Source organism: Gammaproteobacteria bacterium CG11_big_fil_rev_8_21_14_0_20_46_22 (assembly GCA_002796245.1).
Lineage (GTDB): Bacteria > Pseudomonadota > Gammaproteobacteria > UBA12402 > UBA12402 > 1-14-0-20-46-22.
Genome location: PCWT01000049.1, coordinates 1 through 51,911, shown reverse-complemented (window position 1 = coordinate 51,911; position 51,911 = coordinate 1). Strand labels below are relative to the sequence as shown.

Sequence of the window (51,911 nt, the reverse complement as noted above, 5' to 3'; positions counted from 1 at the left end):
GTTTTCTCATCAAATTTCCGCCCAACCTCGCCTCAAAACTGAACGTTTGTGGTTAAGTTGAGCAAAATATTTTTAATGGGACAACCGTGAGACATTGAGCAATATCGTGAAATAAATGGCTTTCAAAACCTCAATGTCTTTTTCGGGAATATGCTCATTAATTTGATGGATCGTTTTATTAACCATGCCAAGCTCTACAAGGTTGCTACATATTGCGCGAATAAATCGTCCGTCAGAGGTGCCGCCGCTGGTGGAAAGCACAGGGTGATAGCCAGTGTGTTGTTCGCAAGCGTTTTGCACTTGCGAAATAAAATCACTTTCCCGCGTTGTCATAAAGGGCTCAGCTGATGTTTTCCATTCGGTTTTGATATATAGATTAAGCGAGTCTGCAATCGCTTCCACACGAGCGGCAATGGCGCCGCTTGAGGTGGCGGGCGAATAGCGCCAATTGATGTGTATGTGTGCTGTTTCGGGTGTGGTATTACCCGCACTACTGTGTGATGCCAGTGAGGTGATTTGTAAACTCGTTGCAGGAAAAGCCTCGAGTGTTTTATTGTCCCAGCGTTCATTGCACAAAGCTTGAATAAAGCCTGCCGCAAGATGAGCCGGGTTATTCACGGTCTCAGGGTAGGCGACGTGCCCACTTTGCCCAATAAGCTGAATGTCAGCATGCAAAGAACCGCGTCGACCGATTTTGATCGTGTCGGCCAGTCGCTCAGATGAGCTGGGTTCACCAATAATGCAGCAATCAAACTGAATGCCACGTGATTGCAATATTTCCACGGCATGGCGCGTGCCGTGCTCGGCAGGGCCTTCTTCGTCACTCGTGATCAGAAGCGCAATCGTGCCAGGATGATTGGGGTTCGCCTTTGCATAATCCCGTGCGGCGCACACCATGGCCGCTAAGGCAGCTTTCATATCGCAGGCACCACGGCCATAAAGCAGGCCATCTTTTTCTGTGGGTTCAAACGGGGGTGTGTGCCACAAGTCTAAATCGCCCGGTGGTACTACGTCGCTATGCCCGGCAAACACAAAATAGGGGGCGCCGTTACCGTGTGTGGCCCAGAGGTTTTTAACGCTAGCGTGATCAAGGTGCTCGCAGCGAAAACCTGCCAGCGCGAGTTCCTTTTCAATCAGGGTATGGCAACCTGCGTCATCGGGTGTCACAGACTCGCAAGCGATCAATGCGTGTGTTAAAGCCTTAACGGTTCTCATCGATAGCCTTAAAATACAATGATGAATCAAATCCCACTAGCACGTTTTTGCCGGTGTTCAACACGGGGCGTTTGAGTAACGTCGGGTGCTGGCAAATTAAATGCACGGCTCTTTGTTCGTTTAAGCCTTGTTTTTCAGAGGTCGACAGTCCTTGCCAGGTTTTTGATTTCGTATTCACTAAAGTTTCCCAGCTCACAAAATGCAACCAGGTGTTGATGAGCGCTTCGTCAATGCCGTCAGCACGCACATCGTGAAAACGACATTCACATTCGTGCTCTTGTAAAAATGCGAGTGCTTTTTTTACTGTGTCGCAATGTTTAATCCCGTACAAAATAAACATTAGTCGCCTCGTAGTAAGTCATTGATGCTGGTTTTTTTTCGTGTTTGTTCATCCACGCGTTTTACAATCACGGCACATTGCAGTTGGTATTTACCATTATGGCCGGGTAGTGTGCCGGGCACGACCACGCTACCTGCAGGCACACGACCGTAGAGCACTGTATCGTTAATGCGATCATAAATTTTAGTGCTTTGACCGATGAAAACCCCCATGCTGATCACTGAGCCTTTTTCGATAATCACGCCTTCAACAATTTCAGAGCGCGCACCGATAAAACAATCGTCTTCAATGATGGTGGGCGTGGCTTGTAAAGGCTCTAATACACCGCCAATACCCACCCCGCCAGACAAATGCACGTTTTTACCGATTTGTGCACAAGAGCCGACGGTGGCCCAGGTGTCAATTAGGCAACCTTCGTCAATGTAGGCGCCAATGTTTACGAATGAAGGCATGATCACGGTGTTTTTACCAATAAAGCTACCGTGTCGAATAGCGGCTGGCGGCACAACACGGGTTTTGTCTTCTTCAAATTGATGAGCCGTGTAGTCACTGTATTTTGACGGCACTTTGTCAAAGGCCTGGCTAAAGCCTTGTTCGATGACGTGGTTGTCAAATAGCCTAAACGATAACAAGACAGCTTTTTTCACCCACTCATGGCAATGCCATTGGCCGTCGATGTTTTCGGCCACGCGCAGCTTGCCGTGATTCAAAAGATCGATGACAGATTTTACGGCTTGTTTGGTTTTGTTGTCTGCAGTGTGCGGCGATATAGCGTGACGGTTTTCAAAGGCTTGCTCGATGGTGGTTTGTAGCGCGCTCATGTTTATCCTTTTACAGGTGTGTGAGTGTGACAGGGTGCTTAATGCCTATCGATTTCAATTGTCGCTCAATGGTAAGCGCTTGCTCAAGCGTGTCAAGTGGACCGAGGTACACGCGGTTGTAGCGTTTTCCATTGAGCGTGATCGGTACAATATCGGTGTGCTGATGCGTCAATTTTTGCAATCTCAGGCTTAAGCGCTTAGCATTTGCGCTGTCGGCAAAAGAGCCCGCCTGCACGTATAAGGTTTTCAAACCTTGATTGGCTACATTCTCGCGCGGGTCAATCGCGCTTACAGAGACCATGGCTGTGCCGTGACCTACAATACCTAGCTTTAAGGCTGCCACGTAGGATAAATCAATGATGCGATCTTCATGAAATGGCCCGCGGTCATTGACTTTAACAATGATGGTTTTATGTGCGGCGATATTGGTAACTTTCACGTAGCATGGTACGGGCAGCACTTTATTCGCAGCCGTCATTTTGTACATATCGTATCGCTCGCCGGATGAGGTGAGTTTGCCATTAAATTTGGTGCCATACCAAGACGCGTAACCCACAGCGTGATAACCATAAGGTGATTTTAAGACGTAGTAGGTTTTGCCGAGCACGGTGTATGACTTAGGGTTGCCATAGCTTGTGCGTTTAAGAATACGAGGTTTGGCGTTATGCACTTGGCTTAGATCCACGGTGCCACTGGGTGCGCCATCTTTCGCTTGGCTGCAGGCACACAGGGTCAATGATAAAAGGAGTAAAACCCATTTCATGTTTTTATGTAGCCTTCTTTTAAGAGTTGATCTTGTATCGCTGTGCCGAGTAATACAACGGCGAGCGCATAATTATTACTAGGATTGTAATGCTTGATAACATCAAAATTGTAAAACGTGAGCCAGTATTCTGTTCCCTTTTTTAAAGGCATAGCCATCAAGCGCGCTTTAATCGCTTTGTCTTTCATGTGTAGCGGCACTTTAGGGTACACCCCCAATTTTTCCCAGGCTAATAAGCTTAGTCGCTTGTGGGCATCGTGTTTTTTGACATACGCGAGTGCTTTGGTATCTTTAAATCTCGCCAATGTGGCGATGGCTTGGTCGGGGCGCCAGCCTTGCTTGGATAAAAAGTTAGACACAGAGGCAATCACATCGCCGACGTTGTGAGATAAATCGATATCGCCTGTTTTTTTCGCGCTAACAGCGTAGGCTGAAATACTCGTTGGCATAAACTGCGCTTGGCCAATCGCACCGGCATAGGAGCCTAAGACCGAGTCTGTTTTGATGTGGTTTTTTTCGCAATACAAAATAAATTCAGCCAGCTGTGTCTGGAAGAACTTCGTGCGGGCAGGGTAGTAAAAGCTTAAAGTGACTAGGGCATTGATGACTTTGTAGCTGCCTTGATTCATGCCATAACGTGTTTCAATGCCTAAAATGCCCACGATAACCTTAGACGGCACATGAAACTGGTTGAACATAAACTGCAGTGTGTCGATGTTTTTCTTCCAGAATGCCACGCCTTGTGTGACGCGTGTTGGCGAGATCAGGGCTTTTTGATATTCGTACCAAGGCTTACTTTCGAAGGGCTGACGCATTTTTTGCAAAACGCTGGCGCGGTATTGAGCTTGCTCAATGGCGCGAGTCACCATGGGGCGTGAAACGTGATAATGCCTGACCATGTAATTAATGAAGTGTTGTTTATCGGTTTCTTGCTGGGTGCTGGCGAATAAAGCGGTTGCCATGCTTAGCCCGATGAAGCAGGTGATGAGCTGTTTAAGTTTCTGGAGCATCACGGCTTACTGCGACAATAATTTACGGTGGCTTTGTATCGACATCAAAATACCGAAGCTTGCCATCAGGGTTAACATCGAGGTGCCGCCGTAACTAATCATGGGTAACGGCAACCCCACCACGGGCAGTATACCACTGACCATGCCGATGTTGATAAACATCGAAAGAAAAAACAACCCGGCTAAGCTGCCGGCTAAAAGCCTGGAAAAGGTGTCTTGAGCATTTAAGGTAATGATTAAACAGCGAGCAATGATAATGCTGTAAAGCAATAGTAAAAATAAGCAGCCAATTAAGCCAAATTCTTCAGCGCACACGGCAAAGATAAAGTCGGTGGCGTGCTCGGGTAAAAAGTGCAGGTGCGATTGCGTGCCATTAAGCCAACCTTTGCCCAAGAAACCACCCGAGCCAATGGCAATTTTCGATTGAATAATGTGATAGCCTGCACCTAATGGGTCGCGCTCAGGGTTTAAAAATGTCAGCACCCGCTCTTTTTGATACACATGCATGCCATGCCACAGCACGGGCGCCGCAATCAGCGCTAAAATCAAAGCGACAAAGACCCAGCGCCAACTTATGCCGGCGAGCAAGAGTAATATGCAGCCCGTGCTTAAAATTAAAATCGCGGAACCCAGGTCAGGCTCTTTGGCCGTCAGCAATACAGGCACCATGATGATGACGAGGCTGACCAAGACTTCTTTTAAATTGGGCGGTAAGGGGCGGTAGGAAAAAAACCAAGCCAGCATCATGGGCAAGGACAATAAAATTAAATCCGACGGTTGGAATCGAAAAAAACCAAAGCCTAGCCAACGTTTGGCACCTAAACTTTCATGGCCGATAAGTAATACCAGTAACAAAGAAAATACGCTAATCCCGTATAAAATCGGCGCTAGGCGTTGATAAAAGTGCGGCGGTACTTGTGCTAAAAGGAATAATAAAACCAAGGCAAACACAATGTGGCCTAATTGCGAAGTTACAATCGAGAAGTCTTGATTGCTCGCACTATAAAGCACAAAAAAGCCAAAAAAAATTAGCGCGAGTAAGCTCAGCAATAAAATAAGATCAATGTGCAGCACTTGTAGCCAGGTGCGATACTGTGTGCCGCTATCTTGTTTTTTACGCTGTAATTGGCTGAAAAGTGACATTAGTGTGACCCTTGTGGCTGCCAATGATGCTGAGTTAACAGATAATAGTCCATAATTTTTCGTGCGATCACTGGTGCGTCGGGGTTGTTTTCCACCGCAACGGCCAGGGCAATTTGCGGGTGGTCAACGGGTGCGAAAGCGATAAAAAAGGAATTATCGCGCTCGCGCTCGGGTAACAGGCGATTATCTTGTTCGTCATTTTTGAGCGTATAGACTTGTGCCGTACCGGTTTTGGCGGCCACCGTATACGGTGTTTTGCCGAAGCGAAAGCCGGTGCCACGAGGCGAGCTAACCACCGATTGCATCGCTTGAATGACAATATCCCAATCTTTAGCGTTATTTAATGTGACAGGCGGCAAAGGTTTAGGTGTCACCACGGTCACAGGATTGCCCGCTATTTGATACTGTTTAAGCAATTGTGGTTGAAAGCGCTTGCCATGCATGGCGAGTGTGGCGGTGGCTTCTGCCAATTGCAGCGGGGTCACTTGCATATACCCTTGGCCGATACCGGTGATTACGGTGTCACCTTCGTACCAGGATTGGCCGGTTAAGCCCATTTTATACTGGGGCGAGGGTATGACACCGTTTGCCTCGTCAGCTAGCTCAATGCCGGTTTTGGTACCAAACCCAAATTGCCTTAGTATGTCTTCCATTTTCTTAATGCCCATGGTGTGAGCAAGCTGGTAGAAATAGATATCATCCGATAAGACAATCGCGTCGTGTAAATTCACCCAGCCAAAGCCGCCACGATCCCAGTTGTGATAAATGTGATGGGTGCCTTTCAGCCGAAACCAACCTCGGTCGTAGACCTTTGTCTCGGGTGTGATTGCGCCGGTGTCTAAACCTTGCAGCGCAAAAAAAGGCTTGATGGTTGAGCCGGGCGCATAAAGACCCGATATGGCGCGGTTATACAAGGGTCTGTCGCTATTATTTTGCAGTTTTGCATAATCGCTAGCGCTGATACCTTTCACAAAGAGGTTAGGGTCGTAGGTTGGATTACTGACTAAAGCCAGCACCTTGCCGTTTTGTGGATTGATGGCGACCGCTGCGCCTCGTAGTGTGCCAAAATCCTTGATCATCGCTTTTTGTAAACTGCTATCGATCGTGAGGGTCAGATTCACACCAGATTGTGCGGGCACTTTACCCATGTCACGCACTGTCGTGCCGTCTGATGTCGTTTCCACTTCCTTATAGCCGACTTTGCCATGCAGTTGTGATTCAAAGTATCGCTCAATGCCTCGCTTGCCAATGTAGTTGGTGGCGGCGTAATTGGAAGGGTCAATTTTTAAAAGGTCATCGGGATTAATTCGCCCGACATAGCCGACGACATTCGCGCAGGTCTCGGCGGTGGGGTACTCGCGCATTAGCCGTGCTTGTATGGAAAAACCGGGCAGGCGATAGCGGTTTACTGAAAATATCGCGACTTGCTGCTCGCTGAGTTTTTCTTTGATGGGCACCCATTCATAGCGGGGGCGTTGCCTGGCTTCTTTTTGGTATTGCTTAAGTTCGGTGTCGGAGATGGGTATCAAGGTTTGTAAGATCGCCAGTTCCGACTTGAACTGGCCGAGCTGATCGCGTTTGACCATGAGGCTGAATACCGGTGTATTTTTAGCGAGTAATACGCCGTTGCTATCATCGATCAGGCCACGGCGTGGTGGGATAGGGCGTAGTGCAATTTGGTTATGGCGCGAGAGTGTGGTGTAGTAACGGTGTTGGTCGATTTGCAAATACACAAGACGCACGATGATAGCTAAAATGAGCAATGCAATAATAATCGCAACCACCCATAAGCGACGCTTAAATAATCTTGCTTCACGCAAGCGATTTTTGATCGCGAACTTTTTTATCATCGTTTAGAGCTTAGTTTTCACTGTCGCGGTTATGATGCAGGCTGAGCTGCAAGACGCGACGTTCATCAGCGTTGATCACTTGAAACTTTAAGCCTTTGAGGGTGCAGTGTTCACCTTTTTGAGGCACATGCCCTAAGCGATGCGTGACCAAGCCGCCGATGGTGTCGAACTCATCTGTTGGAAGTTCGGCATCAAAGTAAGTGTTAAAATCTTCGATTTCTGTCAGTGCATCAACGATATAGTGTGATGTTGACGCTTGTCGAATTTTTTCAGGCTCATCGTCTTCGAGATCATGTTCATCTTCAATATTACCGACAATTTGTTCGAGAATATCTTCAATCGTCAATAAACCAGAAATCACACCATGCTCATCGGCCACTAACGCCATGTGCGTGTGATTCGCGCGAAATTCTTTTAGCGCCATGTCTAAGCGCTTACTCTCTGGCACGGTGACCACGGGGCGGAGCAGGGTGTGTAAATCAAAGCCTTCGTGTTCATGCAGTACGAAATAACGCAAAACATCTTTAGCGAGCAATAGGCCGCGCACATCCTCGATATCTTTGCCTATCACCGGAAAGCGCGAATGACCGCTTTCAATCATTACATTCAAAAGTTCAGGTAAGGGCTTGTCCATTTCGAGCGTGACCATTTGCGAGCGGGTGATCATCACATCTTCCACACGACGATCCGCTACGGTGATTGCACCACGAATCATTTCCATCGCGTCATGCTTGAGCAGTCGATTTTTCTCTGCGTCTTCTAAAATGTCGATCAGCTCTGCGCGGTTTTTCGGTTCGTCACTGCCTGATAGCATGCCCATAAACCGTTCCAGTAAACCTTTGGATGGTGTGTTACTCATTGTGCTCCTCGTAAGGGTTTTTGATGCCTAAATTCCTTAATAAATCCACTTCGCGTGCTTCCATGATACGCGCTTCATCATCTTGAATATGATTATAACCTTGTAAATGCAACATGCCATGAATCACCATGTGCGCATAATGATCGTGTTTGGACTTATGCTGCTTGCAGGCCTCTTGTTTCACGACATCATCACAAATAATAATATCACCCAAATGCGGTGGCTCATCTTCAGGGCTTGGGCTGTCGCCTTCAAGCGTATAAGCGAATGATAAGACATTCGTGGGTTTGTCTTTTTGTCGATACGTTTTGTTAAGTGTTTGAATCTCATTGCTTGAGCAAATACGCAAACACACACTGGCCGGCTGTTTTTGCTCGTTGGCTAAATCGACCCAGGTTTGGAAATCTTGCTTTGAAGGTGTGTCTGCTTCAACTGCGAGTTGTAAATCAAGCTCGGTGTTCATGTTCATCTTTTTCATACGCACGGATAATGCTTTGCACCACAGGATGCCGGACCACATCTTTCGCACTAAACCGGGTAAAGCTCACATTGTTTACACCCGGTAAAATATGCATCACGTGAGTCAGGCCAGACGGCTGGTTTTTGGCCAGATCAATTTGGGTTACGTCGCCGGTGATCACCGCCTTGGATCCAAAGCCAATGCGTGTTAAAAACATTTTCATTTGGTCTTTCGTCGAGTTTTGTGCTTCATCCAAAATAATAAAGGCATCATTCAAGGTGCGACCACGCATGTAGGCGAGCGGGGCGATTTCTATCACATTGTTCGCAATGAGTTTGCCGACATTTTCAAAGCCCAAGAGTTCATAAAGCGCATCGTAAATGGGCCGCAAGTAAGGATCGACCTTCTGGCTTAAGTCACCGGGTAAGAACCCGAGCTTTTCACCGGCCTCAACGGCGGGGCGCACTAAAATCAAGCGCTGAACCAAGTGCTTTTGAAGGGCGTCGACCGCGCAAGCCACGGCCAGAAAGGTTTTACCCGTGCCGGCAGGGCCAATGCCAAAATTAATCGCATGGTCAAAAATACGTTCTAAATAAGCTTTTTGGGTCGGTGTGCGTGCACGAATTAGCCCGCGTTCGGTGCGTAAAGTGATGTCCTTTTCTGCCGGTGTGGCAGGGTCTTCTTTGAGCGCGAGGTGGATGGACTCTTTGACGATATCTTCACCGTTTTCAGTTTCGGCGTAGAGAGCTTCCAGCACGTGAGCGGCTTGCTCGATGGCCTGGCGATCATCACCCTGTATATTAAAGCGGTGGCCTCGGTGGTTTATGGTGACCCCTAGGTGCTTTTCGATGAAGTTGATGTTTTCTTCAGCAGGGCCGCAGAGGGCAGACAGGCGTTGATTATCGTGGGGTTTGAGTTTAAACGCGTGGTCAAGTAGCAGATTGTTCAACGAGGGCCTGGCTCCGTAAGGTTTCTGGCCTGATTGTGGCATTAAACGGTCTAGCTCGCAAGCGATGGCTAGGCGTCATGTTTTTAATTGCCAACTCCAGGCATTCTAAATGATGTGCAAAAATCAATCGAAAAAACGAGGCTTTTGGTTGACTTTTTTTTGACCAATGTTGGAATGTGCAGAAGCAGAAAAAGAGAGGTTAACTCCATGTCTAGAAAAAAAGATCCTATCGCCTTCATCAACACAAGCCTTGAACAGCTAGAGTTATCAGAATTAAAAAATCTCGCTCACGACATCATTAATAGGCGGATTGCTAAACGACACTATGCTGGCTATAGCACTCTCGGTATATTCTTTTTTGTCATTATTATTCCCATGCTCTGCTTAGGCAATGGCGCTGTCCCGCAGGATGCGCCAGAGCCACCAACGCCTGGATCAGATGAAATGAAAGGGGGTCTCGAAACGAGCCGCATGGCGCCTTTTTTGTCAGATTTAAACCGAGGGATTAGTAAAGCACAAAGCCAAAGCGCTGTTATGGATCTTCTTCAGTCTCATCCAAATATCAAGCGCGATATGCTTAAATCGCATCAGCGATCAGGAGAGACTCAGCCTTTATTAAGTAGCGCTGCTTCAGATAGCACATTTTCCTTAAGTAGTAGTAACATAGAAAATCGCCTTCAAGCAGCGAAAGACCGTTTTTTTGCTGCGCACGTTCGATCTCAGTCACGTTTTGAAAAGGCTGGAAAAAGGCATACCTTACATTTTGCCCAGACAAAAGAGCGCATGCTTGGGGATGCCCTTTCTGCGGCAAGCAATCTAGGCCATCAGCAGCCTGATTTTACTGAAGTCAAAACCACGCTAGGAAAGATTCAGCACGAATCCAAGATCAAAGGTTATGCGGTTCTCGTCAAAACGGCGGCAGCATTGTTTGATGCGATTGAAGAGATGCAAGAGGCGCAAAGGCAAGCTGCTCCATCATCATCAGCAGCAGCGGCTTAAAAGCAGGTTGTCTCTATAGTCAGTAACCCTGCGTGATTTCAACTTGATTGAGCAGGGTTTCGCCTCGTTGTACTCTGCGGTAGTTCTCAAGCAAAAACGGGGCGACGTTGGCGGGCAGCGAGACGCCTGCATTATGCGGGGTGATCTCGATCTTGGGGTGTGTCCAAAAGGGGTGGTCCTGCGGGAGTGGCTCAGTGTGAAACACATCGAGTTTGGCACCAGAGAGCTGGTCGTTGTCGCAAGCAGTGATTAAATCGGCTTCCACCAAGTGCTGCCCACGCGCGATGTTGATGATGTAAGCACCTTTGGGCAGTTTTTGCATGAGCTCAAGGTTTAAAATGCCTTCTGTTGCAGGCGTCAGCGGTAAAATACACACTAAAATATGGCTGTTAGCTAAAAATTCATCCAGGCCGGCTTCGTCAAAACAGGGCATACTTTCCAGGGTCTTCAGTCTACGACTCCAGCCAATCACGGGTATATTAATCGACTGCAAGGCGCGAGCAATGTGCTGACCAATTTCGCCCAAGCCCATGATGCCCACAGTGAGCTCATCGTTCAGTGTAAAGGGCGGTGTTTGTCGCCATTCTTTACGCGTTTGGCCTTCACGAAAACGATCCAGCATGCGGCTTTGGTTAAGCACAGCCTGAATCACATAGTGTGTCATATCACGTGAGAGCACCGTGTCTGTAACACGTGCAACGGGTAAATCACGGGGTAGTGACTCATCGGCCAGGATATGGTTCACGCCTGCGCCGAGCGAGGTCACAGCCTTTAAGCGGGGACACTGCTTGAGCATGCCGATAGGGTGATTCCAAAGGATCAAGTATTCAATGGTGGATTGGTCGATGTTGGGCCAGACTTGTAACTCGCCCGGTGCAAGCTGCGCGTTTAAAGCCTCTCGCCACTGATGGATTTGCTTTTCACGCCGCTTCGTTTCTTCTGGTGTGGCGCCGATGATCAGACCGATCGTCATCCTATTCTCCCTGCGTGACAATTTCTCCGCGCAAAGAGTTCGGTTGCGCTTGTGTGATGTGGATATCGACAAAAGTATTCACCAAGCGTGGGTTGCCTTCAAAGTTCACAATGCGGTTATTTTCCGTGCGGCCCGTGAGCTGACCTTCGTGTTTTTTAGCTGCCCCGGTAACCAGCACTTTTTGCACGGTACCGACCATGGCGCGCGAATATTTTTGCGTGTTTTCAGTGAGCAGTGCTTGCAAGCGTGCTAAGCGTTCTTTTTTAACGTCTAAGGGCGTGTTATCCGGCAAGCTGGCCGCGGGTGTGCCGGGGCGTGGTGAATAAATAAAGCTGAATGAAAAATCAAAACCAATCTCGCGCACTAAATCCAGGGTTTTTTCAAAGTCAGCTTCTGTTTCACCGGGAAAACCCACGATAAAATCCGAGCTAATATAAATATCTGGGCGTACTTTACGTAATTTACGCAGCTTAGATTTATACTCCAAAATCGTGTGGTTACGCTTCATGGCAGCCAAGATACGGTCGGAGCCTGATTGCACGGGTAAATGCAGTTGGTTGGCGAGCTGAGGTACTTCAGCATAAGCGTCGATCAAATTTTCAGAAAATGCGTTCGGGTGAGAGGTGGTAAAGCGAATGCGATCGATGCCGTCAATCGCAGCCGCGGTATGAATCAATAAAGCCAGGTCTGCGACTTCACCATCCGCCATTTTGCCTTGGTAATCATTCACGTTTTGGCCTAAAAATGTGATTTCGCGCACACCTTTTTCGGCTAAGCCGATGCACTCGCGAAGCACATCGTTAAACGGGCGGCTAATTTCTTCGCCGCGTGTGTAAGGCACCACACAAAACGTACAGTATTTATTGCAGCCTTCCATGATGGAGACCATGGCGCTTACGCCTTTCACTGAAGGCTCGGGTAATTTATCGAATTTTTCAATTTCCGGAAAAGAAATATCAACCACGACTTTTTTTGAGGTTTCTGCCTGCTTAACAAGCTCAGGTAAGCGGTGAATCGTTTGTGGGCCAAAAACCACATCCACATACGGCGCGCGCCGGGCGATAAGTTTGCCTTCTTGGCTCGCCACGCAACCGCCCACACCAATTTTTAAATCAGGTTTTTTTTCTTTAAGCTTTCGAATACGACCCAGCTCTGAGAACACTTTCTCTTGCGCTTTTTCACGAATCGAGCAGGTGTTTAACAAAATGATATCGGCATCTTCAATGGTTTTGGTTTCCACCGTGTTGGCTTGATCGGCCAACACATCGAGCATGCGGTTGGAGTCGTACTCGTTCATCGCACAACCGTAAGTTTTGATGAAGACTTTTTTGGTGCTCATGCTGCTCGCCTTGTTTTAAATTTGCGCAATTCTAGCGAATTTTAATCGCCAGCACAAGGCAGGCTTGTGCTGGCCAACATGGCTTTCGCCCGCTCCGTCAACAGCCCTTCATGAACTCAGGCTCATTTTGGGTGGGGAGGAGGAGTCTCTGGTGGCACTGCATGTTGATGATTGACACGAAAGAGTGTCCCTGCTATTGGCATCCGTGCTGGCGGCGGCGCGTCGTTGCAAATAGCAGCGGCCGAAGAAGGCGGTTGAGCGGCTGCCGCCGGTGGAGCAGCAGACCTGGCTGCTTCCAGAGCGGCTCTCACTGGGTCTAGCAGAAGTATAAGCGATTGAATGAGCACACTTTCAGGCACCAGGAACGTCTTTATCTCCTCTTGCTTAAACGGTACTTCATTTCTTAACAGCCAGTCTAGGCTTTTGTATAGATTGCTTAGTGAAGACAGTGTGCCTAAGCATTTTCTTAGGTGGGAAGCGAAAAGTGCTCTTGCTTGATCCGTTAGTGATTGAGCGTAATATTGCTCAGAGAGGCTTATCAGGGCTAGCCGCAGGGTCCCTACCCTTGCTTTTTGTCTTCCATAGGCGTCCTGCAGGACGGTTAGCGTTGCTGGTTCTCTTCCATAGGCGTCCTGCATGACGGTTAGCGTACTGTGGGGTGCCTGTTGTGCCTGTTCTCTTCGGTGCTGATTATTACTCAAGAAGATATCGAATGCCAGACAGTCAACAAGCTTAAGCAGGTCGCCTTGGATACCTCGAATCTGCATGCGTGTGCCATCCGTGAGCTGTTTTATCCCCGTTGCCCTCTTGCCTTCTTCCCAGGAGCTTGATTTTTCATGAAGCTCGTTTAGTTGTTCAAGAAGGCGAAATAGTTGCAACAAGGTCTCAGGGTCGGGTTCGGGTGTGGACGATCGCACTAAAGCTTTAAAAGCCCCTAGATGCTCGTTTAACCAAGACAAAAAAACCATCAGGCTAAACCATTCGTCAGTGTTAGTTTTAACTTTAACTTCTTCTCTTGGATCAATAGCTTTTTTTACAAGGTTTGTGAGGGGAACTAGCCCTTGGGCAATTTCTGTCTTAAGCGTTAGTAAACTAGCGTTCCTGGAGAGGTGCGGCAACTCTAATTTCTGTTGGCGACGTAAGATCTGCTCTTTAAAAACGCGACGAAGCTCTGCATCGCGGCGCCCGGCTACGCCGAGGAGGTCGGCTAGGTCGGCGGCGGCTACGTTGACTTTTGGCATGATAATCTCCATCTCATTTAAATAACTATGATGCCTATTTTACGGTGAAAAGCTTAAATAAACCTTAAGAAAATGACAGATGATCAGACGCCTGGTGCCGTTTCTAGGTTAGGTATATTAACCTCAGGTTCAAGATGAAGACCGAAACGCTCATACACCTGAGTTTGAATGAGTTTGGACAGCGCTAAAATATCTTTGGCGCTAGCCTGGCCGTGATTGACAATGACCAGGGCCTGCTCGGTGTGTACGCCAGCGTCGCCCAAGCGATACCCTTTGAAACCACATTGTTCAATGAGCCAAGCAGCCGGGATTTTTACCCGCTGTTGATCAACTGAAAATTGCGGTAAATGTTGGGCATGTTCTTTCAGTGTTTCATACACTTCGCGCGTGACGATGGGGTTTTTAAAAAAACTGCCGGCATTGGCCAGTTTTTTCGGGTCGGGCAGTTTGCTTTGGCGAATGTTCATGACTGCACAAAAGACATCATCGATTGTGGGGTTGATAATATGGTGTGTTTGTAAATACTCATCCAATGTGCGATAGCGTGTTTTTAAGGCGGGTGTTTTAGACAAACACAGTCTGACCGCAGTAATACAGTACAAACCTTTTGCTTCGTGTTTAAACACGCTGTCGCGATAGCCAAAATGACAAGCGTCTCGATTAAATTGCACAAGCTCGCCGGTTTTTATGTCCATTGCGTCGAGTGAGTGAAACACATCGCACAGTTCCACACCATAAGCACCAATATTTTGTATGGGCGCAGCGCCCACGAGGCCTGGAATAAGTGCCAGATTTTCAATGCCGTAAAATTGCTCTTTCACACAGTAGGTCACCGCTTCGTGCCAAGGAACACCGGCGCCAAACTCGACTAACACTTCCTGGGGCGTTTCTTCCAGTACACGCATATCGAAAATTTGTGGATGTATGACTAACGCATCAATATCGTGGGCGAATAAACAATTGCTGCCACCGCCGAGAATAAAAAACGGGCCCGTTTCGTGTTGGATAATTTCTTTAAGTTCATCGAGGTTTCTAGGTGCGACAAAACTTTTGGCTTTGACCGGCATTGCCAAGGTATTGAGTGCTTTTAGGCAGACATTGTGCTGGATATCAACAGGCATTAGGGCGCGGTCTGTTGTGTGGCAAGCAAGGTTTCAGCGCCTTGTCGTAAGCGCTGCATGAAACCACGTTTGCTGTGCAGTTTCACTAGGCGCAGTTGCCAATGTTGTCGTGCTGCGAGTAAAAAATCATCGCTGGTTTTAAGCTCATCGACTAGGCCAAGTTCTAGGGCACGCTTGCCGTACCAGTATTCACCGGTGGCGACTTTGCTAATGTCCAGGTTCGGGCGATGATCAGCGACATGCTGTTTGAATAAATCGTGTGTTGCATCGATATCGTGCTGCATTTTTTCGCGTTTTTCCGTCGTGTTTTCACCCAGCAAGGTGAGGGTGCGTTTGTATTCGCCGGCGGAAAGTTGCTCGAAATCGATATCGTGTTTTTTTAGCCATTTGTTAAAGTTTGGCATTTGTAAAATCACACCAATCGACCCGATGATCGCGAAGGGGGCGGCGATAATGCGGTCGGCCACGCACGCCATCATATACCCGCCGCTAGCAGCCACTTGATCGACGGCGACGGTGAGTTTAAGGCCGGCGTCTTTCACGCGTTGCAATTGTGAGGCGGCAAAACCGTAGGCGTTGACCAAGCCGCCTGGGCTTTCAAGCCGGATAAACACTTCGTCGCCTTTTTTAGCGGCCAGCAATACGGTGGAGATTTCTTGGCGCAGTGCGGTCGATTGGCTGGCACGAATGTCGCCTGAGAAATCAACAACGAACAGTGTGTGTTTAGGCGGGTTTTTCTTGGCTTTTTTGGCCGCTTTTTTGTGTTGTTTTTTCGCGGGCTTGTCTGCTTCGCTCAATACTGTTTGAGCAAGCTCATTAAAGTGTTCATTGAGGTTTTTTACGCTCACTTTGTTTTGTGCTTTGGCTTTGGCACTCAAGCCAATAATCGAGGCCAAGACAAACACGATGGCCAGCGCCAGTACGACGACTTCAACGACGAAAACTAAAATATGTATTAAGGCATCAATCATGTTGGTGTATCCAGGTTTTTAGGCTCAATGATAAGGAGCGAGTTATTAATGATTTTCCAGCGGTAATCGCTTTCCAGAGAGGGCAACAAGCCTTTAAGCATATCTTGCATATCAGCCGCTTTGTTTTTTTGCAGGATATGTTTTGGGCGTTCATTATAGGTTATAGACCCCACCCAAAGCGGTGTGTTGCTCGGGCTTAGCGTGACATCGCTTTTCCAAAGCCGCAAAACGAGCGAGGGTTGCATATGATTGTTAACCAACACTGAGCTCGGTAGTCGCGACTCATACAGATTGGGCATTAGGTCAAATTGCAGTAATTGATGCGGTGTGTTTTGGTTTTCTAAGGTTTTCTTGCGAACAAACACGACCCAGTTGTGAGCATGTAAATCCCTAATAATCGTATCCAGTTTGCCGGCCCACTGAAGGTTTAAAAAATCTTCATTACGATTGAGCGCGGTTTTACTGTATCGACCGATGATAATGGTGCGTGTTTTCCACCACTGTGTTTGAGATAGTTGACTGTCTTGCCAGACAAGCTGAGTGTGGCGATAGAGGCTGTGGAAATTTCGGATCATATTGATCGCAGCAAAAAGTGCGAAGAACAATAGAAACGGCAATAGCAAGGTTTTGGGTGTGAAGTTTCGCCCTTGAAAGCGCTTGTAGGAAATGATACCGCCGAAGACGACCGTTAATCCTAAAAATAAGCTGCCGATCACATCGGTGAACCAATGATCACACAGGTACAATCGCGAAAGAAAGAGGAGTGCGATCATCGCGCTCGCAATCCAGTAACTCACTTTTTTAAAGCTCGGGCGACTATGACCCACGAGCCAGGCAACATAGCCAAAACACAAAACCGCTAAAACGGTGTGTCCGCTAGGGTATGAGCCCGTGGCTTTGATAAAAGCAATGCCAGACGGTCGCGCACTGGGAATGCCTTCTTTCATTAGCCAAGCGATGAGACAGCCGATAAAGGTGACCATGAATAAATGAATAGCTGCGTGGCGATAACGCTTAAACCACAAAACAATACTGGTGAAAAGTATGGCGGGCAGCAGTGTTTGTTCATCGCCTAAAATAGAGATGAAAATCATGAACTTTTGCACGCCCACATCACGCAAACCGCGCATGATATGCAAAATCGGCGCGTTTAGGCTCGTGAGGCCGTGTTGAAAAATGACTTGAACTGAGAGTGTAATAAATAAAGCTGCGGAAACGATAAACATGACGGTCATCACAAATTGACCATGATGACCTGGGTCTTGTGCATTTTGAATGAGGCGCGTGAGCCAATGCCAGCGGCGATTGAAATAGAGCTTATTCCAGCAGCGATCGAGAAATTTATCGATCATACGGCCAAACAGAATACTGAACTCTTTGATCGCCCAATAGATCAACCAGATCAGCACCAAGAAGCCTAAAACGTATAAAATAACGTGTGTGGCAAGCCCTGGCGGTAAGGCTTCTGAGGCAAAACCGATTAAAAAACCTGGGATCAAATACACGATGGCCCACAAAATGGCCGAGCAAAAGCTGATAGGAAAATAATGCCAGGGTTTCATGTGCATCATGCCGGCCACGACGGGCACCATCGCACGAATCGCGCCGACAAAGCGCCCGATAAACACGCTTTTACCGCCGTGCTCAGCGAAGTAGGCTTTACCTTTTTGAATCAGCTTGGGGACTAATCGAAAGGGCCATTTGCTGGGGAGTGTGTCGCGAAAACGATAACCGATAAAATAGCTTAAGCCATCGCCGATAAACGCGCCGGCAATGGCCAAACACAGCGAAAGCGGAATATTGATAACACCTGCACCCATCATGATACCGACAGCGGTCATAGTAATGGAGCCTGGGATGATAGTGCCGATGATGATGAGTGATTCTAAAAACGCAATCAGAAAAGTGAAAAACGCAGCCCAATAAACATGTTGGAACAGCCAGTGTGTAAAGGTTTCGTAAACTGAATGCATCGCTCGTCCTCATGGCGTTGTCACTTGAAAATTGAGTGTTATTATCACCTGATTTTCAAACGTTTGTCGAGGTCTACAAGGTCATGATCACGTGTTCGTGATCGTTGAGGGCTTTGTGCAGTGCATCGAGCTGTTCTTTGGATTCAAAGGTGAGTGGCATGGTGATTGCCCAGTATTTATTGGTTTTACTGGGGCGGATGCTGACTTCCAAGGTTTTCGAGTCAAAGCCCTGTGTGTCTAAAATCTCACGAATAATGGCTTCGATATCATCTTTGCGATGCGCGATGATTTTAAACGGCATGGTGCAAGGGAATTCGTAGATGTCTTCGGGTGTTTTGTTCATCGGGTGCTTAATATTTCGTGTTTAATGCGGTGAGCGTCGGCCTCCTAAAGACAACCCGGACACCGCTAATGTCATTGCGAGCGAACGCCAGTGAGCGCGGCAATCTTGTTAAGTAACGTGGAGATTGCCACGTCGCTCCGCTCCTCGCAAAGACGGTTCCAGCTTGCTACTTTTTACCCGCATTCGCAATGCTAGGTGCAGGTGGGTTGCCGTTTTGCCCCGTTGCTATACTGGCGTCAGCTTGGTTTGTGCTTGCATCGGCTGCGGTTGGCGCAGGTTGTGTTTGAGCAGCAGGCGCTGGCGTGTCTGCCGGTTTGGCCACTTTCACTGTCTCATCTTTAGAGCCAAACCATTGGTGGAATTTATAGCCTACAGCATCGGTTGAGTAGCGCCACCAGCCGCCTTTTGAGTCAGCCTCTAAGGCAACCAAAGGACGTGTTTCAACCACGTTACCGTCGACGCTCACAGTGACCGTACCCAATTGTTGGCCTTTAGCGATTGGAGCATGGATGTTGGTGTCCATTTGCACGTTCACTTTTGCTTTTTGGAATTGGCCGTGCGGCATCGTCACGTAAAAACTATCCAATACGCCGGCTGGGATAGACGACTTATCACCAAACCAAATGCGTGGTGTGGCCACAACGCTGCCGCCTTGGTACAACAAGTGCGTGTTGTAAAAACGAAAGCCGTACTCGAGTAAACGAATGCTGTCTGAAGAGCGATCTTCATCTGTTGGTGCGCCCATGACCACAGAAATTAAACGCATGCCGTTCTTATCCGCTTCAGCAATCAAACAATAACCGGCCTCATCGGTGTGACCTGTTTTCATGCCTTTGGCATACGGGTAGCGCCACAATAAGCGGTTACGGTTCGGTTGGCGAATGTTGTTATACGTGAGCCATTTTTCGCCGTACCAAGCGTGGTATTCTGGAAACTCTAGCCAAATCGCACGCGCTAAAATACCTAAATCGTGCGCGCTGGAATAATGTTTGGGCGCAGGAAGGCCGGTGGGGTCCGTGTAATGCGTGTTTTTCATGCCTAAGGCTTGTGCTTGTTGGTTCATCATCTGCACAAAACTTGGAATCGAGCCACCCACAAACTGCGCCAAGGCCATGGTCGCATCGTTACCTGAATCCACGATGATGCCTTGTGTCAGCATGTCGACGGGTACTTGAGAGTTCACTTTAACAAACATACGTGAGCCACCGGTTTGCCAGGCTTTTTTACTGATCAAGACTTTGTCGCTGGTTTTGATCACGCCGGCATGCAAGGCGCGTGACGTTAAATACAAGGTCATCAATTTGGTTAAGCTTGCGGGTGCGCGGCGCTCATCCATGTTTTTCTCAGCGATAATTTTGCCGCTGTCCACATCCATCAACACATAAGCTTTGGCCGGCACATTCGGTGGTGAAGGCACAAGCATCGGTTGCGCGGCACTTTGTGGCGCTGTGTCAGTGCTGGGTACGGGCCCGTTGTCAGCCAAGGCAAAGCTGGTGGATAAACCGAGTAGTACTGCGGCGATGGTCTTTAAATAACGAGATGACTGCATGTTTTACCCTTTTTGAGTCGTGATAAACTGCGTTGATTCTAACGATAAGCTAGCGTGAGCACAAGGGTGCTGTTATCTTAAAGGTTTGGTTTGACATCTGTCGAGCTCGGGTTAAACTTTGACCGCTTTGTTTTTCGCTCCTGCCGAGACTTTGGGGGGCCTATTATTTTTTACACAAATCAGTCTTTTCTCGTGCTTTTATTTCGTGGTTTGAATCGGTGAGTGTTATTCTCAGTTCGCGGTTTATTGTGATTCCATGCTTTCGGTTTCTTAGGCTTTACTGGCGCCGCTGTTGCTCCTGATTCTGGAACATTTTGGGCTGGTTTAAAATCATCAATCAATTTACGTGTCAAAGGCTGTTTAATCAAGCGTTCGATATCAAACAGTTGTTTGGCTTCATCCGCGCTCACGAGCGAAATAGCTTGCCCGGTTTTTCCGGCTCGGCCAGTGCGGCCAATTCGATGAACGTAATCCTCTGGCACAGTTGGTAAATCAAAATTCACCACGTGAGGCAAATGATTAATATCTAGTCCACGAGCAGCAATGTCTGTTGCAACTAACACTCGAATAGAGCCGCTTTTGAAATGTGCCAACGCTTTGGTTCGCGCTCCTTGGCTTTTATTACCATGAATAGCTAATGCTTGAATACCATGCTCGTCTAAATAACGAGTTAGCCGGTTTGCACCGTGCTTAGTCCGAGTAAAAACTAACACTTGACTCCAATGGTTTTCGCTAATGATTTGCATCAATAGCGCGGGTTTTCGACTTTTATCGACAGGGCAAATCCATTGCTCAACCGTTTCAGCGGTCGTGACTTGTGGGCTTACAGAAATTTCAATGGGATTATTCACAATAGTGCTGGCAAGTGCCCGAATTTTTTTCGAAAAAGTAGCGGAAAACATTAAATTTTGGCGCTGCTTAGGGAGTAGGCTAATTATTTTTCGAATATCATGAATAAACCCCATATCTAACATTCGATCGGCTTCATCTAATACTAAAATTTCAAGCGACGCAAATCTCACTGCGTTTTGATTGTAAAGATCAAGTAAGCGGCCAGGCGTCGCCACTAGAATATCCGCGCCTTTTCGAAGCCGCATCATTTGTGGATTAATTTTGACTCCACCATAAACTACGGTTGAGCGTAAAGGAAGATTTTTTCCGTAGGTTGCCACACTTTCGGCAACTTGCGCGGCTAGCTCACGAGTAGGCGTTAGCACAAGTGCTCGCGCTTGGTTTGGCTTCACAGCAGCCCCTTTGGAAAGATTTTCTAACATGGGAAGAACAAAAGCAGCAGTTTTACCTGTCCCTGTTTGGGCAGCCGCCATGACATCTCGGCCTGCTAATATAGGGGGAATGGCTTGCGATTGAATAGGTGAGGGTGTGTCGTACCCTTTTTCAGCAATAGCCTCAAGGATCAAGGCGGATAAGCCAAGGAAGGGAGCACTCATATCATATCTTTTATCATTATTAATGACGTCGAGTTTACAGGATATTATCTTTTAAGGCTAATTAAATTCAGCCCAGCGCGCCCTCTGCCTAGTGGAGCAGCTTTGGCGTGTCATGAGCAAGCCTTCGCGCTTTATTAAATAGCAAAATATCGGTACCATGTCCGTCATTAATCACGATAGGCGCTGAATGAAAAAACTGCTGGTTTACCAGGCTTGGCTGATTTGGATCGTTTCAGCGAGCTTTTACGCTTACGAATTTTTTATCCGTATTTCACCCTCGGTGATGGTGTCCAACCTCGGGTACGATTTGGGTTTGGATCATCTCATGATCGGCTATTTATCGGGCGTGTATTATTGGGCCTATGCGATTTTGCAAATTCCTGTCGGTATTTTGCTCGATCGTTATGGCACCAAGCGTTTGCTGGTGGTCGCCGCTGTCATGGTGGCGTTGGGGTGTTATCTTTTCTCGATCGCCCAACATGCGGATTTACTGATTATTGGCCGATTGCTCATGGGCGCGGGTTCTGCATTTTCCTTTGTGGGCTGTTTGAAGCTTGCAAGCCTTTGGTTTTCGAATCGTCAGTTTGCGATTGTCGCGGGTTTAACGAATCTGCTCGGCGTCATTGGCGCCTTGATCGGTGAGGGGCCTTTGGCTGAGCTGGTCAAGCATTGGGGCTGGCGCGATAGCATGTTGTATATCGGTATTGTAGGATTATTTATTTCATTGTTGATTGCACTGCTTGTCAAAGACGGCCCGCGTGTGTTTGGCTGCCCGAATCAAAAGCAATGTCGAAAACGGCATCAATTATTGGTCGGCTTGAGACGTGTGGCGGGTTGCCGGCAGTCTTGGGTGGTAGCCTTATTCGGTGGCTTAATCGTCGCGCCCATTGCGGCGTTTACAGAGCTTTGGAGTGTGCCGTACTTAACGGTGGCGTATCAGCTCGACAAGCCTGAAGCCGCGTTTTTATCGTCGTTTGTGTTTGTGGGCATTGGTGTTGGTGCGCCTTTGCACGGTTGGCTATCCGGTAGGCTGAACAAGCGCAAGCCCCAGCTGTTTTATGGCGCGCTTGTGGCGCTCGTGAGCTTGGCTTGCGTGATTTATTTGCCTGTTTTTAATGACTTTCTCCTGGGCGCGTTATTATTTATCTTCGGCTTTGCCTCTAGCAGCATGATTTTGTGTTTTGCGATTAATCGCGAATATCACCCCGACTGGGCTTCGGGTGTGGTCGTGGGCTTTACGAATATGCTCGTCATGCTCAGTGGTACGGTATTTCAGCCCTTTGTGGGGCGTTTGCTCGATGGCTTATTGCATGCGAGCACGGGTGAGCTTGTGGCCTATCGCTGGGCCTTTTTGGCGTTGCCGATCTGCCAAGGGCTTGCTATGATCATGACCCGATTCATTAAAGAAACCGGCTGCCAAAGCTATAAACGACGAGGTTAAACCCCATGCAAGTCATCAAAGTCACCCGTGTAGAGAAGGCGCCTGTGGCCATTGTCGTTAGCCGTTTTAATTCACCGATTACCGATGAGCTATTAAAAGGCGCGGTGGATCGCTTGCGTGAGTTGGGCTTGGGCACTGAAGACATTACGGTATTGTATGTGCCGGGTTGCGTGGAGATTCCGCTGGCGGCCAAAAAACTCGCTCAAACTAAGCATTATGCGGCTGTCATTGCTTTGGGTGCCGTGATTCGTGGTGAAACCAGTCATTATGATTACGTGTGCGAGCAAGTCTCGGCCGGTTGCCAAGAAGTTATGTTGGAAACAGGCCTACCGGTCATTTTTGGTGTACTGACTACGGAAAACAAAAAACAAGCCGAAGAGCGCGTGGGCGGCAGTCACGGTCATAAAGGGCGTGATGCAGCTGATTGCGCGATGGAAATGATTTCAGTGATGCACGCGGTTAAATAAAACCGAGCATTGCTTGTATCGCTTGATCTGGGGCCGATTCGCCCGATAAAACACGTTGCAAACCGTGTGTCACTTTAAGCTCTACGCCGTGTTTTTCGGCGAGTTTTAGCATCAATGGGCAATTGTCCAAGCCTTCCACGGTTTGATTGATTTCGGCCAAGGCATCTGCTTGCGTTTGACCTTCACCGAGTAATTTACCAAACCGGCGATTACGTGATTGATTATCCGTGCAGGTGAGGATGAGATCGCCCACACCCGAAAAGCTCATTAAATCCTGGCCAGAGTCTGCACCTAGTGCTTTAGCCATGCGCATTTCATCTTGCAGGCCGATGGTCATGAGTGCGCATTTCGCATTCGTGCCCATGCCTAAGCCATCTGCCATGCCCACGGCAATGGCCACCACGTTTTTCATGGCGCCGCCTAATTGCACACTGATGAAATCGGGGTTGTCGTGTAGGCGTAGCTTGCCGTGATCGAATAGGCTGTGTAATGTTTCACTCAGCGCTGTACCGTTTGAAGCCATGTCTAGAATCGTGGGCAAACCTTCGGCGACCTCTCGCGCAAAAGAGGGGCCCGAAAGGGCTGCCATCGCTCGCGCGCCCAGCAGTTCGTGCGCAACTTCATGTAGCAACTTAAGGCTATCAGGCGCTATGCCTTTGCTCGCCCAGATCACGGGTGTGTGCGATGCAATGTGCGGCTTGATTGATGCGAGCGCTTTAGCAAACACATGACTAGGCACCACAATAAGCACCAAGTCCGTTTGCTTAAGTGCGGCACTTAAGTCCGCTTCGATAATCAAGGCTTCGGGCAGGCTAAGGCCTGGCAAATAACGCGTGTTTTCACGGGTTTTTTGCATGTTTTCTAAAAGCGAGGTGTCGATATCCCAAAGATGAATGCCTGCGTGCTCGCGTGCTAAGTGCATGGCCAATGAACAACCCCAAGAGCCTGCGCCTATCACTGTGATTTTTTGCATGCGATTAATCCTCAATGTCGGGCAATTTCTCGTGCTTCTTCGCAAAGAAGGTGTACATGGTTGGCACCACGAACAAGGTAAACAAAGTACCGATTAACATACCAAAGAAAATCACCAAGCCCATATTATTTCGTGAGGCAGCACCCGCGCCGGTGCTGAGCACCAGTGGTATCACACCAAAGACCATCGCAAAGGTGGTCATCAAAATAGGGCGCAGACGAATGCTGGCCGATTTCACAATGGCGTCGAACTTATTAAGCCCTTCGGTTTCTTGGAGTTTATTGGCGAAATCCACCATCAAGATACCGTGCTTACTGATTAAACCAATCAAGGTAATTAAACCAATCTGTGTATAGATGTTAATCGTGGCTAAGCCGAGGTTTAGCGGTATCAAGGCGCCGCAAATCGACATCGGTACGGCAATTAACACGATAAACGGATCACGGAAGCTTTCGAACAGAGCTGCCAAGATTAAGTAGATCACCACAATCGCAAAGAAGAAAATGAAGATCAGCGCACTACCTTCGGTTTCATATTGGCGCGATTGGCCTTCGTAATTGTAGCTATAGCCTTTAGGCAAAGTTTCGTCAGCTGTTTTCTTTAAGAAGTCCAGCGCAGTGCCCATGGTCACAGACGGTGAGGCCACGCCCTCAATCGTCGCTGAGGCTTGTTGTTGAAACTCCGTTCGACTGTTCGGTTGAACTTGACTGGTGATTTTTACCACTGTTGATAAAGGCACTAATTCGCCTGAGCCGGTTTTTATATAAATGTGGTTGATGTCATCCGGGTTGTAACGCAACGGTCGCTTGATTTGTGGAATCACTTCATAGCTACGATTGGCCATGCTGAAGTAGTTAATGTAAGCACCACTCATGGCCGTCGATAAACTATTGGCGATATCTTGCATTTGTATGCCCATGGATTCCGCTTTTTCACGATCAATTTGAATATTGTATTCTTTTTTGTTGAATTGCAGCGAGTTATCCAGGTACGCGAACATACCGCTGTTAAGCGCTTTCATTAGAATGTCGTCGCTAAGCTTCCAAAGGCTTAAGTAGTCGCCACTAATGTTGGTCACCACAAACTGAATCGGCATGCCACCGCTATTGCCCGGTAATGGGGGTAAACCAAATGCAACCGTTTGAAGGCCAGGCACTTTGGCCACATTTTTTTGCACCAACGGAATCAGTTGTTGTTCTTTGACGCTGCGCTGATCCCAGGGTTTTAAGGTAATCGCTGCAAAAATCGAGTTTGCACCCATCGCCCCGTTAATCGTGAAATAGTTGGCTTTTTCAGGTGTTTTCGCCATTTGCTTTTCGAGCTCTTTCGAGAAGTAGCTCATGTAATCAAAGTTTGAGTACACTGGTGTGGTGGCGGAGACCAAAATCAATCCCTGATCTTCTGCAGGGGCTAATTCTTTTTTCGTGAGCGCGTATAAGAACACGCAGCTGGTGAGCACAACTATGGCAAACAGTGCTGTGACTGGTCGGTAGTTTAGTGAGCTTGTCACTAAGGCTTGATAGCGGTTTTTTAAGCGATCAAAAAAGCGGTCAATGAACTTTACAATTTTGGAATCGTTGATGCTGCTGTCTAAAAACTTCGAGCACATCATGGGTGAGAGTGTGAGCGCGATGATGCCCGACAAAATCACGGTACCGGCGAGTGTAAACGCAAACTCTTTGAAGAGCGCGCCAGTTAAGCCCCCCATGAAACCAATAGGCGCGTACACAGCCGCCAATGTGATCGTCATAGAAACCACCGCCGGGCCAATTTCACGCGCACCGACAATTGCGGCTTTAAATGGCGGCAAGCCATCCTCCACGTGGCGATACACGTTTTCAATCACCACAATGGCATCGTCGACCACCAGTCCGATCGCGAGCACCATTGCCAAGAAAGTGAGAAGGTTAAGCGAGTAACCAAGTGCCAGTAGGAAGGTGCAAACACCGACCAATGATAATGGAATGGTAACGACCGGAATGAGCACGGACCGAAAAGAGCCTAAGAAAGCAAAAATTACGATGATCACAATCATGGCCGCTTCCAAAATGGTTTCAATCACTTCACGGATAGACGAACCAATATAACCTGATTGGTCGTACACGTTGACCATATCAAAGCCAGGCGGCAACTGTTTTTTAACGGCCGGTAATAATTTATCGACATTACTGATTACAGATAAAGGGTTGGCTGACGGTGTGGGGTAGATGCCCACAAACACAGCAGGCTTGCCGTTTAAGGTGACCGAAGAGTCGTAACTTTGTGCGCCGAGCTGCACTTTGGCCACTTCCCCTAATCGCACCACGCTGTCACCTTGATGTGCAACAACAATGTTTCTAAACGCATGAACGTTTTCAAGGTCGGTGTTGGCGTTCAAATCGTAGGCGACGTACTGACCTTTGGTGTTACCCGCAGCCGATTGGTAGTTGTTCGCAAGCAGGGCGTTTTGAATATCGGCAGGGGTTAGATTGAGTGCCGATAAGCGCTTCGTGTCAAGCCAAATACGCATGGCAAAAACTTTACCGCCGAGAATCTGGGCTTGCGCAACACCTGAGGCGCTCTCTAATTGTGGTTGAACCACTCGAGTGACATAGTCGGTGATTTGCTCAGAGCTTAAGTGTTTATCGGTAAAACTTAAGTATTGAATCGCAAAAGTGTTGCCGGTTTTTTTGTCGATCACAGGTTGTTCGGCAGCACTCGGTAGCTGGCCTTCGACTTGTTGTACTTTGCTCATTACGTTCGTAAAGGCCACGTTGGGGTCAAAGTTCAGTTTCACGTACACATCAATGGTGCTTGAACCCTTGGTGCTCGTCGCGGTCATATAATCAATACCGTCGGCTGTCGCAATGGATGTTTCCAGCGGGTTCGTCACAAAGCCTTGGACCAGGCTTGCGCTGGCACCTGAGTAGGTTGTCGTCACCGTAATTAGCGTGTTGTCCATTTGTGGAAATTCTTGGAGCGGCAGCTCGTGAACAGCGAATAAACCGAAAATAAAAATCAGTAAGCTGATAACAGCCGCAAGGACTGGGCGGCGTATAAACGGATCGGTAAACGCCATTAGTGCAGCTCCGCCGGGTTAGCTTTTTTGTCGGCTTTAAAGCCTTTGTCAGGTGTGACCACTACAGGCGAATTGTTTTGCAGTTTGAGCTGGCCAGATGTCGCAACCAAGTCGCCGGCCTTCAGGCCCTTGAGGATAGCGACTTGTCCGCCGCGCATGTCACCGGTGGTGATAAAGACTTGCTTGGCAAAGTCGCCGGTGACTTTTTTGCCTTTAATCTCTTGCGTGCCTTTCTCGATGACATACACGAAATCACCGTACGGGTTATAGCTCACCGCGGTTTGCGGAATGGTGAGCACTTGGTCTTCTTTTGGCATTAAAACATAAACATTCACGTACATGCCCGGCACGAGCGTCAACGCTTTGTTGTCTACACGCGCTTGCACTTGGATGTTACGTGTGTCGGTATTCACGGAAGAATCGATCGCGGTGATTTTTCCGTAGAAAGGCTTTTTATCGGGGTCATCGGCGCGTAGGACTTTGATTTGTTGGCCGACGTAAATAGACGCTAAATTTTGCTGCGGCAGATTAAATAAAACGCGTAAAGGATCGATTTGCTGAATATTGACAACGGTGTTGGTGCCCGGCGCTACATACTCGCCCAAGTTCACATTACGAATACCGAGCTTGCCGGCAAACGGTGCACGTATGGTTTTTTCATCGATGATCGTTTCAGTTTTATCAACATTGGCAATCGCTTGCTGATAGGTGGCGCGCGATTCATCGTAGTCCGAATCGCTCACAAAGCCTTTTTTGTTTAACTCTTTCGCGCGTGCGAAGTTTTCTTTGCTCACCAATAATTGCGCTTCGTAGTTCTTCAGCTCTTGCTCATCTACGCTGGTGTCTTGGTGCACGATGGGGGTGTCAGCTTTCACTTCTTCGCCGGAGTGGAAATAAATTTTGTCGATCACGCCGTCTTGTTTAGGCGAGAGATCCACGCCGTTATACGCTTCAAGGCTACCAATGGCGTAAAGGTGCGGCTGCCAGCTTTCATTTTTCGCGGCGGTGGCAGTGATGTTAGCGGCTGGCGGTGAAAAGTGCGCCATATAGTTTTTGACCATCATGCTGCGAAAGGCATCAAAACCAAAAACACCGCCAAAGATAATAATAAGTAAAATGATGACAATGATAAAACGTTTGATCATACTAATGGCTTCTCTTGATAAGCGTTTGATAATAATTGGATTAATCGTATGGCGCAAGCCCAAAAATCATTAAAAGCCGGCGGTCATTTAAAGGCTGTGATTGAGGCGATTGCAGACCGTTTGGCCGCTTCAGATCTTTGTTTTGGTCACGGCGTGGACAACCCCCTGGACGAGGCCATTTGGCTCGTGTGCGAACGGGCGAATATTGACCTGAACACACTCGATGACCATTTAAACGATAGTGTTGAGCAGGGCTTAGTCGATCAGCTCGAAAAAGATTTGGTATCGCGTATCGAGCAGCGCAAACCTATGGCGTATATTACCCAGTCGGCCTATCTCAGCGGCTTTCGTTTTTACGTGGACGAGCGGGTGATTATCCCGCGCTCACCGATTGCCGAGTTGATCGAGCAGGGCTTTTACCCTTGGCTGGAGCACTTAGGCGATCAGCCTTTTGCGGTTTTGGATATGTGCACCGGCAGCGGCTGCTTAGCCATTCTGATGGAAAAATACTTAAATTGTCAGGTGGATGCCGTGGATATCTCGCCTGATGCCTTAGCTGTGGCCAAGATGAATAAAGCCGAGCTGGGCTCGGGTGTGAACCTGATTGAGTCGGATTTATTCAGCGCGTTAGAAGGAAAAACTTACGACTTGATTGTGAGCAACCCGCCGTATGTGGATGATCATGATTTTCAGTCTCGCCCGGATGAATTTCACCACGAGCCCGATATTGCACTGCATGCCCAAGACGAGGGCTTGGCCATTGCGCTTAAGATTATTGAGGCCGCCAAAACGCACCTGAACCCTAAAGGCGTGTTGATCGTTGAGGTCGGGAACAGCCAAGCCGCCATGATGCGCCGATACCCCGACGCGCCACTGATCTGGCTGGCGTTTGAGCGTGGCGGAGAAGGGGTGTTTTTGCTCCGCCAAGAAGATTTGGTTTATTTTTAAAAACCCGGGTTTGTTTTTCCTACGTCCCTTGATGCACCATCACGATCCTAAGCGCATGAATCTCGTGAGGGATTACATCGGCAAGCAATGCATAGATCATTCGGTGCGCGGCCACGCGCGTTTTACCTTCAAAAACCTTAGCAGCAATCTCAATAGCGAAATGGCTGGCGCCGCTTTGTGCGCCGGCATGGCCTGCGTGCAGATGGCTTTCGTCCATTACCTTTAACACGCTGGGTGCTAAATGTGTGGTTAGTTCTGTTTCGATATATTGCTTACGCTCAGCCGGTGTCATGAAGTTTTATCCAAGTAGCGTTGTAAATACAGGCCTTGGCCGATGATAAAGATAAAAGTCAAAATCAAAGTACCAAAGAGTTTGAAATCTACCCAGGCGTCGGTGGAAAAATGATAAATCACATAAAGATTCGCCCCACCGAGCAGCAAAAAATACCCGAACCAGCTCCAGTTTAATGTTTGCCAAACGTGATCAGGCAGGGTGACTTTGTGGCCCAAAACACGCTGTATCAAGGGCTGCTTGCCCCAAAAACCACTGACCAGAAAGACAATGGCGAAAATCCAGTAAATCACCGTGGGTTTCCATTTGATAAACAAGGGGTTGTGCAATAGCAAGGTTGCGCTACCTAACACTAAAATCAGCACTAACGTCACGATTTGCAGCATTTCAAAGCGTTTGTACTTCAAGCGAAAGTAAATGAGCTGAATAGCAGAGACCACCATGGCGGCGGCCGTGGCTGCATAAATGCCGGCTAATTTGTAACACAAAAAGAAAATAATGATGGGGATAAGATCAAAAAGTAATTGCATAAGGGCTCTAAGGTTTTATAGTGTAGCGATTATAACGGTAAGCGCGCGAGTGGCAAGCATGGCTAAAATTTTATATATCCACCCCGACAATCCTCAGCAACGCTTGATCGAACAAGCCGTTGAAGCGCTCAAGCGCGGTGAGATTATGATTTATCCCACCGACACGAGTTATGCCTTGGCCTGCCAGATGGGCGATAAGCAGGCATTAGAGCGTTTGTGCCAAATTCGTGGCTTGAAAGATAAGCACTTTTTTACGCTGGCCTGCAAAGATTTATCTGAGCTCGGTCGCTATGCGAAAGTGGAAACGCCAAGCTTTCGTTTGCTCAAGGAGTATACTCCGGGGCCCTATACCTTTTTACTGAACGCCACCAAAGAAGTGCCAAGGTTGTTGCTCAACCCTAAGCGTAAAATCATCGGTTTACGTGTGCCTGAGAATACTATTGCCATGGCTTTGCTCGAAACGATGGGCGAGCCGATCATCACCACCAGCCTGTTATTACCGGGTGAAACGCAAGTGTTAAGTGAGCCGTATGACATTAGCCTAGCCTGGGATCATCATGCTGATGTGATGATTGATAGCGGGGTATGCGGCGATCAACACACCACGGTGGTTGATTTATCGGGCGACAGTCCAACGTTAGTTCGTCAAGGTAAGGGCGTGTTCAACATTGATTAAAGAATGAGAGCTTGATAGCATAGCGTAACGAAAACGATAAGCACGCAATGAACGATCGCATTTTTATTTCTGGCACAGGCCTTTATCATCCCGAGCACGCTGTGAGCAACGAAGCTTTAGTTCAAAGCTATAACGCTTATGTTGAACATTATAACGATGCACATGCTAAGGCCATTGAAGCCGGTGAGCTTGAGCCTTTAAAGGCCTCTAACCCGCGGTTTATTGAAAAAGTTTCTGGCATCAAAAGCCGGTATCTCATGGATGCAGAGCACGTGCTCGACCCCAACAGCATGCAACCCTCGTTCGCGCCGCGCAAAGACGATGAGATGTCAATTCAAGCAGAAATGGCCATCGCCGCCGCAAAGCGCGCGCTCGATAATGCCAACAAATCGGCTGAAGATATTGACATGATTATCGTGGCTTGCTCGAACTTTCAGCGAGCCTATCCGGCCATATCGATCGAAGTTCAGCAGGCATTGGGTGCCAAAGGGTTTGCATTTGATATGAATGTGGCCTGCTCTTCGGCCACGTTTGCGATTGCCCAAGCGTATAGCGCAATCAAAACGGGTCTTGCGAAAACCGCGCTGTTGATTAACCCTGAAATTTGTTCTGCCCATTTAAACTTTCGCAATCGCGATAGCCATTTTATTTTTGGCGATGCTTGCACGGCCACGATCGTTGAGTGCGAAAACACGCTCAGCAAACAAGATGATTTGTTTGAAATCGTCGACACACGATTAACCACGCAGTTTTCGAATAATATTCGCAATAATTTTGGTTTTTTAACGCGCGTTGAATCCGATGTACAAGCGGATCTCGGTCTCATTTATACGAGTAAATATTTGTTTGAACAACTGGGTCGTCGTGTGTTTAAGGACGTGGTGCCCTTGGTTTCCAGCATGATCGTCGAACACCTTAAAGCTAATGGCTTAAGCCCTGAGCAAGTTAAACGCTTTTGGTTGCATCAGGCTAATGCCCATATGAACGAGTTGATTGCTGAAAAAATACTGGGCCGAAAACCCAGCGCAGACGAAGCACCGATCATCTTGGATGAGTTTGGCAACACCAGCTCGCCAGGTTGTTTGATCGCTTTTCATCGTTACCATAACGATTTAGCGGTGGACGATTACGGCTTGTTGTCTTCTTTTGGCGCAGGATATTCTGCAGGCAATATCTTGGTAAAAAAAGTTGCTTGAAAAGCCTAGCGGCGCGGGTTAGGGTTTTCTTATTCTGATTTTCCCCTGATTTTTATGAATATCGATTCGAAGGCGTTGCTGTGTTTGCGCAACGCCAATCGTGCTACTGCTGTATTAAGTTACCGTTCTGAGCAAGCACTGGGCTGTGTACCGCAGGCTAGGCTTACCGTGGCAGCCGATCAAAAAGCGTGGCTGAGTGATTTTGTCAGCGTAAGTCTAACATCTTCACATCAGGTGTTATTTTCAGGTGTTGTGATCAGTGTAGTCTTTGATATGACCTGCAATCAATCTCAGTTGATTCTCAGCTTGCCTCCTGTGTTTTCTCACGAAGCTAGAACACAGTATTTTTCTTCTTGTACCCTGGAGAGTTTGATGGCTTCATTATTACCATCAAGGGTTCACTTAGCCTACCGCGCTAAACCTGTGTTGATTGATTCTGCTCGACAGTACGACGAATCATCATTTTCATTTCTCCAGGGGCTGCTGATGAGCCGAGGCTTAAATTTTGCTTTTCATCATTGTCGCGAAGAGATTATCTTCACCGTGTTTGATCAACACTATGATAGTCGTCGAAAACTTTGCGCATCAGCCTTACGGGTCCACGCGCAAGGGTGCCTGCTTCGCGCAAGTATGGCAGCAGGTGGCGCGCAATTATTGGATGTTTATCAGCAACGGTTTCTTAAAACCATTGTGTGTGAGTACGACGGTGTTTCTTGGCAGTATAATCTGACTTTTTCACCCATGAGCTTGACGCCTCGCGCTGCTAGCACAGTTGTCGCTCATCTAGAGTTCATTGCATCAAAAAACACAGAATATACCGTGTACGGTGCAGCGCAATCTTTGAAAGCTTACCCGGATAAGCCTGGTGAGAAGCCAGCTAGTTTTTGTGTTCGCCTGCCGTATTTCAATCAGTGCGACCCTACCATGTACAATGTTAGAAATGCAAAAGTTTTGCTTGAAAACACCTTTCCGTATTTTGAGCCTGTGGTTATTGGTGCGAAATCATCATCAACCGCTAAGGCTGCGTTTCATTTTGAAACCAAGCGGGCTTTCTGGCGGCAGAAAAAAGAGAGCCTGAGCATTTCGGCAAAATCTTTAGAGTTGTCAGCAAACAATACACAAAACCTTAATGCCGAAAGTGTTTTGCTAAGCGCTCAGCAATCGGTTTCGATTAACACACAGACGATCGCGTTGAATGCACGAGAAAGCATTGAGTTTTGCTGTGGTAACAGTCGTGTGAGACTTAGCGAGGCTGGCATTGAAATCACAAGTGATGTGTTATGCCTAAATTAGCCGAGGGTTTTGGCTCATTGGAGCTGATAGTTTTAATGATGGTGTTGGCGGTATTTACGGGCATTGCCGCCGATAGTCTGCGACAAATGAGCCAAATATTGGCACGTATCAAGCAAAATGATAACTATGTGTTTCAGCAGTATGAAAAACCATAAAGGCTTTAGTCTGGTTGAAATGCTCATAGCACTTGTTTTAGGCTCAATATTGGTTTCTGTTTTGCTGAGGACAGCGCTTGCCGTGGATAGGCATTATCGTCACGCGATAAGCTCGCTTGATGATGCTCAGGCCGTGGCTTTCGCTTTTCACGTCATAAGAAAAGCACATGCTTCGTCGCAGGCACCAGCAGGTTGTGCTGGGCGGACTCAGAGCACGCTAGCGTGGGGTGATACAATGCTCACGATCGAGCATGTTCGCCACCAGCTGTTTCGTGCAAACGTATCAAAGGACAGCGCTGAGGTATTGCTTGAAGCTCAGAAAATATCACAGCCATTTCATCGGGGTGACAGTGTTCAGGTTTTTTCTCGCGATAAGGCACCAATGGTAATCACTGTGCTTTCGGTGTATCACAATAGGATCGTGACAGATTTTACTTTTCATCGCTCGAAAGCAGTCTGGCTTGCCGATGATCATACGATAGCTTTGAAATACTCAGCGCAAGAACAAGCGCTGAGATTGAAAGTTGATAAGGCTTCGTCACGGCAGTGGTTGGCGCGCATCACGCGTGCAAGATTTGAGAAGCCGAGATTACAGTTGTGCCAAAAAACACGCTGTTATGTGTTAATGCTTAGCTCATACGCTCTAAAGGAGTCGTGATGCTGTTGATTGTGATGGTGCTATTGTCTGTGTTTGAAGCCAGTGTTTTAAGCTTTAGTGCTAGGCTTAATGATGAGCTCAGTGTGTCTAGTGCATTAAAGCAGGCTGTCACACACCGTCAAGCCACGTAGGAGGGTTTGTCAGTGTGTGTTTTAGGGAAATGAATTTCAACTTCAAGCCCTGTGCCGTCTTGAGGCTCGCCTAAGATGATGCGTGCATTATGCAGCTTTGCAATTTGTTGAACAATCGCAAGGCCTAGGCCACTGCCTGAAGCTTTAGAGCCTAAAACACGGTAGAAGCGCTCAAACACTCGCTTACGCAGTTCTTTAGGAATGCCGGGGCCGGAATCAGTCACATTCAGCACAATGTCACGGCTTGTTTCATAGAGCGATACGCTAACTTGAGCGCCATCAGGCGTGTAACGAATCGCATTATCGACAAGGTTTCTGACCAAAATACTGATGGCTGTTTCAGAGCCGTACATCACTAAACTGTCGGATTCGGGTTGATTAAAGCTGACGTCGATATTTTTATCGATGGCACTAGGCACGAGCTGAGCGATAATTTCCGTGGCTAACTTAGCCACGTCAAACCATTGTGGGTTGTGTAGTGCATTTTCAGGGTCTAAGCGGCTCAGTGTAAGGAGCTGCTGAACGATGTGTGTACAGCGATCAACGCCAGAGATCACATTGCGCAAACCCGCTTTACGCAGCTCATCGTTGGGGGCGCCGAGTGCGACTTGTGCCTGCGTTTTTAACGCGGCCAGTGGGGTGCGCAACTCGTGGGCCGCGTCAGCTGAAAAGCGAATATTACGCTCAAAGGCATTATGCAGTTTATTAAATAAATTATTCAGCGCATCGATCAGCGGCTTAATTTCAATCGGAGCATTTTGAATATCAATACGCTGTAATTCTGTGGCGTCACGAGAAAACAACGTCGAAGTGAGCCGTTTAAGCGTGGTTAATCCACGATCGATAATAAACCATATTAAAAAGCCGAGCAGTGGGTAGCTCCATAACAACATCAATAGGTTCACCCAAGTCATCTGTTGCTTGAGCATGGTGTGCACGTCATACCGCGCCCCAGCAACGATGCGATAGTGACTCAAACGAGAATTGCTGACATCCACCACAAGCCAGCTCATGTTGTCGATTTTGACGGGTGTAAGGCCCGGACGAAGCTTATCGACAGGGATAATGCTGGCATTTTCCGAGCGTAAAATCACTTTGCCTTGATGGTTCCAGACTTCGAAAGCTTGCTCATCACTGATTAATGGCAACAGTGTTATGCGTTTTTGCAGGCTGTTCAGATAAGCTTGGCTTGGGTTTTCACTGACAAGCGCATCTAAAAAATTTGCTGCTTGCTGAAGTTGCAATGAAAAGTGTTGCTTGATGACACGATTGTCCAAAAAGTAATTGCCCAGCGCGGTTAGCGACGATGTTAAGGTGATGCTCAGTAGAAGGTAAAAGAGCAGGAAGTGTTTAATCGATCGCGTCATGTCGCTTTATTTCGCTTTATCGATCATGTAACCAATGCCGCGGATGGTGCGAATAAAGTCATTCCCTAGTTTTTTGCGCAACTTGTGAATGTGCACTTCCAAGGCATTAGAATCAACTTCTTCATCCCAGCCATACAAGGTTTGCGATAAATACTCACGTGATAAGACGCGGCCGGCATTTTCTAATAATCGCTGAACGAGTGCAAACTCGCGGCGCGACATGTGCATCGGCTCGCCATTTTTTTCGATGGTGTGCGAGGCAGGATCTAAGGTGATGTCTCCATGCTCAACCAGGGGTGCTGCGCGTGAGCGCGAACGGCGTTGTAGGGCACGTAATCTTGCCGCTAATTCATCCAGGTCAAAAGGCTTGGTCATGTAGTCATCAGCACCAGAGTCAAGGCCTGCCACACGGTCATCGATGGTTTCACGTGCCGTTAGAATTAGGACGGGAGTTAGAATGCCGCGTGATCGGATGTGGCGAAGGGTTTCTAAGCCAGATTGTTTGGGCAAGCCGAGGTCTAAAACCACGGCATCGAATTCGTCAATCTTGAGGGCTTGTTCTGCGGTGCGACCATCTTTAACCCAATCGACCACATGACTATATTGCTTAAGACCGTGATAGACACCATCACCCAATAACTCATCATCTTCCACTAACAAAACGCGCATCGATTTCTTTCCTTGTCCTTATCATTGTTATTCATCTTAGGGTCGTTAACGGTTTAAATCAACGACTTGGGCTGAACTCTACCATAAAGTGTAGAAAAAATAAACACATTTTGCCGTTTTGAGCTTACTTGGGAATGATGCCCGAATGGATTCTGAGACCCATTTGCGTTACCATCGCCTGCACCATTACACTGAAATAGTAACAAGAAGGTGATATGACTCAAACGACCCCTGTGATTCACTACCGAAACGACTACCAAGCCCCAGAGTTTGCCATTCAATCTGTTGATCTTTGTGTCACCTTGGGCGAGGAGAGTACGCAAGTTGTCTCAACACTACACATAAAAGCGCTGGCCAGCGGACGCACTTTAACCTTAATGGGCGACGAGCTGGATTTGGTCTCTGTTTTTCTCGATGAGCGCGAGCTGGGCTCAGAGGCGTTTGCCGCCACACCCGATCAGCTGCTTATTCTTGATGTTCCGGAAGAATTCACATTAAAAACCACTTGTAATATCAAGCCGCAAAACAATAAAAAATTAATGGGCTTGTACAAATCGGGGGGTAACTTTTGCACTCAATGTGAATCAGAGGGCTTTCGCCGGATCGCGTATTATTTGGATCGGCCCGATGTGTTGTCGGTATTTACGACCACATTGATTGCTGACAAAGCGAAATACCCTGTTTTGCTGGCTAATGGTAATTTGATGGCTCACGGCGATATGGCCGGCGGGCAGCATTTTGCCACTTGGCACGATCCACACCCCAAACCGTCTTACTTGTTTGCGATGGTCGCTGGGGATTTGGGTGTGCTCGAAGATCAGTTCACCACGATGTCGGGTCGCAATGTCACGCTTAAAATTTTTGCCGCGCACGACAAGATTCCACAATGTCATTTTGCCATGAGTGCATTGAAAAAATCCATGCGTTGGGATGAAACAGCGTACGGGCGTGAGTACGATTTAGATATTTTTATGATCGTGGCCGTGAACGATTTCAACTTCGGCGCCATGGAAAATAAGGGCTTAAATATTTTTAATGACCGGTATATTTTGGCAAGCCCTAAAACCGCAACAGACAGTGATTACGCGGCGATTGATGCGGTAGTTGCACACGAATATTTCCATAACTGGAGCGGCAACCGCGTGACTGTACGCGATTGGTTTCAGTTGAGCCTCAAAGAAGGTTTGACGGTGTTTCGTGATCATAGTTATTCGCAAGACGTAGGCTTGCGCGATGTGGTGCGCATTCAAAGCGTTAAAGCTTTGCGCCAACTACAGTTTCCTGAAGATGCTGGTCCTTTGGCGCACCCAATTCGCCCAGACAGTTACATTGAAATGAGTAACTTCTATACGGCAACAGTGTATGAAAAGGGCGCCGAAGTCATTTGCATGTTTAAAACATTGCTGGGTCCTGAGATGTACCGTAAAGCGACCGATCTTTACTTTGATCAGCACGATGGCCAAGCTGTCACCTGCGAAGATTTTGTGGTCGCGATGGAAGAGGCGAGTGGCGAAGACTTAACACAATTTCGTTTATGGTATAGCCAAGCGGGCACGCCAGTGGTTGATGTTAACATCGATTATGATGCTGATGCTCAGCAATTACATTTGGACTTTAAGCAAACGTTGCCAAACACGCCAGGACAAAAAAACAAGCAAGCGATGCTTATTCCGATCACGATGGCCTTGTTGGATAGCGAGGGTCAGAGGATGCTCGATGAAACCGTGTTAAAGCTCACGCAAATAGAGCAACGCTTTAGCTTTGAGGGCATTGCTTCAAAACCCGTGGTTTCCTTGCTGCGAGGTTTTTCTGCACCTATCAAGCTAAATATAGATTTAAGCGATGAAGAGCTTGCGGTGTTGATACAGCATGAAAACGATGGCTTCGTGCGCTTTGAAGCGATGCAAACCTACTTGCGTCGCCATCTATTGCGCTGGATTCAGGGTGATGCGCTTGTCGTGCCTGATCGGATGATCGGTATTTTTGAAGCTTTGATTAATGACAAGCAAAGTAGTCCGGCGCTGATTGCTGAAATGATTAATTTACCTAGCGAGCAAGACTTATCTGATCATCAGGAAACGGTGAATATCAAAGCCACACATCGTGTTAGAACAGCGCTAAAACAAGCGATAGGCCAAGCGCTGAATGAAACCATCTTGTCGCGGTATGCCGATTTATCCACGGATCAAACGTATGCCTATCATGTCGATCAAGTGGCTGCCCGCAGCTTGCGAGGTATTTTATTGAGCTACATTAACGATGTGGCTGTCAGTGAAAACGCATTTACCTCGGCCGATAATATGACGGATCAATATGCGGCTTTAATCACTATGGTTCACCACGACGATCCGAAAGCAGAGGCGGCTATTCAAGCGTTTCATGATCAATGGCAGAAAGAAACCTTGGTTATGGATAAATGGTTAGCCGCACAAGCCATGAGTGAAAAAGCCGATGCCTTGGATCAAGTAAAAGCGTTGATGAATCACCCGGTGTTTAATATTGAAAACCCGAATAAAGTGCGCGCACTGATTTCTACATTTGCTAAATTTAACCCGGTCCATTTTCACACAGAGGCGGGTTATGCCCTGTTGCGTGAGGTGGTGATGAAGGTTGATAGTATTAACCCAATGACCGCAGCGCGCTTAATGGCACCGTTTACACAATGGCAGCGCTATGACGCCGACAAACAAACCATGATGAAAGCCGCACTCGAGGCCATTTTAAAACGTCCGGGTGTGTCTAAAGATGTGTATGAGCTGGCGAGTAAGTCGTTGGCGTAGCCTGTATATGGGTTGAGCGAAGCGATAACCCGGGGGAGCAAACCTGGGTTTTCAATGCTTCGCATTTCAACCCAATATACAGGCTACATTGGGTTCATGAATGCAGGCTTAAAACCCGTCAAGAATATTATCAGAAGCATCGTCGGTAACAGTGTTATCACGCTTTTCGTGTAACTCGCGGTGCTTGATGATTTCACGCTCTTGATTAGGAGTGGGTTCAGGGTGCGCCTGATCAAATTGTTTCAAAAAACGATCGGCTTCGCTGACAAATTTTCGATCTAAGGCCATGGGGCTTGCTCCCGTTGTGTATGCCGGCCACTTTACCACAGCCAAGGCCTTGAATAAAGCGTGAAACCGCTCCTAGAGTTTGTTATGATCGCAGCTTTCTTGACCAACATTGACAGGGTATTTTTCGTGAAACAGCACCTTAGCGCACAAAAGATTAGAGAACAATTTACGGCGTATTTCGAACAATCTGGTCACACCTCCGTGGCGAGCTCATCGCTTATTCCGGCTAACGACCCGACCTTGCTGTTTGTTAATGCAGGGATGGTGCAGTTTAAAGAAGTTTTTTTAGGCCACGAAGCACGGCCCTATACACGTGCCACATCCATCCAACGTTGTGTGCGCGCCGGTGGTAAGCACAACGATTTGGAAAATGTCGGTTTTACCGCGCGCCACCATACCTTCTTCGAAATGCTGGGTAACTTTAGTTTTGGCGATTATTTTAAGCACGATGCCATTCGCCTGGCTTGGGGGTTTCTCACTGAAACGCTGGGCATCCCTGAAGAAAAGCTTTGGGTAACGGTGTATGACAAAGACGATGAAACGGCCGATATTTGGTTGAAAGACATGAAGATCAGCCCTGAGCGTTTTTCACGCTGTGGAGAGAAAGACAATTTTTGGTCCATGGGTGATACCGGCCCTTGTGGTCCTTGCACAGAAATTTTTTATGATCACGGTGAGGATGTGGCTGGTGGCCCGCCAGGTTCACCTGATGAAGATGGCGATCGCTATGTCGAGATTTGGAACTTGGTCTTCATGCAATTTAACCGCGATGAAAAAGGCGAATTAACGCCATTACCAAAACCCTCAGTCGATACGGGTATGGGCCTTGAGCGTATTGCGGCGGTGATGCAGGGTGTGCACACCAACTATGAAACCGATGAGTTTCGTTTATTGATCGCCGATGCAGCCAAGCTTGCAAAGATCGATGACCATAAACAACACTCATTGAAAGTGATCGCAGACCACATTCGCTCGACATCTTTTTTAATTTTAGATGGCGTGCGACCTTCGAACGAAGGGCGGGGTTATGTGCTGCGTCGCATTATTCGCCGTGCCATTCGTCATGGTCATAAACTGGGTATTCGTGAAAACTTCTTCCACAAAATGGTTCAAAGCTTGTGTGATGCGATGGGCAAAGCCTATCCAGAGCTTCTCGAAAAACAAGCGGTTATCGAGCAAACCCTGAAAATTGAAGAGCAACAGTTTGCTGAAACCTTGGACAAAGGTTTGAAGGTGCTGGAGGGCGATTTAAAAGACTTAAAAGCAGGTGGCGCGATTGCCGGCGACGTCGTGTTCAAGTTGTATGACACTTACGGTTTTCCGTTGGATTTAACCAATGATATCGCGCGTGAAAAAGGCTACACGGTGGATGAAAAAGGCTTTGAGGCTTGCATGCAGGCACAGCGTGAGAGATCGCAATCGGCCAGCCACTTTAAAGCCTCGCGTGATCGTTTTGATGTTGATCAAGCTAGTGAATTTGTCGGCTATGACAGCTTAAGCAGTGACAGTCATATCACACATTTATTTAAAGACGGTAAGGCCGTAAAAGCAGCCGTTGCCGGCGATGAAATTGTATTAACCCTTCAAAAAACACCGTTTTATGCTGAATCAGGTGGTCAGGCTGGCGATACCGGTTTTCTCTATGCGGATGAAAAAGCACGCGTGATTCGTGTGCATGATACGCAAAAACAGGGCGAAACTATTTTACATTTTGCGTATATCGAAGCCGGTGAGTTTAAAGCAGGTGACCGTGTGTTGGCTGAAGTGGATCGCCAAAAACGTCAGGCTATGCGTTTAAATCATTCGGCGACGCATTTGCTACACGCCGCTTTGCGAAAAGTGTTGGGCGAGCATGTGGTTCAAAAAGGTTCTTTGGTCACGCACGAACGATTGCGCTTTGACTTTTCACATCATGAGGCGATGAGTCACGAGCAATTGCGTCATGTTGAGCGCGTGGTGAATGATCACATTCGCGCGAATCATCTTATTGAAACTCACGAGACCGATGCACAAAGTGCAAAAGATATGGGCGCGATGGCTTTGTTCGGCGAAAAATATGGCGACCTGGTGCGCGTGTTAAAAATGGGTGAGTTTTCGATTGAGCTTTGTGGTGGTACGCATGCGTCTCGCACAGGTGACATCGGCTTATTTAAAATAGTGTCTGAATCCGGTATTGCCGCCGGTGTGCGCCGCATTGAGGCGTTAACCGGTGTTGAAGCGATTGCTTTACTTGAAACACAAGAAGATGATCTGCGTGAAGCTTCAGAGCTCGTTAAAGCCACGCCTAAAACCTTTGTATCAAAAACGCGTGAGCTTGTTGAGCAACTCAAAGAGGCGGAAAAAACGTTAAAAGCCATAAAAACACAACAAGCCATGCAGGCCGCCGATGCGCTGGTCGATCAAGCGGTGAAAATTGGGCAAGCCAATGTCTTATTGGCAAATGTCGAAGGGGCGGACGCCAATGCTTTGCGTGACATGATGGACAAGTTTAAAGCCAAGCTGAACCCTGCGGTGATTGTATTGGCATCCGTGCCAGCTGAAGGTAAAGTGGCTCTAATTGCCGGCGTGAGCGATGCCTTAACGTCAACGATCAAAGCCGGCGATGTGGTCAAAGAGATTGCGCAAGCCGTTGGCGGTAAAGGCGGTGGCAGACCGGACTTGGCGCAAGCGGGCGGCACACAGCCTGAAAAGCTGGATGAGGCGCTTAAAAACATGTTACCGTGGTTAAAATCACAGCTGAGTTAAACACGCCATGGGCTTAATCGTTAAAAAATTCGGCGGCACCTCGGTTGGCACATTATCTCGTATCGTGCATGTGGCCAAACTGATTATCGAAGCCAAAGCGCAAGGGCATGATATCCTCGTCGTTGTCTCTGCCATGGCAGGCATGACCAACCAGCTCACAGCACTTGCGCACACCATTGCCTCAACACCCAATCTGCGTGAACACGATGCGCTATTGGCTACTGGCGAAATGCAAAGTGCGGCTTTGCTGGCGATTGAATTAAATGCTAAAGGCTGTCCGGCGCAATCATTAACAGCGGCCCAGGTGCGAATACTGGGCAGTAATGAGCACAAGTATGCCCAAATCAAAGCGATTGAAACGAACGCCATCAAGCGCTTGCTGGCTGCAGGCAAGGTACCGGTGGTCACAGGTTTTCAGGCGATTAACGAGTTCAATGATATCGTAACCTTAGATCGTGGTGGTTCGGATGCTACTGCCGTGGCCCTGGCCTATGCCTTAAAGGCTGATGAATGCCAAATTTACACCGACGTGGAGGGGGTCTACACGGCAGACCCGCGTGTGTGTGAGTCGGCCAAGCAGCTCGAGCGGCTAGATTTTGACACCATGCTTCAGATGGCCGATTCTGGCGCTAAAGTTTTGCAGCACTATTCGGTCAAAATTGCCAAAACCTTGAATGTGCCACTGCGCGTGAGGTCAAGCTTTCATCGTTCAGAAGGCACCTTGGTTGATGCCCCGGTTCGCTGCCAGCTCCAGACCAGCCAGGTCAGCGCGGTCAGCCAGCAACGTGGCTTGGTCTTGTTGTCGTTTTCGGCGCAGTCACCGGCACGTGAGCTGCCTGAGATCATTTCGATAATATCCAGAGAAAACATTAAAATACAGCACATTAGTCAGCAATTCTTTAGTCATGGTTTAACTTTAAATCTGGTGATTAAGGCCGATGACTTTGCTCGGGTGACTCCCTTAATGAATGATTTTCTGCACCGCTGGCCACAGATGAAATGTGCGCAGGAGCAGCATCGTGCGGAGGTGGCTATTATTGGGGATGCTTTGGATCATGGTCACTTTTTGGCGCTCCAAGGGGTGATGCGCAAGGCGCTGGTTGTGCCGGATTTGATCATGAGCTCACCGCAAAAAATAGCATTGCTTTTCAATGAAAAAGCCTTAGAATCGGTAGTTGCACTGTTGCACCAGCATTTCATTGAGTCCCCATAGGGCTTGTTTACAAGGAAATGTTGCGATTGCTGGGCCAGGCTTGATCTTCTATTGATACCTCTTTACCCAGTTTGTGTGGCAGCTTGATTTCGAGAGATGCTTTTAAGGTTTCTTTAATAAAAGCTGCGTATAATTTATACCCGTAAGCGGGGCCACCCTGCTTGCATAATGGATATCAAAAAAATCATAACTAGGGAGATTACCTCATGCTCATTTTAACTCGCCGTATCGGAGAAAGCATTGTCATCGGTGACAATGTGACGATTACTGTTTTAGGTGTTAAAGGCAACCAGGTTCGTGTAGGGGTGGACGCGCCTCGTGACGTATCGGTGCACCGCGAAGAAATTTACCAGCGCATTTTAAATGAAACCGCGCCTGAGGAAACCACGGAAACGGGCGACACTCAAGAATAACGTTTGATAAAAGGGGCTTTTAAGCCCCTTTCTTGGATTACTTATGACTCCTTTAGCGATTGCGCAATCTGTGATCAAGGATTTTGAACAAAAGGGTATTCGTTCCGCCCATACACCGTTACTTATCTATTTATGTACTGAGCTTCATGGGTTTGAGACAGCACAGCTTTCTGATGAAGTCGATAGCCGATTCCGCCAACGAAAAAACAGTGGTAAGGGTTTTGCACCAGACTATGTCAGCGGAGTATTCGGTGACAAAACTGTGCAAAATCTAGGTGATGTCACATCACTTGAGAAATCGTTTGGCCAAAAGATAAACCGTCTCTTGAAAGACATTAAGAGAAAATTTGGGTTTCTAAAGCCCACCGGGCCCGATACACTCGAATTGTATCGGTCTTATCCTTGCTGCTTATTTTTTTCTCGTCAACACCCATTCAAGCGGCTTACCACTGCTGAGAGAGTAATGGAGATTGCAAAGCTCACTCTGGTAAATAGGCTAGGTTCTTGCGAAATGCAAGCCTGTCTAGCTTTTCAACAACTGAATAACGACCAAAGAATCAATACATCGCTTGAGCTCATACAGTTTAAGCATGCAGATCACGTGGTATTACTGATCGGCCGAACACAGGGCGATCTGAATGATCCCAAGAGTTGGAATGACGACGCTGCTATTTGTGACCCTTCAACACACAATTGCTATGAGGTTCATCAGCTTGAGAAACAAATGCTTTTTCTGGATTCAATTAAAGTGATTCGCTACCCAAATAATTTGAGCTGTTACTCCATACTAAGTAATCAGCAAGAAAACGGGTGTGAAGCAAAAGTCCAGATGCTTGTTTAATGTTTAATACACTGCCTTTGTTGCTGCAGATATAGCATAGCAGCGTATATCAACAGAGGCAGAAAAAGTGCCCACGCCTGAATGAAAGCGTAGCACAAGGTTCCACTCATTGCCCCAATGAGAAAGCCGCCTATCAGCACACTGTATAGCAAGGCTTTCCAGGGCTCTACAGCATGTCCCTTGATCCACCGACTGATAAGCAGACCTAGGTCTGTTGTGGTACCGGTCATGTGTGTGGTGCGAATCAGCGCAGACCCATAGTGGGTTGTCATCGCGTTTTGCATCCCCATCGCGCCAGCCAGTAAATAGCTTGCAAGGGTGTCGTCGTGCAGGAGCAGAATCATCGCCACAAGCACAAACATAAATTGCAAGGCGAGACTCGCGCTATAGCGCCTATCCAGTGCGTAATGCTCACTTTTAATCAGCATTCCGCTAATGATGCTGCCAAATAAAAAACACAGCACTAATGTGATCAAGTGAGAGAAAAGTGGAAAATGCCCTTGTTGAAATGCGTCACCTGCGAGTGTGAGGTTGCCCGTCACATAGCCTACCGTACTGTGCAAAATGCTGACCAGCGTGACGGAATTGATGTACCCGCCATTAAATGACATGACGAAAGCAGTGGAGTAAACCCACCAAGGCGGCTGTGCGAATGTCGCTCTCATCATCTGAGTCCTTGAGTTAAGAAGCTTAGATCATAGCAGCACATACGCCACTTAAAAAATGTTTTACATTTAGACTTGTTAATACGCATAATATATGACCACACTATTTTACAAGGCCGCTTGCATGAAACGACATTTGCTCAACATGCCCAGTTATGTCGCCATTTGGCTAACGATTGCCGTGTCAACGTTTAGAATTTTTTGCACGCCATGTAAAACCTGGTCCAAGGCTTGCGGTATTTTTCAAGCTGAAACATTGAAAACCCCTGCGTATAACGAGCGAGAACTCAAAACACTGGCGCGTTTTGTCTTTAAACTCAAAAACTATTTCCCTTGGAAAGTGCGCTGCTTAGAGCAAGCCTTAACGGTGCATTATTTACTAAAGAAAAGAGGGTACAATCACACCTTGTATTTTGGCATGTTAAAAGACGATCGCAATCAGTGGCGAGCTCATGCCTGGGTGCGTTGTGGGGATACCTGGGTTATTGGTTATCAACCAGAACAAGATTACACGGTTGTGGGGACCTATGCAGCGATTGTCTCGGAACACGATTAACATTCACACAGCTTGCAAGCTGTAAAAGCTTGTGATGATAGTGTGACATCAGACCCATTTTTTCAATAAAAGGGTAGCGATAAGAGTGCTGTATCAGCGATTTCACTTTCTCCAAGCCTTGAAGCTTTACGCTGTGCTCTACTGTTGGAACAATCTCATTGATTTCAGTAAAGGGCAGGGGCGTTGGCATAAATTGTTCGTCGGTTGGGACAGCAAACTTGGGGTAGTTCTCTTGTAATTGACGCAACGGTGCTGTGTCAACGCCTAATAAGTCGGCGCTTTTTTGCCACAGCTTAAGCTGAGGGTAGCTTGGCATCACGTAAGCCTGCCCATCTTCACTGATCGTAATCAAGCACACATCATCAGCCAGTATTTTTGCGCCCTGAAGGTAATACCAAGAAGCCAGGGTGGATTTTCCTGCGCCTGACTCACCGACAAAAATTTTGCAATGTTTTCCGTCGGTTGATACCGCGTTGCCATGCAAGATAATGCCGCCGCGCTGCTGTAAGAGCGCACCCATGCAGGAGCCCAAAATAAATAAGCGCAGGCTATCTTGACTCACGCTGGGGTGAGGGTGATAGCTGATCGATGCCCCCCGCTGAACCCAAAAGTCAGCCACAGTAGGAACAGACAAGTAAAAAGACTGCGGGCTGTTTTCTTGTTTGATTAGCTTGTCGGTTTTCATCAAGCTGACATCGGGTGGTGTGCCGTCATCGGCTGCATGCGATAACTCAAGAAACGGCAAGTCACTGGCGATGCGCAAACCAAAGGCGCGGTAGTGATAAATCTGTGTATGGGTTTGTTTATTCATGATTCTGCAGTCCTTGCGTCAGTTTTTATTCTACTACAGTTAGCAAAAAAGTTTCAGAAAAATGTTTTAGAGAATTTGTTGACGAAAATTGGGGGTGCTTTATTATCCAAACTTGGAATGGATACTAGGGCATGTCCCTAAGCTCTCAACGGGCGCGAAAAGCAAGATGAGTGAGGGAAAATGAATAAAGGTTTGAGGCGAATATTGGACATATTTAACGAGAAGCTTTGTTCATTTTTGCCATTTAGCTTGTTTTGCAGCCCAGTGACGGGTTTAGGGACACCCCCTAAACTATGCTGAAAAATCATTACGCCATCGAAGAAAATCTGCTCTGGGCGTGCTGCCGAAAAGCTTGCGGCTCCACCAAAGAAGACGCTTTTTTTCAGGATTCCCTGGATCAGCTCGATTACCAAAAGCTATTGTTTCTCGCTCAAGAGCACCGTTTGCTGCTCATTGTGAATCATTATTTTATACGGGTTTATAAACACACGTTAAACGAAGAGACTGTTAGTCAATTTCATGCTGCGTCAAAGAAAATTATATTTGGGCAGCTTCAGCTTTCGGCTGAGTTATGCAAGATACAGCAATCCCTTTTAGACGTCGGTGTCAAACACCTTTTTCTCAAAGGACCTTTGCTCGGCAAGCAATTATTTGGTGATACTCTGTTGCGCTATTCAGGCGATATTGATTTTTTAGTGCCGCCATCCGAGATTGAAAAAGCGCATATCTGCATGACTCAGCTGGGTTATACCACCGATTGTTCGATTAAAACGATGCACAGGTATGCCAAGCGAAAAACCTTGGGTCAAAAAGATACGGTGTACCATCATCCTGGCTCACCGTTTCGTGTCGAGCTGCATTGGCGAACGATGGATCATGTGGCGTATAGCCAGCCTTTTCCATCGCCAGAGGGGCTGTCAACGGTCAATTTTCAGGGGCGTAATTTTTCTGTGTTAAGCGACGAGCTTAATGCACTGTATTTAATGATCCACGCTGCGAGGCACAGCTGGTCGCGTGCGCGATGGCTTTTGGATGTACTTGTGTTCATGAAGACAAAAAATCTCACCCCAGAGCAGCTGCTCGCCGCGGCACACTCCAAGGGCTTATCCCGCTTTGTTAGCGAAGCCTTTTTCTTGGCTTACCATGTGTTTGGCTTGCAAGCTTTTGAAGCCTATGCGCGATTAAATGGCGAGTGGTTTTTGCGAAAACGCGTCGCGTTGAGTCGCTTTAACGAAGGCTCGGTGCCCGTTAGGTATGTATCGAAAGTCGCACAGAAAATACTGTTTTATTTGTCGCCCAATCATCGTATCAAGGTGTGCGTGTATTACCTTTTGCTTTACCCCCTAGATAGGTTTTATAATTTTATCCGGCAATAAACCAAGGCGCTTATTGACAAGCAAGCTGCTTGCTTGACATGATAGCTTGGCGCTGAGAAAGGCAAAGGAAAAAGTAAATTTTATAGACAAAATCAACTTAAAGACTGGCTGGAGCAGCCCTGTTTTGCTGAAAATGCGGCTGATGGAAACCTCTAATGGGGTAGGGCTCGGTGCTGATGCGGGTGGCTTCGATGATCTGCCTTCGTGAATAACCCAGCTCAAATTTATTGGAGAAAAAATGTTGGATACCCTAGATAAGACAAGCAATATGAATACATGGAGCAAACCTAGCATAAAATCTCTATCTGTTGAGAAAACAGCAAATGCTGGCGGTGATGGGGCTGATGGCGCAACACAGCATTCTTAGTTTTTCCTGAACATGACCCGCTTTCTTGCCGCTTATACACATTTAGCACATCGTTTTTCATCCATACATTCCAGTGGGGGTAAGCACACCCATGGGTTTGTCAGTGTATTTGAAAATGATCGAGTCCATGTGATTGCCGACTCTCATTTAATGCAGCCGAAAAATACCCATGATTGTGATGCAAAATGCATTGCAATGCTTTATTTGGATAATTCAGACACTTGTTTTAGCCGCTTAATAGGCGGGTTTGCCTGTCTTATTTGGGATAAGTGCAAACGCACGCTTATGGCTGCGAAAGACTATGTCGGCGAATATTCACTCTATTATGCCGCCGGCTTAAACGGTGAGGTGTATTTTTCGAATAACATTAAGTCATTACGTGAAGTACAGGGGGTGTCAAGCCAGCTTAATCCTGTTTCTATCGCTAAGTTTTTAGCCTTGATCACGCCTGATAAGACGAACACTTTTTTCTCATCCATTAAAAAAGTTCCGTCAGCGACATGCTTACACTTTAAACCCAGTGGCGAAATCGTTACATCAAGCTTTTGGGATCCGGCTAAAATTGCAGCCGATCCTCTAGTGCTTAATCAAACGGTGGATTACTACCAAACTTTCCGTAAGCTTTATCAAGAGGTCATCGCCGATTCTTTACGCGGAAAACAATCGGTGGCAAGCCATTTAAGTGGTGGCTTGGACTCGACTTCTGTCACAAATTTATCCGCAGCGTATTTAGAACCCAGAAACCACACGGTTCATGCTTTAGCTCATGTGCCGAAATACGAAAAAAAGGTCATTGCAAAAAGCAATTGGTCGTACGATGATCGTTTTTACATAGAGGCAGCCGCTCGCTTTAACCCTAATATCAAGCTGCATTATATCGACACAGAAAAGCCCTTGTTTCACTATACGCAAGCGCTACATCCTTTCATGGATCAGCCACCATTAAATCCATCAAACATGCTGTGGATGTTTGATGCGGCGCTGCTCGCGCAATCTTTAGGGCTCAGTTATTTGCTGACCGGTCAAGCGGGTAATAGCACCATTTCATGGCCTATTTATCCAACAAAAAAAACGGGAGAGTTCTCTTTAAAACATAGCGTTCGCGCACTGGCGCGTAAACCGTATCGCTATTATCAGCGTAAACGTTATAGTCCTTGGGCGTCTTTTTCTGCTATCCATCCCGAATTTGTCGCATCGATTGACTTGCTTTCCCATTATGCTGAAGAGGAGGGTAAAAGACACTACAGGCAGCACCGTGACCGAGGTAGCTATTATCGCACTGCTTTTTGTGATTTTGTAACGCCGGTTAATACGGCTATTCGTTGTCTTCACGGTGTTGCGCATATCGATCCCACCTTAGATCGACGTATCGTTGAGTTTTTTTTGCGCGTACCCGACACCATCTTTACAGATCCTACGGGAAGAAGTCGTTTGCTGGTCCGGGAAGGTTTGAAAGGTTTGATGCCCGATTGTGTGCTTGATCGAACTAGCCGAGGTATGCAGTCTGCAAATTGGTATTATTGGTTGGATAATCGAAAAGAGTTTATCATCGATCTTCTGCATCATTGGCGCTCAACGGATATTGCCCACTATATTGACCTCGAAAAATTGATAGTGCTGATGAAAAAATGGTCCTTGACACAAGCTATGCACAGCCAGGGTAGGCGCTACGCCAATATTGAATACGATTATCACCTCAAGCTACTACGCGCGATTGAGGTAGGGCTTTTTATTGAGCCGTATCTTTAAGCTCGTAGCTTTTAAGGGTGCGCTTGCGAGATTGGGCGAGCATGGATATATCATTTATGTCCTCTAACTTTTTCTGAAATTAAGCATTTTGATTTATTAAAGGCCCTTTAACACGGGTTAATTCCTTGCCACTATGATGCAGAACCACAAGTCATTAATGATTATTTACAAGCTTATATTGATATTTATTTAACAGAAGAAATTCGCAATGAAGGTTTAGTAAGGAACCTTAAAGGGTTTGATCAGTTTCTGTGAAGAGCATCCTAGAGCAAAACCAATCGTTGTCATTAATTTTTATTCCTATATACAACAAGGCATCTTAATTTAACACATTTTCTACGGTCTAAACTTGCGGGCGTAAAAAGGGCGTTTTTGAACTCTATATGAAGCGACGCCAGGCAACGCACCAAAGCAAGCAACACAACTAGTCAGTTGATTTTTCAGCCATATTGCTGCCTAGTATTTGTGCATTCTGGCGGAGAAGGAGGGATTCGAACCCTCGATGGAGCTTTTGGCCCCATACTCCCTTAGCAGGGGAGCGCCTTCAGCCACTCGGCCACTTCTCCGCGATTTGAGCCCGCTAGTATAGCGAGATGATCTTCAAAGTCAAAGGCTTATGCCTTTTTGAGCTTCGAGCCTTGAGAGAACACCGAGAAGTCTTTGTGCTTATCGGCCTCTGAAGCTTGAGCCGACAAGAGGTGCTTTTCGGTGACGGCTAAAATATCCGGGCTTACACCTTGATCGAGAAACGCTTTTTGGTAGAGCTTTGCGTCTTTGATGCCGCCTGCAAGGCTAAAGTTCACCTGCTCAAAATCTTCGTTGATAATGCGATCGGCGTATAACAAAAACCCCTTGTGCTGATAAATGCTTTCAAACAACTCGCGCAGATGTGCCTTATCAAGGCCCACAGACTCTGTGAACGCATGCACCTCACCCATGGCTTCAATGGCAGAATAGAGCATGTAGTTTGTGGCTATCTTTAGCACATTTGCCAGAAAAGGCGTTGCCCCAACATGCGTGTATTTTTTGTCCATGGCGCAATAGGCGGCAAAAATAGGCCTTAGGGCCTCATAGTCTTCTCGCGGACCGCCAAACAGCACACCAAGCTCGCCACGCAATGCCGCAGGCGGCACGCCCACGCAACAGGCGGTAACATAATTAAGGCCATGTTCCGAGTACTTTTTGGCCAAGGTTTTGCTGGTGTCGGGCAAAAGAGTCTCTGTTGCAATATAGGTTTTAGCCTGTGTAGCACTGCTGAACAAAGTTTCTGAAAGCTCAATCACGGAAGCATCGTCAAACAAACAGCTCATGATAATGTCGGCTTCTCGAACCGCTTGTTCTACGGTATCCGCCGTCTTGGCGCCGAGTTTAACCAAGGCCTCAGTTTTTCTGGTTGTTCGGTTATACACCGTTAGATCAAAACCGGCCTGAAGCAGCCGAGTCGCAATCGCACTGCCCATATTTCCCAAACCTATCAACGTTATCTTCATGCGAACCTCCTTGTGATTAACCCTTAGAATAACAAAATTAACCTCTTGCGAAACCCAAGAATCTCCGTATAATTCACGGCTTACGCGCGCCCGTAGCTCAGCTGGATAGAGTACCTGGCTACGAACCAGGGGGTCGGAGGTTCGAATCCTTCCGGGCGCGCCAAAGCTCTTAGGTCTGTACCGGAGACATAGGTTACAGATTATACCGGACACATCGGTAACACTTTAGCCCCAAAGGGATTGTCTAAAGG

At 47.4% G+C, this 51,911-nt stretch carries 47 protein-coding genes and 2 tRNA genes; 17 read left to right on the top strand and 32 right to left on the bottom strand.

What is annotated here, in order from left to right; all coding sequences use genetic code 11:
- Window positions 1-72: 72 nt before the first annotated feature.
- From COV52_06720 to COV52_06675, 10 genes are read right to left on the bottom strand one after another with little or no spacing between them, the layout of a single operon-like run.
- On the bottom strand, window positions 73-1,215 hold the full coding sequence (locus COV52_06720) for a succinyl-diaminopimelate desuccinylase (GenBank protein PIR10932.1): 1,143 nt from the start codon (window positions 1,213-1,215) through the stop codon (window positions 73-75).
- Window positions 1,202-1,555: an arsenate reductase gene (locus COV52_06715; GenBank protein PIR10931.1), complete on the bottom strand. Its 354-nt coding sequence runs from the start codon at window positions 1,553-1,555 to the stop codon at window positions 1,202-1,204. Before COV52_06715 ends, COV52_06720 begins: the two co-directional genes overlap by 14 nt.
- Window positions 1,555-2,376, bottom strand: coding sequence for a 2,3,4,5-tetrahydropyridine-2,6-dicarboxylate N-succinyltransferase (dapD, locus tag COV52_06710; GenBank protein ID PIR10930.1), 822 nt, complete (start codon window positions 2,374-2,376; stop codon window positions 1,555-1,557). The genes COV52_06715 and dapD overlap by 1 nt, the downstream gene beginning before the upstream one ends.
- A gap of 10 nt (window positions 2,377-2,386) precedes the next feature.
- Entirely contained in the window at window positions 2,387-3,139 is a 753-nt protein-coding gene (locus COV52_06705) for a septal ring lytic transglycosylase RlpA family lipoprotein (protein PIR10929.1), read from the bottom strand.
- Window positions 3,136-4,149: a lytic murein transglycosylase B gene (mltB, locus tag COV52_06700; GenBank protein ID PIR10928.1), complete on the bottom strand. Its 1,014-nt coding sequence runs from the start codon at window positions 4,147-4,149 to the stop codon at window positions 3,136-3,138. Before mltB ends, COV52_06705 begins: the two co-directional genes overlap by 4 nt.
- 6 nt (window positions 4,150-4,155) lie before the next feature.
- Entirely contained in the window at window positions 4,156-5,292 is a 1,137-nt protein-coding gene (locus COV52_06695; GenBank protein ID PIR10927.1) for a rod shape-determining protein RodA, read from the bottom strand.
- Window positions 5,292-7,142 carry a penicillin-binding protein 2 gene (mrdA, locus tag COV52_06690; GenBank protein ID PIR10926.1) on the bottom strand — a complete coding sequence of 617 codons (1,851 nt, stop codon included), beginning with the start codon at window positions 7,140-7,142 and terminating at the stop codon, window positions 5,292-5,294. Before mrdA ends, COV52_06695 begins: the two co-directional genes overlap by 1 nt.
- Window positions 7,143-7,152: 10 nt before the next feature.
- Window positions 7,153-8,001, bottom strand: coding sequence for a magnesium/cobalt efflux protein (locus tag COV52_06685; GenBank protein PIR10925.1), 849 nt, complete (start codon window positions 7,999-8,001; stop codon window positions 7,153-7,155).
- On the bottom strand, window positions 7,994-8,464 hold the full coding sequence (locus COV52_06680; GenBank protein ID PIR10924.1) for an rRNA maturation RNase YbeY: 471 nt from the start codon (window positions 8,462-8,464) through the stop codon (window positions 7,994-7,996). The genes COV52_06685 and COV52_06680 overlap by 8 nt, the downstream gene beginning before the upstream one ends.
- The gene (locus COV52_06675) at window positions 8,448-9,452 is read right to left on the bottom strand and encodes a hypothetical protein (GenBank protein ID PIR10923.1); all 1,005 of its coding nucleotides are present in this window, start codon (window positions 9,450-9,452) and stop codon (window positions 8,448-8,450) included. Before COV52_06675 ends, COV52_06680 begins: the two co-directional genes overlap by 17 nt.
- 165 nt (window positions 9,453-9,617) lie before the next feature.
- Between COV52_06675 and COV52_06670 the strand changes: the two genes are divergently transcribed.
- Window positions 9,618-10,409, top strand: coding sequence for a hypothetical protein (locus COV52_06670; protein ID PIR10922.1), 792 nt, complete (start codon window positions 9,618-9,620; stop codon window positions 10,407-10,409).
- Between the two features lie 19 nt (window positions 10,410-10,428).
- Here COV52_06670 and COV52_06665 read toward each other — a convergent pair whose 3' ends face one another.
- From COV52_06665 to COV52_06625, 9 genes are all read right to left on the bottom strand, one after another.
- A complete protein-coding gene (locus tag COV52_06665; GenBank protein ID PIR10921.1) occupies window positions 10,429-11,382 on the bottom strand; it encodes a glyoxylate/hydroxypyruvate reductase A in 954 nt (317 codons plus the stop codon).
- A 1-nt stretch (window position 11,383) separates the two neighbouring features.
- The gene (locus COV52_06660) at window positions 11,384-12,721 is read right to left on the bottom strand and encodes a tRNA (N6-isopentenyl adenosine(37)-C2)-methylthiotransferase MiaB (protein ID PIR10920.1); all 1,338 of its coding nucleotides are present in this window, start codon (window positions 12,719-12,721) and stop codon (window positions 11,384-11,386) included.
- A gap of 122 nt (window positions 12,722-12,843) precedes the next feature.
- Window positions 12,844-13,962, bottom strand: a complete 1,119-nt coding sequence (locus COV52_06655) for a hypothetical protein (GenBank protein ID PIR10919.1) — start codon at window positions 13,960-13,962, stop codon at window positions 12,844-12,846.
- A gap of 83 nt (window positions 13,963-14,045) precedes the next feature.
- Complete coding sequence (locus tag COV52_06650) at window positions 14,046-15,083, bottom strand: UDP-N-acetylenolpyruvoylglucosamine reductase (GenBank protein ID PIR10918.1); 1,038 nt, start codon at window positions 15,081-15,083, stop codon at window positions 14,046-14,048.
- A complete protein-coding gene (locus COV52_06645) occupies window positions 15,083-16,054 on the bottom strand; it encodes a protease SohB (GenBank protein ID PIR10917.1) in 972 nt (323 codons plus the stop codon). Before COV52_06645 ends, COV52_06650 begins: the two co-directional genes overlap by 1 nt.
- Window positions 16,051-18,027 (bottom strand): hypothetical protein, encoded by a 1,977-nt coding sequence (locus COV52_06640; protein ID PIR10916.1) that lies wholly within the window; start codon window positions 18,025-18,027, stop codon window positions 16,051-16,053. The genes COV52_06645 and COV52_06640 overlap by 4 nt, the downstream gene beginning before the upstream one ends.
- Before the next feature lie 73 nt (window positions 18,028-18,100).
- A complete protein-coding gene (locus tag COV52_06635; protein ID PIR10915.1) occupies window positions 18,101-18,370 on the bottom strand; it encodes a hypothetical protein in 270 nt (89 codons plus the stop codon).
- Window positions 18,371-18,536: 166 nt separating this feature from the next.
- Window positions 18,537-19,919, bottom strand: coding sequence for a serine-type D-Ala-D-Ala carboxypeptidase (locus tag COV52_06630; protein PIR10914.1), 1,383 nt, complete (start codon window positions 19,917-19,919; stop codon window positions 18,537-18,539).
- 179 nt (window positions 19,920-20,098) lie between these two features.
- Entirely contained in the window at window positions 20,099-21,367 is a 1,269-nt protein-coding gene (locus COV52_06625) for an ATP-dependent RNA helicase (GenBank protein PIR10913.1), read from the bottom strand.
- 187 nt (window positions 21,368-21,554) lie between these two features.
- Between COV52_06625 and COV52_06620 the strand changes: the two genes are divergently transcribed.
- Window positions 21,555-22,808, top strand: coding sequence for an MFS transporter (locus COV52_06620; GenBank protein PIR10912.1), 1,254 nt, complete (start codon window positions 21,555-21,557; stop codon window positions 22,806-22,808).
- 5 nt (window positions 22,809-22,813) lie between these two features.
- On the top strand, window positions 22,814-23,275 hold the full coding sequence (locus tag COV52_06615; GenBank protein ID PIR10911.1) for a 6,7-dimethyl-8-ribityllumazine synthase: 462 nt from the start codon (window positions 22,814-22,816) through the stop codon (window positions 23,273-23,275).
- Here the strand turns inward: COV52_06615 and COV52_06610 are convergent.
- Genes COV52_06610 through COV52_06600 form a run of 3 tightly spaced genes read right to left on the bottom strand, consistent with a single transcriptional unit; the run spans window position 23,268 to window position 28,451 of the window.
- Entirely contained in the window at window positions 23,268-24,248 is a 981-nt protein-coding gene (locus COV52_06610) for a glycerol-3-phosphate dehydrogenase (protein PIR10910.1), read from the bottom strand. The two genes, COV52_06615 and COV52_06610, sit on opposite strands and share 8 nt — an antisense overlap.
- Window positions 24,249-24,252: 4 nt before the next feature.
- Window positions 24,253-27,306: a multidrug efflux protein gene (locus tag COV52_06605; GenBank protein PIR10909.1), complete on the bottom strand. Its 3,054-nt coding sequence runs from the start codon at window positions 27,304-27,306 to the stop codon at window positions 24,253-24,255.
- Window positions 27,306-28,451 (bottom strand): efflux transporter periplasmic adaptor subunit, encoded by a 1,146-nt coding sequence (locus tag COV52_06600; GenBank protein ID PIR10908.1) that lies wholly within the window; start codon window positions 28,449-28,451, stop codon window positions 27,306-27,308. The genes COV52_06605 and COV52_06600 overlap by 1 nt, the downstream gene beginning before the upstream one ends.
- Before the next feature lie 48 nt (window positions 28,452-28,499).
- On the opposite strand from COV52_06600, the gene COV52_06595 reads away from it, so the two are divergent.
- Window positions 28,500-29,399: a 50S ribosomal protein L3 N(5)-glutamine methyltransferase gene (locus COV52_06595; GenBank protein PIR10907.1), complete on the top strand. Its 900-nt coding sequence runs from the start codon at window positions 28,500-28,502 to the stop codon at window positions 29,397-29,399.
- Window positions 29,400-29,418: 19 nt separating this feature from the next.
- Here COV52_06595 and COV52_06590 read toward each other — a convergent pair whose 3' ends face one another.
- On the bottom strand, window positions 29,419-29,691 hold the full coding sequence (locus tag COV52_06590; protein ID PIR10906.1) for a BolA family transcriptional regulator: 273 nt from the start codon (window positions 29,689-29,691) through the stop codon (window positions 29,419-29,421).
- Complete coding sequence (locus tag COV52_06585) at window positions 29,688-30,221, bottom strand: septation protein A (protein ID PIR10905.1); 534 nt, start codon at window positions 30,219-30,221, stop codon at window positions 29,688-29,690. The genes COV52_06590 and COV52_06585 overlap by 4 nt, the downstream gene beginning before the upstream one ends.
- 58 nt (window positions 30,222-30,279) lie before the next feature.
- Here COV52_06585 and COV52_06580 point away from each other — a divergent pair, with 58 nt between their 5' ends.
- From COV52_06580 to COV52_06565, 4 genes are all read left to right on the top strand, one after another.
- A complete protein-coding gene (locus COV52_06580) occupies window positions 30,280-30,897 on the top strand; it encodes a threonylcarbamoyl-AMP synthase (protein ID PIR10904.1) in 618 nt (205 codons plus the stop codon).
- A 47-nt stretch (window positions 30,898-30,944) separates the two neighbouring features.
- Window positions 30,945-32,093, top strand: a complete 1,149-nt coding sequence (locus COV52_06575) for a beta-ketoacyl-ACP synthase III (GenBank protein PIR10903.1) — start codon at window positions 30,945-30,947, stop codon at window positions 32,091-32,093.
- A gap of 54 nt (window positions 32,094-32,147) precedes the next feature.
- Window positions 32,148-33,386, top strand: a complete 1,239-nt coding sequence (locus COV52_06570) for a hypothetical protein (protein PIR10902.1) — start codon at window positions 32,148-32,150, stop codon at window positions 33,384-33,386.
- A gap of 117 nt (window positions 33,387-33,503) precedes the next feature.
- A complete protein-coding gene (locus COV52_06565; GenBank protein PIR10901.1) occupies window positions 33,504-34,199 on the top strand; it encodes a hypothetical protein in 696 nt (231 codons plus the stop codon).
- Between the two features lie 118 nt (window positions 34,200-34,317).
- Here COV52_06565 and COV52_06560 read toward each other — a convergent pair whose 3' ends face one another.
- On the bottom strand, window positions 34,318-35,697 hold the full coding sequence (locus tag COV52_06560; GenBank protein PIR10900.1) for a two-component sensor histidine kinase: 1,380 nt from the start codon (window positions 35,695-35,697) through the stop codon (window positions 34,318-34,320).
- Between the two features lie 6 nt (window positions 35,698-35,703).
- Window positions 35,704-36,366 carry a DNA-binding response regulator gene (locus COV52_06555; GenBank protein PIR10899.1) on the bottom strand — a complete coding sequence of 221 codons (663 nt, stop codon included), beginning with the start codon at window positions 36,364-36,366 and terminating at the stop codon, window positions 35,704-35,706.
- Window positions 36,367-36,581: 215 nt separating this feature from the next.
- On the opposite strand from COV52_06555, the gene COV52_06550 reads away from it, so the two are divergent.
- Window positions 36,582-39,146 carry an aminopeptidase N gene (locus COV52_06550; protein PIR10898.1) on the top strand — a complete coding sequence of 855 codons (2,565 nt, stop codon included), beginning with the start codon at window positions 36,582-36,584 and terminating at the stop codon, window positions 39,144-39,146.
- A 108-nt stretch (window positions 39,147-39,254) separates the two neighbouring features.
- Here COV52_06550 and COV52_06545 read toward each other — a convergent pair whose 3' ends face one another.
- Window positions 39,255-39,434 carry a hypothetical protein gene (locus COV52_06545; protein ID PIR10897.1) on the bottom strand — a complete coding sequence of 60 codons (180 nt, stop codon included), beginning with the start codon at window positions 39,432-39,434 and terminating at the stop codon, window positions 39,255-39,257.
- 84 nt (window positions 39,435-39,518) lie between these two features.
- Between COV52_06545 and COV52_06540 the strand changes: the two genes are divergently transcribed.
- From COV52_06540 to COV52_06525, 4 genes are all read left to right on the top strand, one after another.
- Window positions 39,519-42,179 (top strand): alanine--tRNA ligase, encoded by a 2,661-nt coding sequence (locus tag COV52_06540; GenBank protein PIR10896.1) that lies wholly within the window; start codon window positions 39,519-39,521, stop codon window positions 42,177-42,179.
- 7 nt (window positions 42,180-42,186) lie between these two features.
- Window positions 42,187-43,392: an aspartate kinase gene (locus COV52_06535; GenBank protein ID PIR10895.1), complete on the top strand. Its 1,206-nt coding sequence runs from the start codon at window positions 42,187-42,189 to the stop codon at window positions 43,390-43,392.
- Window positions 43,393-43,598: 206 nt separating this feature from the next.
- The gene (csrA, locus tag COV52_06530; GenBank protein PIR10894.1) at window positions 43,599-43,805 is read left to right on the top strand and encodes a carbon storage regulator; all 207 of its coding nucleotides are present in this window, start codon (window positions 43,599-43,601) and stop codon (window positions 43,803-43,805) included.
- A 43-nt stretch (window positions 43,806-43,848) separates the two neighbouring features.
- Window positions 43,849-44,646: a hypothetical protein gene (locus COV52_06525; protein ID PIR10893.1), complete on the top strand. Its 798-nt coding sequence runs from the start codon at window positions 43,849-43,851 to the stop codon at window positions 44,644-44,646.
- Here COV52_06525 and COV52_06520 read toward each other — a convergent pair.
- Window positions 44,643-45,314 carry a DUF1275 family protein gene (locus COV52_06520; protein ID PIR10892.1) on the bottom strand — a complete coding sequence of 224 codons (672 nt, stop codon included), beginning with the start codon at window positions 45,312-45,314 and terminating at the stop codon, window positions 44,643-44,645. The two genes, COV52_06525 and COV52_06520, sit on opposite strands and share 4 nt — an antisense overlap.
- A 91-nt stretch (window positions 45,315-45,405) precedes the next feature.
- On the opposite strand from COV52_06520, the gene COV52_06515 reads away from it, so the two are divergent.
- Complete coding sequence (locus tag COV52_06515) at window positions 45,406-45,867, top strand: hypothetical protein (protein ID PIR10891.1); 462 nt, start codon at window positions 45,406-45,408, stop codon at window positions 45,865-45,867.
- Here the strand turns inward: COV52_06515 and COV52_06510 are convergent.
- A complete protein-coding gene (locus COV52_06510; protein PIR10890.1) occupies window positions 45,794-46,678 on the bottom strand; it encodes an aldolase in 885 nt (294 codons plus the stop codon). The genes COV52_06515 and COV52_06510 overlap by 74 nt on opposite strands.
- Before the next feature lie 293 nt (window positions 46,679-46,971).
- Here COV52_06510 and COV52_06505 point away from each other — a divergent pair, with 293 nt between their 5' ends.
- Window positions 46,972-48,054, top strand: coding sequence for a hypothetical protein (locus COV52_06505; protein PIR10889.1), 1,083 nt, complete (start codon window positions 46,972-46,974; stop codon window positions 48,052-48,054).
- Here the strand turns inward: COV52_06505 and COV52_06500 are convergent.
- The gene (locus tag COV52_06500; GenBank protein ID PIR10888.1) at window positions 48,022-48,348 is read right to left on the bottom strand and encodes a hypothetical protein; all 327 of its coding nucleotides are present in this window, start codon (window positions 48,346-48,348) and stop codon (window positions 48,022-48,024) included. The two genes, COV52_06505 and COV52_06500, sit on opposite strands and share 33 nt — an antisense overlap.
- An 85-nt stretch (window positions 48,349-48,433) precedes the next feature.
- On the opposite strand from COV52_06500, the gene COV52_06495 reads away from it, so the two are divergent.
- Window positions 48,434-50,170: a hypothetical protein gene (locus tag COV52_06495; GenBank protein PIR10887.1), complete on the top strand. Its 1,737-nt coding sequence runs from the start codon at window positions 48,434-48,436 to the stop codon at window positions 50,168-50,170.
- Window positions 50,171-50,643: 473 nt separating this feature from the next.
- On the opposite strand, the gene COV52_06490 is transcribed toward COV52_06495, so the two are convergent.
- Window positions 50,644-50,736: transfer RNA gene (locus COV52_06490), tRNA-Ser, on the bottom strand.
- A gap of 48 nt (window positions 50,737-50,784) precedes the next feature.
- Window positions 50,785-51,660: an oxidoreductase gene (locus COV52_06485; GenBank protein PIR10886.1), complete on the bottom strand. Its 876-nt coding sequence runs from the start codon at window positions 51,658-51,660 to the stop codon at window positions 50,785-50,787.
- Window positions 51,661-51,746: 86 nt separating this feature from the next.
- Between COV52_06485 and COV52_06480 the strand changes: the two genes are divergently transcribed.
- Window positions 51,747-51,823, top strand: a tRNA-Arg gene (locus COV52_06480).
- Window positions 51,824-51,911: the final 88 nt, after the last annotated feature.

Coding starts and splice junctions, on each gene's coding strand:
- COV52_06720 (PIR10932.1), bottom strand. CDS start 1,215: ATGAGAACCGTTAAGGCTTTAACACACGCATTGATCGCTTGCGAGTCT.
- COV52_06715 (PIR10931.1), bottom strand. CDS start 1,555: ATGTTTATTTTGTACGGGATTAAACATTGCGACACAGTAAAAAAAGCA.
- dapD (PIR10930.1), bottom strand. CDS start 2,376: ATGAGCGCGCTACAAACCACCATCGAGCAAGCCTTTGAAAACCGTCAC.
- COV52_06705 (PIR10929.1), bottom strand. CDS start 3,139: ATGAAATGGGTTTTACTCCTTTTATCATTGACCCTGTGTGCCTGCAGC.
- mltB (PIR10928.1), bottom strand. CDS start 4,149: ATGCTCCAGAAACTTAAACAGCTCATCACCTGCTTCATCGGGCTAAGC.
- COV52_06695 (PIR10927.1), bottom strand. CDS start 5,292: ATGTCACTTTTCAGCCAATTACAGCGTAAAAAACAAGATAGCGGCACA.
- mrdA (PIR10926.1), bottom strand. CDS start 7,142: ATGATAAAAAAGTTCGCGATCAAAAATCGCTTGCGTGAAGCAAGATTA.
- COV52_06685 (PIR10925.1), bottom strand. CDS start 8,001: ATGAGTAACACACCATCCAAAGGTTTACTGGAACGGTTTATGGGCATG.
- COV52_06680 (PIR10924.1), bottom strand. CDS start 8,464: ATGAACACCGAGCTTGATTTACAACTCGCAGTTGAAGCAGACACACCT.
- COV52_06675 (PIR10923.1), bottom strand. CDS start 9,452: ATGCCACAATCAGGCCAGAAACCTTACGGAGCCAGGCCCTCGTTGAAC.
- COV52_06670 (PIR10922.1), top strand. CDS start 9,618: ATGTCTAGAAAAAAAGATCCTATCGCCTTCATCAACACAAGCCTTGAA.
- COV52_06665 (PIR10921.1), bottom strand. CDS start 11,382: ATGACGATCGGTCTGATCATCGGCGCCACACCAGAAGAAACGAAGCGG.
- COV52_06660 (PIR10920.1), bottom strand. CDS start 12,721: ATGAGCACCAAAAAAGTCTTCATCAAAACTTACGGTTGTGCGATGAAC.
- COV52_06655 (PIR10919.1), bottom strand. CDS start 13,962: ATGCCAAAAGTCAACGTAGCCGCCGCCGACCTAGCCGACCTCCTCGGC.
- COV52_06650 (PIR10918.1), bottom strand. CDS start 15,083: ATGCCTGTTGATATCCAGCACAATGTCTGCCTAAAAGCACTCAATACC.
- COV52_06645 (PIR10917.1), bottom strand. CDS start 16,054: ATGATTGATGCCTTAATACATATTTTAGTTTTCGTCGTTGAAGTCGTC.
- COV52_06640 (PIR10916.1), bottom strand. CDS start 18,027: ATGCATTCAGTTTACGAAACCTTTACACACTGGCTGTTCCAACATGTT.
- COV52_06635 (PIR10915.1), bottom strand. CDS start 18,370: ATGAACAAAACACCCGAAGACATCTACGAATTCCCTTGCACCATGCCG.
- COV52_06630 (PIR10914.1), bottom strand. CDS start 19,919: ATGCAGTCATCTCGTTATTTAAAGACCATCGCCGCAGTACTACTCGGT.
- COV52_06625 (PIR10913.1), bottom strand. CDS start 21,367: ATGAGTGCTCCCTTCCTTGGCTTATCCGCCTTGATCCTTGAGGCTATT.
- COV52_06620 (PIR10912.1), top strand. CDS start 21,555: ATGAAAAAACTGCTGGTTTACCAGGCTTGGCTGATTTGGATCGTTTCA.
- COV52_06615 (PIR10911.1), top strand. CDS start 22,814: ATGCAAGTCATCAAAGTCACCCGTGTAGAGAAGGCGCCTGTGGCCATT.
- COV52_06610 (PIR10910.1), bottom strand. CDS start 24,248: ATGCAAAAAATCACAGTGATAGGCGCAGGCTCTTGGGGTTGTTCATTG.
- COV52_06605 (PIR10909.1), bottom strand. CDS start 27,306: ATGGCGTTTACCGATCCGTTTATACGCCGCCCAGTCCTTGCGGCTGTT.
- COV52_06600 (PIR10908.1), bottom strand. CDS start 28,451: ATGATCAAACGTTTTATCATTGTCATCATTTTACTTATTATTATCTTT.
- COV52_06595 (PIR10907.1), top strand. CDS start 28,500: ATGGCGCAAGCCCAAAAATCATTAAAAGCCGGCGGTCATTTAAAGGCT.
- COV52_06590 (PIR10906.1), bottom strand. CDS start 29,691: ATGACACCGGCTGAGCGTAAGCAATATATCGAAACAGAACTAACCACA.
- COV52_06585 (PIR10905.1), bottom strand. CDS start 30,221: ATGCAATTACTTTTTGATCTTATCCCCATCATTATTTTCTTTTTGTGT.
- COV52_06580 (PIR10904.1), top strand. CDS start 30,280: ATGGCTAAAATTTTATATATCCACCCCGACAATCCTCAGCAACGCTTG.
- COV52_06575 (PIR10903.1), top strand. CDS start 30,945: ATGAACGATCGCATTTTTATTTCTGGCACAGGCCTTTATCATCCCGAG.
- COV52_06570 (PIR10902.1), top strand. CDS start 32,148: ATGAATATCGATTCGAAGGCGTTGCTGTGTTTGCGCAACGCCAATCGT.
- COV52_06565 (PIR10901.1), top strand. CDS start 33,504: ATGATAACTATGTGTTTCAGCAGTATGAAAAACCATAAAGGCTTTAGT.
- COV52_06560 (PIR10900.1), bottom strand. CDS start 35,697: ATGACGCGATCGATTAAACACTTCCTGCTCTTTTACCTTCTACTGAGC.
- COV52_06555 (PIR10899.1), bottom strand. CDS start 36,366: ATGCGCGTTTTGTTAGTGGAAGATGATGAGTTATTGGGTGATGGTGTC.
- COV52_06550 (PIR10898.1), top strand. CDS start 36,582: ATGACTCAAACGACCCCTGTGATTCACTACCGAAACGACTACCAAGCC.
- COV52_06545 (PIR10897.1), bottom strand. CDS start 39,434: ATGGCCTTAGATCGAAAATTTGTCAGCGAAGCCGATCGTTTTTTGAAA.
- COV52_06540 (PIR10896.1), top strand. CDS start 39,519: ATGATCGCAGCTTTCTTGACCAACATTGACAGGGTATTTTTCGTGAAA.
- COV52_06535 (PIR10895.1), top strand. CDS start 42,187: ATGGGCTTAATCGTTAAAAAATTCGGCGGCACCTCGGTTGGCACATTA.
- csrA (PIR10894.1), top strand. CDS start 43,599: ATGCTCATTTTAACTCGCCGTATCGGAGAAAGCATTGTCATCGGTGAC.
- COV52_06525 (PIR10893.1), top strand. CDS start 43,849: ATGACTCCTTTAGCGATTGCGCAATCTGTGATCAAGGATTTTGAACAA.
- COV52_06520 (PIR10892.1), bottom strand. CDS start 45,314: ATGATGAGAGCGACATTCGCACAGCCGCCTTGGTGGGTTTACTCCACT.
- COV52_06515 (PIR10891.1), top strand. CDS start 45,406: ATGACCACACTATTTTACAAGGCCGCTTGCATGAAACGACATTTGCTC.
- COV52_06510 (PIR10890.1), bottom strand. CDS start 46,678: ATGAATAAACAAACCCATACACAGATTTATCACTACCGCGCCTTTGGT.
- COV52_06505 (PIR10889.1), top strand. CDS start 46,972: ATGCTGAAAAATCATTACGCCATCGAAGAAAATCTGCTCTGGGCGTGC.
- COV52_06500 (PIR10888.1), bottom strand. CDS start 48,348: ATGCTAGGTTTGCTCCATGTATTCATATTGCTTGTCTTATCTAGGGTA.
- COV52_06495 (PIR10887.1), top strand. CDS start 48,434: ATGACCCGCTTTCTTGCCGCTTATACACATTTAGCACATCGTTTTTCA.
- COV52_06485 (PIR10886.1), bottom strand. CDS start 51,660: ATGAAGATAACGTTGATAGGTTTGGGAAATATGGGCAGTGCGATTGCG.